Source organism: Microbacterium aureliae, assembly GCF_054780155.1.
In genome coordinates this window covers 1,248,416-1,303,108 of record NZ_BAAGWW010000002.1, presented here as the reverse complement: position 1 = coordinate 1,303,108, position 54,693 = coordinate 1,248,416, and the positions used below count along the sequence as shown (strand labels likewise).

The following is a 54,693-nucleotide window of genomic DNA, read 5'->3' as shown; positions in this document are numbered from 1 at the left end:
CGGAAGGCCTGGGGCAGCACGACGAGCGAGACGGTCTGCCCGAACCCGAGTCCGATGCTGCGCGCGGCTTCGGCCTGGCCGACCGGCACGCCGTTGATCCCCGAGCGCAGGGCCTCGGCGACGAACGGCGACGTGTAGTAGGTCAGCGCGATGAACGCCAGCAGCAGGTACGGCGCGCGAACGCCCAGCATGGGCATGACGAACGCGGTGAAGAAGAACACCAGCGTCAACGGGGTGTTGCGGGCGATCTCGGTCCAGAAGGCGGCGAAGCCCCGCAGGACGGGCACCGGCGAGATACGCATGGCGGCGATGAGCGTGCCGAGGATCAGGGCGAGGATGCCCGAGACCGCCAGCAGCAGCAGCGTGACCCGGAAGCCCTCCCAGAACTCCGGCATGAGCGACCACAGCAAGTCCATGCGGGCTCCTTTCGCGGGGGACGAGGGGATGCGGGGCGGTGACCCCGCGGCACGTGTGGCCGCGGGGTCACCGTCCGATCAGTAGCGGTCGGGAGCGGGAGGGTCGACGAAGGGCAGCACGGTGCCGGCGGTGGCATTCCATGCGTCCTCGTAGCGGCCGTCCTCGTACGCCTTCTCGAGCACGTCGTTGATCCACATGCGGAAGTCGGTGTCGTCCAGCGCGAGGCCGATGCCGTAGGGCTCCTCGGTGAACGGCTCGCCGGCAACCTTGAACTCGCCCTCGTTCTGGGCGGCGAGGCCCGCGAGGATGACGTTGTCGGTCGAGACGGCCACGACGGTGCCGTTGCGGAGCGGCTCGAGGCAGTTCGAGTAGGTGTCGGTGAGGACGGGCTCAGCCCCGATCTCCTCGAGCTTGGCGGCCGGAGTGGATCCGGTCACCGAACAGACGGGCTGGCCGACGAGGTCCTCTTCGCTCTGGATGTCGTCGTTGTCGGCGAGCACCAGGATCGACTGACCGGCCATGTAGTACGGCCCGGCGAACGAGACGACCTCCTTGCGGGCGTCGTTGATCGTGTAGGTCGCGATGACGATGTCCACCTGGCCGTTCTCGATGAACGGCTCGCGGTTGGCCGACACCGTCTCGACCCACTCGATGTCGTCCTCGGCGATGCCGAGCTCCGAGGCGATGATCTTGCCGATCTCGACGTCGAAGCCTTCGGGCGTGCCCGAGGGCCCCATGAGGCCGAACAGCGGCTGGTCGAACTTCGTGCCGATCGTGATGGCACCGGCCTCGTTGAGCTCGGCCATCGTGGTTCCCTCTTCGAACGTCACGTCCTCGGGATCGGGGGCGGCGTCGTTACCCGGGGTGTCGGAGCCGCCTGCGCATGCCGTCAGCGCGAGCGCGCCGGCGGCGGCCAGCGCGATCAGCGGCAGTCTGAGTCGCTTCATGTCTTCGTCCTTTGCTGTGCTCGGGCCACGCGTGGCGGCCCTCCTCTGGTCTCCCGCCGCTGGTGGCGACGGGCGTCTGCGGTCAGTGCTCGAGGATCTTGGACAGGAAGTCCTTCGCCCTCTCGCTCTTCGGGTTGGTGAAGAACTCCTCGGGGGTGGCCTCTTCGACGATGGCGCCGTCCGCCATGAAGAGCACGCGATCGGCAGCCTTGCGGGCGAAGCCCATCTCGTGGGTGACCACGATCATCGTCATGCCGTCGGCGGCGAGGCCGACCATCACGTCGAGGACCTCGTTGATCATCTCGGGATCCAGCGCACTCGTCGGCTCGTCCATGAGGATGAGCTTCGGGTTCATCGCCAGCGAGCGGGCGATCGCGACGCGCTGCTGCTGACCGCCCGAGAGCTGGCTCGGCATCTTCTGCGCCTGGTTGGCCACGCCCACCCGGTCCAGCAGCTGCATGGCCTTCTGCTCGGCATCCTTCTTCTTCATGCCGCGCACGCGCATGGGCCCCAGCGTCACGTTCTCGAGCACCGTCTTGTGCGCGAACAGGTTGAAGGACTGGAACACCATGCCGACGTCGGCCCGCAACCGCGCGAGGTCCTTGCCCTCGGCGGGCAGCGGCTCGCCGTCGATGGTGATGACACCGGAATCGATCGTCTCGAGGCGGTTGATCGCGCGGCAGAGCGTCGACTTGCCCGAACCGGACGGTCCGATCACGACGACGACTTCACCGCGGTTGACGACGGTGTTGATGTCGCGCAAAACGTGCAGCGCGCCGAAGTGCTTGTCGACGTGCTCGACGACGACGAGCGGCTCGCCCCTCCGGACGTTGATGTTCGACGTGCGCGGCGAAGCCGCCGGTGCATCAGGAGTCGCCATGAAGATCACCCTAGAACGGCGACCGCGGCGGGCGCAGGAGCCCCACGCACCTCTTTACCGTTCTGAGACAAACGCGACGGCGGTTCAGACGGATGCCGCCCGCTGGGCGAACGCCGTCTCGTACAGGCACACGCTGGCGGCCGTGGCGAGGTTGAGCGACTCGGCCCGGCCGTAGATCGGGAGCCTCAGCGCCGCGTCGGCCAGCGCGAGCGCGTCCTCGTCCAGGCCCCGCGCCTCGTTGCCGAACAGCCACGCGGTGGGCTCGGCGAGGCTCTCGCGGGCGGCGAGGAAGTCTTCCCCGCCGACGTCTGCGGCCACGACCCGCAGGCCGGCGCCGTGGGCGCGCTGGACCGCGGTGGCGAGGTCCACGCCCACCGCGACCGGCAGGTGGAACAGCGAGCCGGTGGTCGCGCGGACGACCTTCGGGTTGTAGAGGTCGACGGTGCGCCCGGTGAGCACGACGGCGTCGGCGCCCGCCGCGTCGGCGGCGCGGATGATGGTCCCGAGGTTGCCCGGGTCGCGCACCTCCTCGCAGATCGCCACCAGGCGCGGCGAGGCGGCGAAGACGTCCCGCACCGAGGTCGGCGACTGCCGGGCCACGGCGACGATCCCCTGCGGCGTGACGGTGTCGGCTATGGCGTCGATGACCGCCTCGGCGGCGAAGACGATGTCCAGCCCGGCATCCTGCGCGGCATCCCGGACGTCCTGATGCTTGTCCATGGCCGTCGGCGTGGCGAACAGCTCCACGACCGTGTCGGGACGGTATGCCAGCGCCTCGCGGGCGGCCTGCGGCCCCTCGAGCAGGAAGAGGCCCGTCTCTTGACGGGCGGTGCGCTTGGTCAGCTTCGCGACCGCGCGAACGCGCGGCGACCGGGGGTTCTCGAGCACCCGACCAGTCTAGAGACACCGAAGGCGCCCTCCTGTCGGAGGACGCCTTCGGTCACGCGAGATCGGGTCAGGCGCTCTTGGGAGCGTTGACGTTCTCGGGGAGCGCCTTCTTGGCGGTCGCGACGAGCGACGCGAACACTGCCGGCTCGTTCACGGCGAGCTCGGCCAGCATGCGGCGGTCGACCTGCACGCCCGCCAGGCCCAGGCCCTGGATGAAGCGGTTGTAGGTCAGGCCGTTCTGGCGGCTCGCGGCGTTGATGCGCTGGATCCACAGGCGGCGGAAGTCGCCCTTGCGCTTGCGACGGTCGCGGTACGCGTAGACGAGCGAGTGGGTGACCTGCTCCTTCGCCTTTCGGTACAGACGCGAACGCTGACCCCGGTAACCCGAGGCGCGCTCGAGGATGACGCGACGCTTCTTGTGGGCGTTGACGGCCCGCTTGACTCTAGCCATTTCGTTTCGTTCCTATTCGTGCGTCGGCGCGCTCAGCGGCCGAGGAGCTTCTTGGCGACCTTGGCGTCGCCCGGGGCGAGGACCTGCTCCTGCGACAGGCGGCGGGTGCGGCGGGTGGGCTTGCCCTCGAAGTTGTGACGAAGGTTCGCCTGCTGCTTCATGAGCTTCCCGCTGCCGGTGACCTTGAAGCGCTTCTTGGCGCCCGAATGCGTCTTCTGCTTCGGCATCTTCTCGTTCCTTTATCGATATCGCCCAGTGGGCTGGTGTGCATCCCGCCGTGCGGGAGTCGGATCCCCGCGTCGCGGGAGTTCGTGGGGCCTATTCGGCCGGAGCCTCGACCGGCTCCTCGCCGGCGCGAGCCGAGCGTGCGGCTTCCTTGTTCGCCGCCCGCTGGGCGTTCTGCTCGGTCTTCACCTCGGACTTGTTCTTGTGCGGGGCGATCACCATCGTCATGTTGCGGCCGTCGATCGTGGGGTTCGACTCGACGGTGCCGTACTCGGCGACGTCCTCGGCGAACTTCCGCAGCAGGCGCACGCCCTGCTCGGGCCGCGACTGCTCGCGACCGCGGAACAGGATCATCGCCTTCACCTTGTCGCCCGCCTGCAGGAACCCCTCGGCGCGCTTGAGCTTGGTGATGTAGTCGTGCGCCTCGATCTTCAGGCGGAAGCGCACCTCTTTGAGGACCGTGTTCGCCTGGTTGCGACGGGCCTCCTTCGCCTTCTGCGCAGCCTCGTACTTGAACTTGCCGTAGTCCATGATCTTGACCACGGGCGGCTTCGAGTTGGGCGCGACCTCGACCAGGTCGAGATCGGCCTCCTGGGCCAGACGCTGGGCGACTTCGATGCGGACGACGCCGACCTGCTCGCCGTTCGGGCCGACGAGTCGGACCTCCGACGCGCGGATGCGCTCGTTGGTGCGGGGATCGCTGATGCGGAACTCCTCTGACGTGACGGTGTACCACCGCGACACGGTGTGCATCGCGGGTGGAAGAGGAGTCATTCCACCCGCACGGCGCCCTGCGCCGGCTGCACCCTGGCCACCCCGCCGCAGAGCGGACGGGGCGGGGTGCGTGACCCGGTAGCCTGGAGCGGCAAGCGCGGGTGGGATGTGATCCTCTTTCGATTCCGAGGCAGATGCCCCGGAGCCCGCTGAAGTCTAGCAGAGAGCGACACGTGAACACGATTCCGGATGCCGGGACCCCCGAAGCCGCCGACGAGGCGCGCCGCGACGCCGCCCGCGAGGCCCGCTGGGAGGAGCAGGAGCGCGCCGCATCCGCGGCCACCCGCGACATCGCCGACGTCCCCGCCGTCGAAGTCATCACCACGACGGCCGTGCACCTGATGAGCGCGGCAGCGGTCAAGACGGGGCTCGCAGACGATTCCGCCACCCAGCTGGACCTCGACGAGGCGCGAAAGCTCATCAACGCCCTCGCCGGCCTCATCACCGCCGGCGCACCCGAGATCAGCGACATGCACGCGCGGTCGCTCCGCGACGGCCTGCGCTCCCTGCAGCTGGCCTTCCGCGAGGCCTCGACCATCCCGGACCCGATCGGCAAGGGACCGGGCGAGAAGTGGACGGGGCCGGTGACCTGACGGGCGAGTGACGCCCGTCAGGCGATTCCGACGGCGGCGGCGCCGCGCCGGATCGCATCGACCGTGCGCTCCACGGCGTCGGCGTCGGTGAGGCGGTTGGACACCGCGAAGCGGACCACGACGCGATCCTGCCATCGCGAGGACGACGCCCACACCGTCCCCTCGGCCCGCAGCCACTCGCCGAGCGCGGCGGTGCGCTCGTCGTCGGCCGCGGCGACGCACACCTGCGTGAACACCACGTCGTTGAGGACCCGCAGTCCCGGCGTCCGGCCCACCCCCGCCGCGATGCCGGCCGCCGCCGTCGCGAGCCCGTCGACCAGCTCGATCACACCGGCGCGGCCGAGCTGCCGCAGCGCCGCCCACACCGTCACGCCCCGCGCACGCCGCGACAGCTCGGGGACGTGGTCGTACGGGTCGGCGATGTCCGCCACCTGCGGAAGGTAGGCCGCGTGCGCGCCGAGCGACGCGGACATCGCCGCCTCGTCCCGCACGATCGCCACGCCGCAGTCGTACGGGACGTTGAGCGTCTTGTGCGCGTCGGTCGCCCAGGAGTCCGCCTGCGCGATGTCCGCGACGAGGTGCGCCAGCCGGGGGACGGCGCACGCCCACAGCCCGAACGCCCCGTCCACGTGCACCCACGCCCCCGCCTCGCGGGCGACCGCGACGGCCGCGGCGAAGTCGTCGAACGCTCCCGAGTGCACGTCCCCGGCCTGCAGGGCGACCACGGCCGGCCCCTCGCCGTCCGCCAGCGCCCGCCGCAGGCCCGCCACGTCGATGCGCCCCTGGTCGTCGGCCCCGACGGTGCGCGGTGCGCCGAGGCCGCAGATGCGCCCGGCGAGCACGACGGAGGTGTGGACGGCGTCGCCCGCCAAGAAGCGGACCGGCGGGGCTGCGGACAACCCCCGCTCCGGCGCGTGACCGGCGCGACGGAGCACGGCATCGCGGCCCGCGACCAGGCACGAGAGGTTGGCGCTGGTGGCCCCCGTGGTGAACCCCACACCGCTCTCGGGCGGCAGGTGCAGCGCGTCGAGCAGCCAGCCCGCGGCGACCTCCTCGACGGCGGCGGTGCCGGGGGTGGGCTGGCGTGACCCGGTGTTCTGGTCCCATGCCGAGACGAGCCAGTCCGCGGCGAGGGCCGCCGGGTAGGCGCCGCCGATCACGAAGCCGTAGAACCTCGGCGAGCCCATCGCCATGAGCCCCGGCTCGACCGCCGCGGCGAGCTCATCGACCACCGCCTCGGGATCGCGGCCGGAGTCGGGCAGCGCGGCGGGCAGCCGCGCCCGCAGCTGATCGGCATCCTGATCGGGACGGATGCTGCGGTCGGGCAGCCCGCGCAGCCACGCCGCCGCATGGCGGTGGGCGGCGTCCAGTGCCGCTGTGTACTCGCCGACCGTGTCCTCGTGCATCGTGGGCCTCCGATCGCCGATCCTCCGCCCAACGGGCGGCGGGGGCAAGAGGGCGCGGTCAGCGGGCGCGGACGAGCTTGACCGTCAGCGAGTCCACGAGCACGGCGATGCGGTCGTCGGCGGCCCACCGCTGCGCCAGGCGCGAGAGGACGGCATCCAGGGCGTCCTTCTCGAGCCCCTCCACGAGCTCGAGCCGCACGACGAGCTCGGGTCCGCGCAGGCGCGCGGCGGGATCGCCCGGCTGCACCGAGAGGTCGAGGACGGCGAGTTCGGATCCGATGCTCGCCTGGAGCCCGGCGAAGACCTCGGGAGAGACGAAGCTGGGCTCCCAGCGCTCGCCCTGCGCGATGGCCCACACCGCGGGGCGGCGGATGACGAACTCGGTCTCGCTGCCCGGGTCCACGACGATGAGGTCGGTGTCGTCCTGCACGGCGGCAGCCGCGGTCCGCACGCCGTCGGCGGGGATGGGCCGGGCCGTGGGATCCCACGCGGCCATCGCGGTGACCGACGTGAAGACCGGCAGCACGCGGCGGCCGTCAGGCGAGGCGACCGTCACGATCGACAGCTCCTGCGTCTTGTCGACGGTCAGCCCGCTGGGAGCGGTGCCCTCGTCCCCCCGCTCGGCGACGAGGGGGATCAGCAGCCGGGCGGCTCGATACGCGTCGACCACGGCGTCCTGACCGCCGTCGCCTGCCCGGAACGCCGTCAGCGCGGCGAGGAGGGCGGGATCGGCCGAGCCGTCGTCACCCGTGTGCGGGTTGGCGTGGAAACGGCGGCCCTCCCAGGGCACGCCCGCGGAGTCGGCGGGAGTCTGCCCGGCGGAAGGATCAGTATCCGGCGACATCCAGCGCCTCGGCCAGCGTGAACGCGCCGGCGTAGAGCGCCTTGCCCATGATCGCGCCCTCGACGCCCAGCGGCACGAGTTCGCGGAGCGCCGCGATGTCGTCCAGGCTCGAGATGCCGCCCGAGGCCACGACGGGCTTCGGCGTGCGCGAGGTCACCTCGCGCAGCAGATCGAGGTTCGGTCCCTTGAGCGTGCCGTCCTTGGTGACGTCGGTGACGACGTAGCGGCTGCAGCCGGCGGCCTCGAGCCGCTGGAGGACGGTCCACAGATCGCCGCCCTCCTGCGTCCAGCCGCGCGCGGCGAGGGTCGTCCCGCGCACGTCCAGGCCGACCGCGACGAGATCGCCGTAGCGGCCGATGACGTCCGCCGCCCACTCGGGGTTCTCGAGCGCCGCCGTGCCGAGGTTGATGCGGGCGGCCCCCGACTCCAGCGCCGCCTCGAGCGAACGGTCGTCGCGGATGCCGCCCGAGAGCTCGACCTGGACGCCTTTGACCTGCTTGATGACCTTGCGCAGCAGACCTGCGTTGCTGCCGCGTCCGAACGCGGCGTCGAGGTCGACCAGGTGGATCCAGTCGGCGCCCTGTCGCGCCCACTCCAGCGCCGCGTCGACGGGGTCGCCGTAGTTGGTCTCGGTGCCGGCCTCTCCCTGCGTGAGGCGGACGGCCTTGCCGCCGGCCACGTCGACGGCCGGAAGCAGGGTCAATGTGGGCGTGGACGCGAAATCGTTCATGGCTCCTCGTGCGGGAAGATCACGGAAGCGGACGCTCCCGCGGTTGGCACGATCTCAGAGAGTAGCCCCGCTGAGCCCGTCTATCCAATTGGCGAGCAGACGGATGCCGGCCTCCCCCGATTTCTCGGGATGGAACTGTGTCGCCGACAGCGGCCCGTTCTCGACCGCCGCGAGGAACGGCCGGCCGTAGGTGCACCACGTCAGCACCGGCTCGGGGAAGGGCGGCTGCACGTCCAGCGACCAGTGCTGGGCGCCGTAGGAGTGGACGAAGTAGAACCGCTCGTCCTCGATGCCGGCGAACAGGCGGGACCCGGCGCCGGCCTCCACGGTGTTCCAGCCCATGTGCGGCAGGACCGGCGCTTCGAGCTGGGTCACGGCCCCTGGCCACTCCCCCATGCCCTGCGTGTCCACGCCGCGCTCGACACCGTGCTCGAACAGGATCTGCATGCCGACGCAGATCCCCAGGACCGGCCTGCCGCCGGCGAGACGGCGGCCGATGAGCTCGTCGCCGCGGCTGGCCCGCAGCGCCTGCATGACGGCCTCGAACGCCCCCACGCCGGGCACGACGAGGCCGGCGGCGGCGAGGATCAGCTCGCGGTCGTCGGTCAGGCGGGCATCCGCCCCCGCCGCGGCGAGAGCCTTGACCGCCGAGTGCACATTGCCCGACCCGTAGTCCAGGACCGCGACCAGCGGCTTCGAGCTCACAGGGCGCCCTTGGTGCTCGGGATCCCCTCGACGAACGGGTCGAGGGCCTTGGCCTGTCGGAACGCGCGCGCGAACGCCTTGTACTGCGCCTCGGCGATGTGGTGCGGATCACGCCCGCCGAGCACGCGGACGTGGACGGTGAGCGCCGCCTGGAATGAGATGGCCTCGAAGGTGTGCCGCACGAGGCTGCCGGTGAAGTGCCCGCCGATGAGGTGCTGCTCGAAGCCCTCGGGCTCGCCGGTGTGGACGAGATAGGGGCGACCGCTGATGTCGATGACCGCCTGCGCGAGAGCTTCGTCCAGCGGGACGAGCGCGTCGCCGTAGCGCGAGATGCCGGACTTGTCGCCGAGTGCCTGACGGATGGCCTGGCCCAGGACGATCGAGATGTCCTCGACGGTGTGGTGGGCGTCGATGTGCGTGTCGCCGCTGGCCCGCACCGTCAGGTCGGTGAGCGAGTGCTTGGCGAACGCGGTCAGCATGTGGTCGAAGAACGGCACGCTGGTGTCGATGCGGTTGCGCCCGGTGCCGTCGAGATCCAGTTCGAGCTCGACCGTGGACTCGCTCGTGGCACGGCGGACGGACGCGGTGCGGTGCGCTTCGGTCATGCGTGCGAGTCTATCGAGGCGAGGGCGTCGAGGAACGCCGTCGTCTCGGCCTCGGTCCCCGCCGACACGCGCAGGTGGTGCGGGATGCCGACGTCGCGGATTAGCACGCCGCGGTCGTACAGGGCCTGCCACGTGCGTGCGGGGTCGTCGACGTCGCCGAACAGCACGAAGTTCGCCCACGACTCGTAGGGGGCGTATCCGAGAGCCTCGAGCGTCGCCGAGATCCGGTCGCGCTGGGCGACGATCTCGTCGACCATCCCGAGCATCGTGGGGGCGTGCGCGAGGGCGGCCACCGCCGCCGCCTGCGTCAGCGCGCTCAGGTGGTACGGCAGCCGCACGAGGCGGAGCGCATCGATGAACGCCGGGTCGGCGGCGAGATAGCCCACGCGTGCGCCGGCGAAGGCGAAGGCCTTGCTCATGGTGCGCGAGACCACGAGACGCTCGCGGCCGGGAAGCAGGGTCAGGGCGGACTGCTGGTCGTGGGGCGCGAACTCCTGGTACGCCTCATCGACGATGACGATGCCGGGTGTGGCCTCGTAGACCGCTTCGATGGTCTCGAGCGACATCGGGGTGCCGGTGGGATTGTTGGGCGTGCAGAGGAACACCACGTCCGGACGTGCGCGCGAGATCTGCTCGGCGGCGCTGTCGGGGTCCACCGTGAAGTCCGACCCGCGTGTGCCCTCGACCCACGTGGCACCCGTGCCGCGGGTCAGCAGCGGATACATCGAGTAGGTGGGGGTGAAGCCGAAGGCGGTGCGGCCGGGGCCCGCGAACGCCTGCAGGATGTGCTGCAGCACCTCGTTCGAGCCGTTCGCCGCCCAGATCTGGTCGCGGGACAGGCCGTGCCCGAGATAGTCGGCGAAGGCCTCGCGCAGCGGGGTGAACTCGCGGTCGGGGTAGCGGTTGACGTCGCGAAGGGCCCGCGCGATCGCGTCGAGGATGTCGTCGGCGACGTCCTGCGGGACCGGGTGGGTGTTCTCGTTGACGTTGAGCGCCACCGGCAGGGGCGCCTGCGGGGCGCCGTACGGCGTGCGACCCCGAAGATCGTCGCGAAGCGGAAGGTCGTCGAGTCGAGCGCTCATCCCCACCATCGTAGAGCCCGGGCCGCGGGCTCCGCCTCGGAGGACGTCCCGGGCCCGAGCGTCGTCAGCGGGACGGCGCGTACTCGGCGGGGATCGCCAGCGACTGCCCCGACTGCAGTGCCGCACCGTGCAGCGCGTTGAGGTCGGCGATCGCCGCGACGACGTCACGCGGGTCCGCCTCGGGCGCGAGGGACTGGGCGATCGACCACAGCGAATCGCCGGGTTCGACGGTGACGGTCGCGAACGACCCCGCCGGAGCGCCGTCCTCGCGCCCGGCCAGCGCCGCGCCGCCGCTCAGCACAGCGGCGGCCAGCAGGGACGCGGCAGGCAGCGCGGCGAGGAACGCCAGCACGCGGCGACCGCGCACGGTCAGCCGGAGTCGGGTGCGGGCCGGGGCGGGGAAGCCCATCTGTGCGAAGCCCATGTCGGTGACGCTCAGTGCGGTCATGTCTCCTCCTGTGGGGAAGAGTTCGCATCCGCCGATCGGCCGGGACCAGCGGATGCGAACCTCTCTTCCGAAGCTATCTTCGATATAGTCAGGTGTCAAGCGACGAATCGGGAAGCCGACCGTCGAAGCGACACGCGGGCGATGGTGCCTCCGGCGCTCCGGCGGACGGGATACCGTTTCGATAGCGACAGCCCACCATGGGCCTCCGACATTCGAAGACCGCTGCCGACGCAGGCGCGAGACAGGAGCCGACATGAGCGAGAATGCAGGTCCCCGATGAGCGAGAAGCCGCAGACGCGTCGCCGCAAGAGCCTCAGCGACAAGCAGCTGGCGATCCTCGAGGTGATCCAGCGCTCGATCGCCCGCCACGGCTATCCGCCGAGCATGCGCGAGATCGGGGATGCCGTGGGCCTGAAGTCCCTGTCGAGCGTGACCCATCAGCTCAACCAGCTCGAGCTCAGCGGCTACCTGCGTCGGGACCCGGGCAAGACGCGCGCCATGGAGGTGCTGATCGATCTGCCCGGGAGCGCCGGCGAGAATCCCGCCGACGAGGCGCCCGCCGTCGGCGATGCCGCGCTCGTCCCGCTCGTCGGCCGCATCGCCGCCGGCGTGCCGATCACCGCCGACCAGCAGGTCGAGGAGATCTTCCCCCTGCCCCGCCAGCTGGTGGGCAAGGGCGAGCTGTTCATGCTGAAGGTCAGCGGCGAGTCCATGATCGACGCCGCCATATGCGACGGCGACTGGGTCGTCGTCCGCTCCCAGGCCACCGCCGACAACGGCGAGATCGTCGCGGCGATGCTCGACGGCGAGGCCACGGTGAAGACCTTCCGGCAGCGGGACGGGCACACGTGGCTGCTGCCCCGCAACTCGGCCTTCGAGCCGATCCTCGGCGACGACGCCGTCGTGCTCGGCAAGGTCGTCGCCGTCCTGCGCGCGGTCTGAACGGACCGGCCGGGACCCGCGTGGCGGACCCCGGCCGGCGAGTCGGCCGGGGGCCCGGCCGGCGGCTCAGCCGGCGAACGACGCCGCGGCGGCCCGTGCGGTCGCGGTGGCGGCCACGAGGTTCCGCAGCGATGCGACCGTCTCGTCGTACCCGCGTGTCTTCAGCCCGCAGTCCGGGTTCACCCATACCTGCGCGAGCGGAAGCGCCGCGACGGCGCGGTCGAGCAGCGCCGCGATCTCGGCCTCGTCGGGGACGCGGGGCGAGTGGATGTCCCACACCCCGGGTCCGACCGCCGTGGGGAAACCCGAGGCGGCGATGTCGTCTATCACGTCGCCGCGGCTGCGCGCGGCCTCGATCGAGGTGACGTCGGCGTCCAGGCCCGCGATCGCGTCGATGACGGTGTCGAACTCCGAGTAGCACAGGTGGGTGTGGATCTGCGTCGCCGGCGTGGCCCCGGCCGTGGCGAGACGGAACGCGCCGACCGACCACGCCAGGTAGTCCTCGTGGGCATCCTGCCGCAGCGGCAGCAGCTCGCGCAGCGCCGGCTCGTCCACCTGGATGATCCCGATCCCCGCCGTCTCGAGGTCGGCAATCTCGTCACGCAGCGCGAGCGCGACCTGCGCGGCGGTGTCGGCGAGCGGCTGGTCGTCGCGGACGAACGACCACGCCAGGATGGTGACCGGCCCCGTGAGCATGCCCTTGACGGGCTTGGGGGTGAGCGACTGCGCGAATCGCGCCCAGTCCACGGTGATGGGGGCAGGGCGCGAGACGTCGCCCCACAGCAGCGACGGTCGCGTCGCACGCGAGCCGTAGGACTGCACCCAGCCATTGCGGGTCACGGCGAAGCCGTCCAGGTGCTCGGCGAAGTACTGCACCATGTCGTTGCGCTCGGGCTCGCCGTGGACCAGCACGTCCAGGCCGAGGTCCTCCTGCAGCGACACCACTCGGCGGATCTCGTCCCGTAGGAAGCCGTCGTACTCCCCCGCCGTCAGGTCGCCGCGCACGTGCGCGGCGCGGGCGCGGCGGATCTCGGCGGTCTGCGGGAACGAGCCGATCGTCGTCGTGGGCAGCAGCGGCAGATCCCGGGCGGCCTGCTGCGCGGCGCGGCGCACGGCCGCGTCGCCCCGCTGCCGGTCGGCGTCCGAGAGTGCGGCGGTCCGCTCGCGCACCGCCGGCACGCGGACGCCGGCCGCGCTCTGGCGGTCCGCGATCGCCGCCCCGGCCTCGGCCGCCTCTGCGGCGATGGCGTCGCGGCCGTCGGCCAGGCCGCGCGCGAGGATCGCGATCTCCGAGACCTTCTGATCCGCGAAGGCCAGCCACGAGCGCAGCCGCGGCGCGAGGTCCGGTTCGTCGTCGGCGTCGTGCGGCACGTGCTGCAGCGAGGTCGAGGTGCCCGCCGCCACGTGCGCGGCGCCGAGTTCGCGCGCATGGGTCAGCGACCGCCACGCCCGGTCCAGATCGGCGCGCCAGATGTTGCGCCCGTCGATGACCCCCGCCACCAGGACCTTGTCGCCCAGACCGTCGACGGCCGGCGGCACGTCGGCGCGATGGAGATCGAGGGCGATCCCCTCGATGTCCGTCGAGGCGAGTGCCTGCCACGCCTTGTCGGACACGCGGCCGTATCCGGCGGCGACCAGGATCGCGGGGCGGTCCGAGGCGGCCGACAGGGACGCGTACGCCCGCCGGGCGGCGTCGGCGAGATCCCCGGGCGCGGCGGCGAGGTTCTCGGACACCAGCGCCGGCTCGTCCAGCTGCACCCACTGCGCGCCCGCCTGCCGCAGTGCGCTCAGGATCTGGGTGTATACGGCGACCACGTCGTCCAGGCGGGTCAGCGGATCGAAGCCGTCGGGCGCGGCATCCGTCGCCTTCGCCAGGGCGAGCAGCGTCACCGGACCGACGAGGACCGGGCGGACGACCACGCCGTCGGCGAGCGCCTCGGCCACCTGACGGGCGAAGCGACCGCCGGAGTAGGCGAACACCGTCTCGGGGCCGATCTCGGGAACCAGGTAGTGGTAGTTGGTGTCGAACCACTTGGTCATCTCGAGCGGCGGGTTCTGACCGTCGCCGCGCGCGGCGGCGAAGAGCGCGGCGAGGCCGGCGGGGCCGCCCTCGCGGGCGTAGGCGGCGAAGCGCTCGGGCAGCGCTCCGACGGCGAGCGCCGCATCCAGCACCTGGTCGTAGAACGAGAACGTCTCGGGGATGGAGGAGTCCGTGGCGCCCAGGCCCCGCTCGAGCAGACGCCGCCGGGTGGTGCGCCGCAGCTCGGCGGCGGCGGCCTCGAGGCCGTCCTCGTCGAGCGCGCCCGACCAGTGGGCTTCGAGCGCGCGCTTGAGTTCGCGGCGCGCACCGAGGCGCGGATAGCCGAGGATCGTGCCGTGCGGGAACGTGGGGCGAGGGGCGTTCATCGTGAGGTCTCCTGGAGGGTGTTCGGGGCGAGGATGCCGACCTCTCGCAGGACCGCCAAGACGGTGTCATGCGAGTTGAAGGCGTACAGATGGATGCCGGGGGCTCCGCCGTCGAGCACCTCGCGGACGAGGCCGGCGGCGTGGGCGATGCCGATCTCGCGCTGGGCCTCGGGGCGGGGCTCGACCTCGAGAGCGACGGCGAGCTCCCCCGGCAGCGCCTCGCCGCTGAGCTCGACGGTGCGTCGCAGCCGCTGGGGCGAGGTGATGGGCATGACCCCGGGGAGGATCGGGATGGTGACCCCGGCTTCCCGCGAGCGCTGCACGAACGAGAGGTAGTCGTCGGCGTGGAAGAACAGCTGCGTGATCGCCAGCGTCGCCCCCGACGCCTGCTTGGCCAGCAGAGCGTCGATGTGCTCGGTGGCGTGACGCGAACGCGGATGCCCGTTGGGGAATGCGGCGACGGCGATGTCGACCTTCTGCCCGCGGGCCACGCGCGCGGCGCCGGGGACGCCCGGGATGGGCGCCTCGGTGTACGGCGCCCGCTCGGCCTGCACGCGGTCGATCAGCTGCACGAGCTGCGCGGCGGACTCGAGGTCGCCGAGGAACGCGTCGTCCTCGCTCATGCCGGCCGGGGGGTCGCCGCGCAGCGCGAGGAACGAGCGGATGCCGGCATCCAGGAACTCGCGGATGAGCGCCGTCGCGTCGGCGTAGGTGCTCCCCACGCACGTGAGGTGCGCCAGCGGCTCGATGTCGGTGTGGTGCAGGATGTGCCGCAGCAGGTCCAGCGACCGGCCCGCGGTGGAGCCGCCCGCGCCGTAGGTGACCGAGATGAAGCGCGGACCGGCGGCGGCGAGGTGGGCGATCGTCTCGTGCAGCGCGCGCGTGGACGCGTCGGTGCGAGGCGGATAGACCTCGAACGAGAACGGGACCGGCGGTGCGGTCAGGTCGATCGACATGGCGAGCTCTCCGTGGACGGGGATGTACGAGGCCGGGCGGCCGCGGACGCGCGCCCCCGGGCGAGCCTGACGGGGCGGTGTCATCGCGGGCGGGTGCCGGGCTCGGCTGTCGCTCCTGCCCGGCCCCCGAAGGGGACCGTCCGTGCGGACGACCGGGCGACGATGGGTCCACGCTAGCCGACCGCCCCGCGCCCATCAGCGGTGTGACGGTCTGTTGCGGGCGGCGTAGCGTAAGGGCCATGCCCGATGTGCTTCCCTACGGCTCCTGGCCCTCACCCGTCACCGCCGCGGCGGTCGCCGCCTCCTCACCGCGGCTCGAGGGCGCACAGTTCGTCGGGGACGAGGTGTGGTGGGCCGAGACCGTGCCCTCGCAGGGCGGACGCACCACGATCCGCCGCGCCACCGCGGACGGCGTCGACGAGGTGCTGCCGGAGCCGTGGAGCGCCCGGTCGCGGGTGCACGAGTACGGCGGCGGAGCCTGGACGGCGACCCCCGACGGCCGGCTGGTCTTCGTCGACAAGAGCGATCAGCGGGTGCGCATCATGGCGCCCGGTGACGAGCCCCGGGCACTCACGCCCGAGCGCCCCGGCACCTCGTACGGCGGGCTGAGGTTCCAGCACGGGGTGCTGCTGGCCGTCCGCGAGATCGGCGGCGCCGACGGCCCCCGCCGCGACCTCGTGTCGATCGACCTCGACGGCGAGGGGCCGAGCGACCTCGTGTCCGACAGCGACTTCGTCGCCCAGCCCGCGCTGTCGCCGGGGGCGACCCACCTGGCCTGGGTCGCGTGGGACCACCCTGACATGCCGTGGGACCGCACCGAGCTGCGCGTGGGAAGGCTCGAGGACGGCACGGTCGCGGAGTGGACCACGGTGGCCGGCGGCGGGCGCACCGCGCCGCTCCAGCCGGAATGGCGGGGCCCCGACGATCTGCTCTACCTCGACGATCCGTCGGGTCGCTGGAACCTGCACCGCGTGCACCTGTCCGCCGACCTCCCCACGGCGTGCGTCCACCCCGTCGACGCCGACACCGGCGGCGCGCTGTGGAACCTCGGCATGCGCTGGTACGGCTCGCTGGCGGACGGGCGGGTGGTGGCGTGCCTCACGGACGGCTCCGACCTGCTCGCGCTGATCGACCCGGGCAGCGGCGACCGGCATCCGCTGTCTCTTCCCGCGGTGGCGGACGTGCAGGTGCACGACACCGCCGGCACCCGCGCCCTCGTCTCGGGCGCCGGCGAGTCGGGCGGGACGGGACTCTGGGTCATCGACGTGGACGACGCCGCGGCGCTTCGGACGGTGCGCGCGGCCGGTTCACCGGCGGGCGACGAATGGATGCCGCGGGCGGAGCCGCTGTCCTTCGCCGGTCCGCACGGGCCGGTGCACGCCTTCGCCTATGCCCCGACGAATCCCCGCGTCACCGGACCCGAGGGCGAGACGCCGCCCTACGTCGTCTTCGTCCACGGCGGCCCCACCGCGCACGTCGGCGGGGCTCCGTCGGGGAAGATCGCCTACTTCACCAGCCGCGGCATCGGCGTGCTCGACGTCAACTACGGCGGCTCGACCGGCTACGGCCGCAGCTACCGCGAACGCCTGCTCGGGACGTGGGGCCTCGTCGACGTCGACGACGTCGTCGCGGCCGCGGAGGGGCTCGCCGCGGTGGGACGCGCCGACCCGCGGCGCATCGCCATCGCGGGAGGATCAGCCGGCGGCTGGACGGTCCTGTCGGCGCTCACGCGGTCGGATGCCTTCGCCGCGGGCATCAGCCGCTACGGCGTCGCGGATCTGCTGCGCCTCGCCGAGGACACCCACGACTTCGAGGGCCACTACCTCGACGGGCTCGTCGGCCCGCTCCCCGAGGCCGAAGACGTCTACCGCCGGCGGTCGCCGCTCACCCGCCTCGAGGCGCTCACGGCGCCGATGCTCCTGGAACAGGGGCTGGACGACCAGGTGGTGCCGCCCTCGCAGTCCGAAGCGGTGCGCGACGCGCTGGCCGGACGCGGCATCCCCCACGCGTATCTGACGTTCGAGGGCGAAGGCCACGGCTTCCGCCGCGCCGAGACGGTCATCAGGACGCTCGAGGCGGAGGTGTCCTTCCTCGGTCAGGTATTCGGCTTCGAACCGGCCGGCATCCCGCGCCTCGAACTGGACTGAGGCGCGGGAGGCGACTCAGCTGCGGAAGTCGGCGAGCTTGGCCGCGAGGTGCTCCGACACGTGCGCGTGGATCGCTGTGCCGCCCTCCTCGTGCTCCTGCGCCAGGATGATGCCCTGCTCGTGAATGGCCGAGACCAGGTCGCCGCGGTCGTAGGGGACCAGCGCGCGGACCTCGACCGCGGGCAGCGGCAGCGCGGCCTCGACCGCCGCGCGGAGTTCCGCCACGCCCTCGCCGGTGCGGGAGGAGACGAACACCGCCCGCGGCTCGAGCCCGCGCAGCAGCATCCGCGTGTCGTCGTCGACGAGGTCGGCCTTGTTGAACACCACGATCTCGGGGATGTCGCGCGCCCCCACGTCGCCGATGACGTCGCGCACCGTCGCCAGCTGGGCGGCGGGGTCGGGGTGCGAACCGTCCACGACGTGGACGATCACGTCGGCATCGCCCACCTCTTCCAGCGTGGAGCGGAACGCCTCGACCAGCTGGTGCGGCAGGTTCCGCACGAAGCCGACGGTGTCGGTCAGGGTGAACACCCGGCCGTCCTCGGTCTCGGTCCGCCGCACGGTGGCGTCCAGCGTCGCGAACAGCGCGTTCTCGACGAGCACCCCGGCGCTGGTGAGCCGGTTCAGCAGGCTCGACTTGCCGGCGTTGGTGTACCCGGCGATGGCGACCGAGGGAATCGTGTGACGCTTGCGCTCCGCGCGCTTGGCCTCGCGCGCGGGCGCGAAGTCGCGGATCTGGCGACGCAGCTGCGCCATGCGCGTGCGGATGCGACGGCGGTCGAGCTCGATCTTGGTCTCACCCGGACCGCGCGAGCCCATGCCCGCGCCGCCCGCACCCACCTGGCCACCGGCCTGGCGGCTCATGGAGTCACCCCACCCGCGAAGGCGCGGCAGCAGGTACTCCAGCTGCGCGAGCTCGACCTGGGCCTTGCCCTCGCGGCTCTTGGCGTGCTGGCTGAAGATGTCGAGGATGACCGTCGTCCGGTCGATGACCTTGACCTTGACCACGTCCTCCAGAGCACGACGCTGGCTGGGGGCGAGCTCGGTGTCGGCGATCACGGTGTCCGCGCCGACGGCGGCGACGATGTCGCGCAGCTCCTCGGCCTTGCCCCGGCCGACGTAGGTCGCCGGGTCCGGGTGCGGACGTCGCTGCAGCACGCCGTCGAGGACGACCGCGCCCGCCGTCTCGGCGAGGGCGGCGAGCTCGCGCAGCGAGTTCTCGGCATCCTCCTGCTCGCCCTGCGGGTGGACGCCGACGAGGACGACGTTCTCGAGTCGCAGCTGCCGGTACTCGACCTCGGTGACATCCTCGAGCTCGGTGGAGAGCCCCGGGACGCGGCGGAGCGCCGCACGCTCCTCGCGATCCCACTGCTCGCCGTCGGCGTCGCCCGCCCCGATGGTCGCAGCATCCTGCAGCGCCTGCGCAGCGCCCAGCCGGCGCTCCTCGCCGCGGTCGCCGAACGTGCTGACGCGCCGTCCCGCTCGCGCTTCGGCGCGCGAAAGCACCCGATCCACCGGGTCCACCGGCGTCTCGTCGGTGCTGCCGGGGGTGGTCGTGTCTGTCATGTGTTCCTTTCACCGGATGCCGCAGGCCCGCGACGCCCGTAAACTCTACGCTCCCGCGCCCGCCCGCTCGTCGGCTACGCTCGACAGCCATGGGGGACGACCACTACTTCAGCGCGTCGCCCGCCAGCGCTGAGAACCTCCGTCGTGTGCCGGTGACCCTGGACGGCCGCGATGTCGAGGTGACGACCGCGGGCGGAGTGTTCAGTCCGGGTCACATCGACTCGGGCACCGAGGTGCTCCTGGCCAACACGCCTCCCCCACCGCCCGGCGGCCACCTGCTCGACCTCGGGTGCGGCTGGGGGCCGATCGCCCTGACGCTGGCCCTGCAGTCCCCGCGCGCGACCGTGTGGGCCGTCGACGTCAACGAGCGGGCCCTGGACCTCGTACGCCGCAACGCCGAGGCCCTCGGGCTCTCGAACGTCAACGCCTCGCTGCCCGAGGATGTTCCCGACGACATCTCGTTCCGCACCATCCGGTCCAACCCGCCGATCCGGGTGGGCAAGAACGTGCTGCACGGCCTGCTCGAGGAGTGGATCCCCCGCCTGGACGAGCGCTCGGACGCCTGGCTCGTCGTCCAGCGCAACCTCGGCTCCGACAGCCTGCAGCGCTGGCTCGCGGCGACCTTCGACCGCGGCTACAGCGTCCACCGCGCGGCGACCGGTCGCGGGTTCCGGGTCCTCAAGGTCCGCCGTCACGGCACTCCGGCGACCGCGGCGATCGACCTTCCGTGACGCGTCAGGCGAGGGCGACCTCGCCGGAGTAGACCAACGTCGCCGGGCCCGACAGCAGCACGTGCCGCTCGCCGTCGACCTCCGGCATCCGCACGCCCAGCACACCCCCCGGCACCGCGACGCTCCAGCGGTCGGGCGCGGCCCGGCCCGCCCATTCCCGGACAGCGAGGGCCGCGGCGGCCACGCCCGTGCCGCACGAGAGGGTCTCGCCGACCCCGCGCTCGAAGACCCGCATGCGGATGCTGCCGACGCCGTCCTTGACCAGCGGGTCGGCGGGGACGACGAACTCGACGTTCGCCCCGTGGGGCGGCTCGGGGTGCAGCTGCGGCTGGGCGGTCAGGTCGAGGGCGTCCAGTTCGCGCTCCTCGGGGAGGGCGACCACCACGTGGGGATTGCCGACGTCGATCCCGAGGCCCGGACGCGGCGCGCCGATGCCGCGCGCCCGCACGAGGACGTCCTGCGGCTCGACCCGCCAGGGACCGAGGTCGACTTCGAAGCCCAGATCGCTGGTGGTGACGGTCTTCACTCCGGCGCGCGTGCCGATCGGCAGCGGGCTGTCGCCGATGACGGCCAACCCGGCCTCGAGCAGGTAGCGGACGAAGACCCGCACGCCGTTGCCGCACATCTCGGCCTTCGAGCCGTCGGCGTTGCGGTAGTCCATGAACCACTCGGCACCGGCGGCTGCGGCATCGGCACCCTCGTCGATCGCGGCGGCGCGCACGACACGCAGGATGCCGTCGCCGCCGATCCCGAACCGGCGGTCGCACAGCACCGCGACCTGATCGTCGCTGAGCTCGAGCACCCCGTCGGCGTCGGGCACGATGACGAAGTCGTTGCCGGTGCCATGGCCCTTGGTGAACGAGATCTGAGGCATCGCCCCAGTCTAGGACCGCGCCCGGCACCGCCTCTCAGTCGGCGATGAGGCGCTTGCCGGTGGCCCACACCTCGAACGGCTCGTACTCCAGCGCCTCGTAGAAGCCCTGGGCGATGCCGTTGTCGGGGCGCACCATGAGCTGCACCTTGGGGCAGCCCATCGCCAGCAGTCGCTCCTCGGCCTCGCGGACGAGACGCCGCCCGATGCCCTGCTCGCGCCGGCGCGGGTCGCTGGCCAGGTAGTACATCCACCCGCGATGGCCGTCGTAGCCGGCCATCACCGATCCGACGACCTCGTCCTCGGCCACCGCGACCAGGAACAGCTCGGGCTGCACGGTGAGCTTGCGGCTGATGTCCTGGTACGGATTGTTCCAGGGTCTGGTCAGCCCGCTCGCCTGCCACAGGGCGACGACGGCTTCGGTGTCTGCGACGGAGAAGGCCCGGATCTCGACGGTCATGCCGTCGAGTCTGCCAGGCTCCCGGCATCCGATCCCGGATCCATCCACCGCAGTCCCGGATACCGCCGGAACCACGCCACCTGGCGACGGGCGTAGCGTCGCGTGAGGGCCTGCGTCTGCGCGATGGCCTCGCCCTCGCTCGACCGGCCGTCGAGCTGGTCCAGCGCCTGCGCGTAGCCGATGGCGCGGCGGGCGGTCACCCCCTGCTCGAGCCCGCGCGCCCGCAGCCGGCGCACCTCGTCGACGAGCCCGTCCGCCCACATCCGCTCGACGCGCGCGTCGAGGCGGGGCACGAGCTCCTCGCGCGGCACGGCGACGCCCACGAGGGTCGTGTCGGGATGCCACAGCAGCGGCACGTCCGGAAGGGCGGCGCCGTGGGTGGCCGACCCCTGCGCGAGCACCTCGAGGGCGCGGACGATGCGACGGCCGTTGCGCGGATCGACGCGGGCGGCCGTCGCCGGGTCCTTCTCGCGCAGCCGTGCGTACAGCGCTCCGGGACCGGCCGCGTCGAGCTCCGCCTCGAGCCGCGCGCGAAGCTCGTCATCGTGCGGCGGGAAGCGGAAGTCGAAGACGACGCTCGAGACGTACAGTCCCGACCCGCCCACCAGGACGGCGTCGGCGCCGCGCGCGTGGATCGCCCCGATCGCCTCGCGCGCGGCCGTCTGATACCAGGCGACGGCGGCCTCGTCGGTGACGTCCAGCACATCGAGGAGGTGATGCGGGATGCCGCGCCGCTCGGCCTCGGGGAGCTTGGCGGTGCCGATGTCCATGTCGCGGTACAGCTGCATGGCGTCGGCGTTGACGATCTCGGCCGGCGTCCCCCTCGCCGACAGCGCTTCGGCGAGATCCAGCGACAGCGCCGTCTTGCCGGTGCCGGTCGCCCCCACGACCGCCCACAGCCGCGGCCGGGCGCCGCTCACTCGCCGACGCGGAGCGTGGGCAGCCCGAGCGAGACCGCGCGCGGGCCGTCGCCTGCCGGAGCGGGCACGGCGCACGACTCCGCCTGCGACCGGTCCCACGCGTCCCCGGCCCGGGTGCGGCGGATCCGCAGCAGTTCACCGGCGGGCGCGTCGGCGAGCAGGTGGAAGGGGGCGGCGTGCGTGATCGTCACCGTCACCATGTCGCCCGGGCGGGGCACGTCGGACCCTTCCGGCACCTCGAAGTGAACCAGGCGGTTGTCCTCTGCGCGGCCGGTCATGCGGTGGGTCGCGGCATCCTTCTTGCCCTCGCCGGTCGACACCAGCACCTCGACCTCGCGACCGAGCTGGGCGTGGTTCTCTTCCAGCGAGATCCGCTCCTGCAGGGCGACGAGCCGCTCGTAGCGCTCCTGCACGACCGCCTTGGGGACCTGGTCAGGCATGGTCGCGGCCGGGGTGCCCTCGCGGATGGAGTATTGGAAGGTGAAGGCGCTGGCGAACCGCGCCTGCTCCACGACACGCAGCGTGTCCTCGAAGTCCTCGTCCGTCTCGCCGGGGAATCCGACGATGATGTCGGTCGAGATCGCCGCGTGCGGGATGCGCTCGCGCACACGGTCGAGGATGCCGAGGAACCGGTCGCTACGGTAGGAGCGGCGCATGGCCCGCAGCACCCGGTCGCTCCCCGACTGCAGCGGCATGTGCAGCTGGGGCATCACGGCGGGCGTCTCGGCCATCGCCTCGATGACGTCGTCGGTGAAGGCCGCGGGGTGGGGGCTGGTGAAACGGATCCGCTCGAGACCCTCGATCTCGCCGGCGGCGCGCAGCAGCTTGCCGAACGCCTGCCGGTCGCCGAACTCTACGCCGTAGGAGTTGACGTTCTGGCCGAGGAGGGTCACCTCGACGGCACCGTCGTCCACGAGCAGGCGGATCTCGCTGAGGATGTCGCCGGGTCGGCGGTCCTTCTCCTTGCCGCGCAGGCTCGGCACGATGCAGAACGTGCAGGTGTTGTTGCAGCCCACCGAGATCGACACCCAGCCGCTGTGCACGCTGTCGCGCTTGGTCGGGAGCGTGGAGGGGAAGACCTCGAGCGACTCGAGGATCTCGAGCTCGGCCTCGCCGTTGTGCCGCGCGCGCTCGAGCAGGCTGGGCAGCGACCCCATGTTGTGCGTGCCGAAGACGACGTCGACCCACGGCGCCTTTTCGAGGACAGCCTGCTTGTCCATCTGCGCGAGGCACCCGCCGACGGCGATCTGCATGCCCTCGTGCTTGTCCTTGCGGGACTTCAGGTGGCCGAGCGTGCCGTAGAGCTTGCCGGCGGCGTTGTCGCGCACCGCGCACGTGTTGATGACGACGACGTCGGCCTCGTCGCCGTCGGCGGCGCGGACGTAGCCGGCGCTCTCGAGCGACCCCGAGAGCCGCTCGGAGTCGTGGACGTTCATCTGGCAGCCGAAGGTGCGCACGTCGTACGTGCGCGCGCGGCCGTCCGTACCCGTTGCCGCGTCGGAGGGCGCGATGAGGGTGGGAGAGCTGGAGGGGGTCGACATGATGGGTGCCATTCTACGAGCGGATGCTGGCAGCCCAGGCCCCGCCCGCGTTCAGTCGAACCGCACTCCCCCGCCCGGGCCCGAACGGGGCGTCGGGCGGTGCGCGGCCAGCGCCTGGCGGGCCGCCGACATCGCCACATGACCGCCGTAGCCGCGGCGCGCCAGCTGCCCCGTCAGCCGCCGGAGGGCGGTCTCGGGTTCGAGTCCGGACATCGACCGCGCCTTCGCCAGCGCGAACTCCAGCGCGCGCTCCTCGTCGTCGTCGGGGAGCGCGCCCAGGGCGGCGTCGGCCACGTCCCGCGGAACCCCGCGCTTGGCGAGGGTCTGCGCGATCGCCCGCCGTCCGTGCCCTCGCCGGCCCGTGCCCGCGTGGACGAGCTGGTCGGCCAGCGCCGCGTCGTCGAGGTAGCCGCGCCGCAGGAAGTCGTCGATCACGGCTTCGACGTCCTCGGGCCCGACGTCCCGCTCGGCGACGACGGCGCGAGCCTCTCGGACGGACAGCGAGCGGGTGCGGAGCTTGCGCAGGAGCGTCCGTTCGGCGAGCTCGCGCTCGGTGTCGGCGCAGGAGCCCGCCTGGCCGGCGTCCGTCTCGTCCGGGCCGAACCGATCGTGCTCGACCGGACCGCCGTCCCTGTCCGGTGGCGGCGGCGCGCTCGCTGCGCCGAACAGCGGGATGACGGGGGCGACCCGCCCGCCCGAGAAGTCGTCCTCGGGCGGCGGGTCGCCGGCGTCGATGAAGCGGACCATCAGGCCGGGCGGCGCGCCGCCAGCTCGTCCTTCGCCGGCGTCTCGGCCTTGGGCTGGCCGATGCCCAGCTTGACCTTGATCTTGGACTCGATGTCGGCGGCGACGTCGACGTTCTTGATCAGGAAGTTGCGGGCGTTCTCTTTGCCCTGACCGAGCTGTTCGCCGTCGTAGGTGTACCACGCGCCGGACTTCTTGACGATGCCGTGCTCCACCCCGAAGTCGATGAGGCTGCCCTCGCGCGAGATGCCGACGCCGTAGAGGATGTCGAACTCGGCCTGCTTGAACGGCGGAGCCATCTTGTTCTTCACGACCTTCACACGCGTCCGGTTGCCGACCGCCTCGGTGCCGTCCTTGAGGGTCTCGATGCGGCGGATGTCCAACCGCACCGAGGCGTAGAACTTCAGCGCCTTGCCGCCGGCCGTGGTCTCGGGAGAGCCGAAGAACACGCCGATCTTCTCGCGCAGCTGGTTGATGAAGATCATCGTGGTGTTCGTCTGGTTCAGACCACCGGTCAGCTTGCGCAGCGCCTGCGACATCAGTCGCGCCTGCAGTCCGACGTGGGAGTCGCCCATCTCGCCCTCGATCTCGGCCTTGGGCACCAGCGCGGCGACGGAGTCGATGACGACCAGATCGATCGCGCCGGAGCGCACGAGCATGTCGGCGATCTCGAGCGCCTGCTCACCGGTGTCGGGCTGCGAGACCAGGAGCGAGTCGATGTCGACGCCGAGCTTCTGCGCGTAGTCGGGGTCCAGCGCGTGCTCGGCGTCGACGAACGCCGCGATCCCGCCCGCGCGCTGCACATTGGCGATGGCATGGAGGGTCAGGGTGGTCTTACCCGACGACTCCGGCCCGTAGATCTCGATGATGCGGCCGCGCGGGAGTCCGCCGATGCCGAGGGCCACATCCAGTGCGATGGAGCCGGTGGGGACGACTTCGACGGGCGCACGCTCGTCGCTGCCGAGCCGCATCACCGAGCCCTTCCCGAACTGCCGGTCGATCTGGGCGAGGGCCGTCTCGAGGGCCTTCTCGCGGTCGGCGGGTGATGGCATCGCGTGCTCCTTCTGCACTCTTCCCGTCAGCGGATGATCCGCGGACGGAGATCCGGTCGCCTGTAGGCTGTCCCGCTCCGCCCACCGGTGGGGCGGATGCTGGGACAAGGCTGGGGTGTCTTTCGACGCTGCTCACGCTACGAGGGGGCTCCGACATCCGTCGTCGCCACTCCCGCGCTGTGGACAGAATCGTCCTGGACACCCGCTGTGCAGGAGCCTATGCACCTCGAACACATCTTCGAGACGACACGCCGCGCGGCGGCTACTTCTTCGGATCGAGTCGCCCCACGCCGTACCGGCGCTCCGCCGGCACGTCCGCCTCGACGCACAGCGCATCCCAGATGTCGCGCGGCGGGATGCCGGCGGCCATCGCCTCGGCGGCCGTGCGGCCGCCGACGGCGGTCAGGATGAGGTCGGCCAGGAGCGAGGACGCCCTCGGACCGAACTCCTCGGCGACGGCGCGCTCGAACTCGCTGCGACGCATACGTGGGTGAAGGAGCGCGCGATCAGCGCAGCGAGAGCTCGGCGTCGACCGAGGCGACCAGCTCGTCCGGGACGACGTCGGGGAAGGTCTGCAGCCCCTCGAGGACCGAGATGCGGTCGCCCACCTCGCGCATGATCGTGGAGATGGGGATGTCGAGGGCTTCGGCGACCGAGGCGAGGATCTCGCTCGAGGCCTCTTTCTGGCCCCGCTCGACCTCGCTGAGGTAACCGAGGGCGACGCTGGCGCGGCTTGCCACCTGACGGAGGGTACGGCCCTTCTGCTGGCGGAAGTCACGAAGCACTTCGCCGATCTCTTGTCGAACCAGGATCATGGGTCCCCTCCTCACGTCTGATTCCCTTGCTGTCCGGGTGGACAACAGTACAACGGTGCTGGTGCCCAATCTAAACCCGCGCGCTGTGCAATGGGTGGGAATCACCGAATGTAACGGCGACGAAACACCGCTTGTTCCCGGGCCCGCGTCAGCCCTGGAGGTGCCCGAGGGCCAGGCGCAGGACGCCGGTGACGGTGTCCTGACGGATCCGCTCGCGGGTGCCCGACAGCGCAAGCTCCACCACCTCGGCCGAGGCCGGCGTCTCGACCGCGACAAATACGGTGCCCACGGGCCGGCCGTCCTGCGGATCGGGTCCGGCGACACCGGTCGTCGCCAGGCCCACGTCGGCGCCGAGGACCCGCCGGACCCCCGAGGCCATCTGCCGCGCCACCTCGGGGTCCACCGCGCCGCGGAGCGCGAGGAGGTCGGGGGCCACCCCCAGCACGGACTGCTTCACATCGGTCGCGTAGGCCACCACTCCCCCGCGGACGTGCGCGGACGCCCCCGGCACCGCGGTCAACGCCCCGGCCAGCAGTCCGCCGGTCAGCGACTCGGCGACGGCGACGCTCCAGCCGCGCTCGGCCAGTGCGGCGAGCACCTCTTGCGCGTCGGTCACTCGCCGCGCCGGGCCCGCCGGGCGCCGCGGACTTCGGCGACCACGTAGTCGATGCCGCTGGCGATCGTCAGGATCACCGCGACCGTCATCGCCGCGCCGTTCACCCACCAGATCCACTCGCCCACGACGGTCCACAGCGGCAGGAGCGACAGCGACAGCGCGACGCCCTGCGCCACGGTCTTGAGCTTGCCCATCCAGGCGGCGGCCAGCACGTGGTCGCTGACGACGGCGAGCCGGTAGACGGTGATGCCGATCTCGCGCACGAGGACGACGACGGTCACCCACCACGGCAGTTCCAGCAGGATCGACAGCCCGACGAACGCCGCGCCCGTGAGGACCTTGTCGGCGATGGGATCGAGGAGCTTGCCCAGATCCGTCACGATCTCGTGACGCCGGGCGATCCAGCCGTCCACCCCGTCGGTGGCGATGGCGACGATGAACAGCACCGCCGCCCACCACCGCAGCGCGCCGTCCGCCCCGCCGTCGGCGAGCAGCATCCAGACGAAGACGGGTGCGCAGAGGATGCGGACGACGGTGATGACGTTCGGCAGCTGCCGCGGGACGCTCATCGGTCGCGTCCCGTCAGTCCCCAGGCGTCCTCGTCCTCGTCGACCTCTTCGACCGGGTACCCCTCGAACTGCTGCTCGACGGGATCGGCGGCGTAGGGATCGGCGGGCTCCGCCGACGGCGCCGGCGGCACATCGGCGGCGTCGTCGCCGCGGATGCGGGCGAGGACGCCGGGCAGCTGCTCGGCGGTGACGAGCACGTCCCGCGCCTTCGACCCCTCGGAGGGCCCGACGATCTCACGGGACTCGAGCAGGTCCATCAGGCGCCCGGCCTTGGCGAAGCCCACGCGGAGCTTGCGCTGCAGCATCGAGGTGGAGCCGAACTGGGTCGACACCACGAGCTCGGCCGCCGCCAGCAGCAGCTCGAGATCGTCCCCGATGTCGGCGTCGATCTCCTTCTTCTCGGCCACGGCCGCCACATCGGGGCGGTACTCCGGCCGCGCCTGCGCGGTGACATGCGAGACGACCTTCTCGATCTCGGGTTCGCTCACCCACGCGCCCTGCACCCGCAGCGACTTGGAGGCGCCCATCGGCAGGAACAGCCCGTCGCCCTGGCCGATCAGGCGGTCGGCGCCCGGCTGGTCGAGGATGACCCGCGAGTCGGTGACGCTGGTGACGGCGAAGGCGAGCCGGGACGGCACGTTGGCCTTGATCAGACCCGTGACCACGTCCACGCTCGGGCGCTGCGTCGCCAGGACCAGGTGGATGCCCGACGCTCGGGCGAGCTGGGTGATGCGGACGATCGAGTCCTCGACATCTCGGGGCGCGACCATCATGAGGTCGGCCAGCTCGTCGACGACGACCAGCAGATACGGGTAGGGCTTGAGCACGCGCTGGCTGCCCTCGGGCAGCTTCAGCTCGCCGGCGACGACCGCGCGGTTGAAGTCGTCGATGTGGCGGAAGCCGAACGACGCCAGGTCGTCGTAGCGCATGTCCATCTCCTTCACGACCCACTGCAGCGCCTCGGCGGCCTTCTTCGGGTTCGTGATGATGGGGGTGATGAGGTGCGGGACGCCCGCGTAGCTGGTGAGCTCGACGCGCTTGGGGTCGATGAGCACCATGCGCACCTCTGACGGCTTGGCGCGCATGAGCAGGCTCGTGATCATCGAGTTGACGAAGCTCGACTTTCCCGACCCGGTGGAGCCGGCGACCAGCAGGTGGGGCATCTTGGCGAGGTTCGCCACGACGTACCCGCCCCCGACGTCCTTGCCGACGCCGATCGTCATGGGGTGTGTGGAGCTGCTCGCCGCCTGCGAGCGCAGGACGTCGCCGAGGGTGACGATCTCGCGGTCGGTGTTGGGGATCTCGACGCCGATCGCGCTCTTGCCGGGGATCGGCGCGAGGATCCTCACCTCGTTGGACGCCACGGCGTAGGCGATGTTGTTGGTGAGCGCGGTGATGCGCTCGACCTTGACGCCCGGCCCCAGCTCGATCTCGTACTGGGTGACGGTCGGGCCGCGCGAGAAGCCGGTCACGCGGGCGTCCACCGAGAACTGGTCGAGCACCCCGGTGATCGCGCGGACGGTGTCGTCGTTGGCCTGCGAGCGCGCCTTGTGCGGCGTGCCGGCGGCCAGCGCCTGCACCGACGGCAGGCGGTACGGCGAGTGGGGCGCGTCGTGGGGGCCGTCGCTGCCGAGGCCGGACAGGCCCGGCAGCGCGCCGTCATCGACGGGCTCGTGCGCCGAGTCGTCCTGCAGGGTCGTGCCGCCCTTGCGCGCGGCCTTCGCCGCCCCGGCGAGGACGGCGGGGTCGATGACCTCGGTGAGGGCCTCGGATGCCGTCGGCGCGGGGGCTGCGGCCGGGACGGGCTCGATCGCCTTCTCGAAGCCGCCCTCGGAGTGGACGGGGCTGAGCAGCTCGGTGAGGTCCTGCGAGCCGAGGACGCCGTCGGAGTCCTTCTCGCGCCCGGTCTTGTTGCGCCGCCACCACGGGAGGGTGTCGTCGTCGCCGCCGCCGGCGGCGGACCCGGCATCCGGTTCGAATCGCGGACGCGGCTCGGCGTCGAACATCCACGTGTAGAGCTCGCCCAGACGCCGGCCGATGCGGTTGGGGGGCGTCTTGGTGATGATCAGGATGCTCAGCACGGTCAGCAGCGTCAGGACCACGTAGGCGCCGACGTCGGTGAGGAGCATGGCCAGCGGCTCGCCGGCCATCCACCCGAACAGGCCGCCGGCGCCGCTGAGGGCCGGGAGCCCCTCGTTCGGCTGAGGGCGGCCGCCGGCGACGTGGCAGAAGCCGGCGACGGTGAGCACGAACATGCCGAAGCCGATGCCGATCCGCCCGTTGTCGTGGACGGACGAGGGGTGGCGGAACATCCAGCCGGCGAGGATCAGCAGCAGGACGGGGAGGATGAACGCCTCGCGGCCGAGGAGGCCGCCCACGGAGTACGCGCTGATCGCCGCCGCGGCATCCGTGCCGATGAAGAACCACTCGACGACGGCGCCGGCCACCGCCAGCATCACCAGCAGCAGCGGGAAGCCGTCGCGGCGCTCGTCCTTGCTCAGGGTCTCGGGGCCGAACGCGCGGAACGCGCCGCCGACCGCGTGGGCGAGACCCAGCCACGCCCGCACGGCGGCGGGCGGTCGCTCGGCCTCGCCGACGTAGCGCTTGGGCGCCGGCTCGGGTTTGCGGGACCGCGACGACGACCCCTTCGCGGGTGCGGCGGCGGGCGCACGGGAACTGCGTGGCATGGTTCCACGGTAGGCCGGGCATCGGACTTTCGCCCGCAACCACGCGGGACGAGCGCCCTGCCGGGCTCAGTTGAGGCGCTTGACCATGGTGTCCCGCCCATGGCCAGACCGGGTCACCGCGAACCCCTCGCTGCGGTAGAGCGTGACGGCGAAGTTGTCGCGTTCGACGCTCAGGCTCAGCCGGCCGTACCCGCTCGCGCGAGCGTGATCGCACAGCTGCTGCAGCAGCGCCCTGCCCACACCGTGGGCCCGCCACATCGGGCGCACGCCGATGATGAGCTCGGGCACACCCGTGCCGACGTAGCCGAAGCCGGGGTCGGTGCGGGGGAACATGCGGTACCAGGCCGCGCCGATCGGCTCGCCGCCCGGCGCCGTGGCGACGAAGCCGGCATCCCCCGGCCTCATCCACCCGGCGACGTAGCGGCTGTGCTCGGGGCTGGTGAGCACCTGATGCTTGGGCCGCTCGGCGCCCGCACGCCAGTTCGCCGCCTCGACGACCATGTCGCCGAGGAAGGCGCCGTCGGCCTGGGCGGCCGGGCGGACCCGGTATGCGGGGGGCATGCCGCGATCATACGGCCGCCCGCCGCGGCGCACCCACCGCCCGGACTACGCCTCGATGACCAGCGGCACGATCATCGGGCGGCGGCGCAGCCGCTGGTTGACCCAGCGGCCGATCGTCCGGCGGACGACCTGCGACAGCGCGTGCTGGTCGCGCACGCCGGACTGGGCCGCCTCGTGCAGGGCGGCGGCGATCTTGGGCTTGACGTCGTCGAAGACGGCATCCTGCTCGGCGAAGCCGCGCGCGTGGATCTCGGGGCCGGTGATGATGCGGCCGGTCGCGGCGTCGACGACGACGATCACCGAGATGAAGCCCTCCTCGCCGAGGATCCGGCGGTCCTTGAGGTCCGCATCGGTGATCTCGCCCACGGTCGATCCGTCGACGTAGACGAAGCCGAGGTCGAGCTGGCCGACCACCGTCGCGTCGCCGTCGCGCAGGTCCACGACGGTGCCGTTCTCGCCGAGGATCGTGCGATCGGAGGGGATGCCGCTGTCCTGCGCGAGCCGGGCGTTGGCCATGAGGTGCCGGTACTCGCCGTGGATCGGCAGGACGTTGCGCGGCTGCAGGATGTTGTAGCAGTACAGCAGCTCGCCCGCCGCGGCGTGGCCGGACACGTGCACCTTGGCGTTGCCCTTGTGCACGACGTTCGCGCCGAGCTTGGTGAGGCCGTCGATGACGCGGTACACGGCGTTCTCGTTGCCGGGGATCAGGCTCGAGGCGAGGATGACGGTGTCCCCCGGCCCGGGCTCGATCTCGTGGTCGAGGTTCGCCATGCGGCTGAGCACCGCCATGGGCTCGCCCTGGGAGCCCGTCGACATGTAGACGATGCGGTCGTCGGGCAGGTCCCGCGCCTTCTTGTAGTCGATGAGGACGCCCTCGGGGACCTTGAGGTAGCCCAGGTCCTCGGCGATGGTCATGTTCCGCAGCATGCTGCGGCCCAGCAGCGCGACGCGCCGGCCGTGGGCGGCAGCGGCATCCAGCACCTGCTGCACGCGGTGGACGTGGCTCGAGAAGCTCGCGACGATGACGCGGCGCGGCGCCTTGCCGATGACCTGGTCCAGGACGGGGCCGATCTCGCGCTCGAGCGGCGTGAAGCCCGGCACGTCGGCGTTGGTGGAGTCGACCATGAACAGGTCCACGCCCTCCTCGCCGAGGCGCGCGAACGCGCGCAGGTCGGTGAGGCGGCCGTCGAGCGGCAGCTGGTCCATCTTGAAGTCGCCGGTGGCCAGCACCATGCCGGCGGGCGTCCGGATGGCGACGGCGAGCGCGTCGGGGATGGAGTGGTTGACGGCGACGAACTCCAGATCGAACGGGCCGAGCTGCTCGCGCTGGCCCTCTGCCACCGTCAGGCTGAAGGGCTTGATGCGGTGCTCCTTCAGCTTCGCCTCGGTGAGGGCGAGCGTGAGCCCGGAGCCGACGAGCGGGATGTCCCGCTTGAGCTTGAGCAGGTAGGGCACCGCGCCGATGTGGTCCTCGTGGCCGTGCGTGAGCACGACGCCGACGATGTCGTCCAGGCGCGACTTGATGGGCTCGAAGTCCGGCAGGATCAGGTCGACGCCCGGCTGGTGCTCCTCGGGGAAGAGCACGCCGCAGTCCACGACGAGCAGCTTGCCGTCGAACTCGAACACCGTCATGTTGCGGCCGACCTCGCCGAGGCCGCCGAGCGGCGTCACGCGCAGGGTGCCTGCGGCCAGCGCGGGGGGATCGTACGGGGTGGTGGGCATTGTGAGCCTCCTTCGGATGCCGCGGCATCCGTTCGCGTGTCGTCCCGCGGCCGTGTCGGCGGCGGGACGTGGGTCATCTGGTCGTGCCCGAGACCTTCGGCAGCGCGCCGCCGGCGGCGGCGTTGCGGTCGGGGCGGAAGTTGGAGAAGTCGACACCGGGCACGTCGGTCACCAGCGCCAGCTCGTCCTCGATCATCGCCGCCTCCCACTCCTCCGGTCCCACCAGGGGCAGGCGCACGCGCGGGCTGCCGATGCGCCCGAGGCCGTGCAGGATGTACTTCGCCGAGACGGTGCCGGGCACGTGCGTCATGACGGCGCGCACGAGGGGCTCCAGCTGCATGTGCGCGGCCGTCGCCGCCTTCAGGTCGCCGCGGTTCACAGCATCCACGATCACTCGATACGGCTGGGCGGCGATGTTCGCCGTCACGCCGATGAGGCCGGTCGCACCGATCGACAGGTGCGGCAGGACGTTGGCGTCATCGCCCGAGAAGTACATCAGGTCGGTCTGGTTGAGCACGCGGCTGACCTCGCTGAAGTCGCCCTTGGCGTCCTTGACGGCCAGGATGTTCGGGTGCTTGGCCAGGCGCAGGATCGTCTCGTACTTGATCGGCACGCCGGTGCGCCCCGGGATGTCGTAGAGGATCACCGGCAGGTCGGTGGCGTCGGCGACGAGGCGGAAGTGGGTGAGGATGCCCGCCTGGGTGGGCTTGTTGTAGTACGGGGTGACGATCATGATGCCGTCCGCGCCCGCGCGCTCGCTCGCCTTGTAGAGCTCGATGGCGTGCGCGGTCTCGTTCGACCCGCCGCCGGTGATGATCGACGCGCGGCCGGCGGCGACGTCCTTGCCGACCTCGACCAGGCGCAGCTTCTCGGCGTCGGTGAGGGTGGAGGTCTCACCGGTGGTGCCGGTGACGACGATGCCGTCGGCACCGGCGGTGATGACGTCGTCGATGTGCTTCTCGACCGCGAGCCAATCCACTTCGCCGTCGGCCGTCATCGGAGTGACGAGCGCGACGAGCACCTGCCCGAAAGGATTGCCCGTATGCGTCATGCCTTCAGGGTATCTGCTCGGCGGTTCCCGCCGTTGCCGGCCCCCGTCTCGTCCACATCACTTCTCGTCCACATCACGTGATGCGCACGAGATCACCCGTTGCGAACCGGAAACAGCGGGTGATGTCGTGCGCATCACGTGATCCGTGACGGATGCCGGGGCATGGGGGGCGGGGCGGGGGCTGGGCCCGGTGGGGCGGGGTCAGAGGCAGGGAGGGGCCGGTCAGGGGCGGGGGTCAGCCGCAGGAAGCGGTAGCGGATGCCGGTGCGCGAGGTCAGCCAGCCGTCGGCGGGGTCGGCGGACTCCGCCGTCCACGCCGAGCGGTCCGGGGCGAAGGTGTCGCCGTCGACGTCGAGGTCGAGCTCGGTGACCTCGAGGCGGTCGGCCATGGCAATCGCGGGCCGGAAGAGCTCGCCGCCCCCGATCACCCACACCCACTCGGGCTCGCCGTCCGCGGCGAGCGCGAGGGCCTCGTCGAGCGAGCCGGCGCGCTCGGCGCCCTCGGCCGACCAGTCCGGGCGGCGGGTCACGACGATGTTGCGCCGGCCGGGCAGCGGGCGGAAGCGGTCGGGGAACGACTCCCACGTCCGGCGCCCCATCACGACCGGGAAGCCCAGCGTGACCGCCTTGAAGTGCGCGAGGTCCTCGGGCACATGCCACGGCATCGTGCCGCCGGCGCCGATCACTCCCCCGCGGGCCTCGGCCCACACCAGGCCGACGCGGCTCATACCGCCACGGCTCCGCGGATGGCCGGGTGATGCCGGTAGTCCTCGAGCACGAAGTCCTCGAAGGCGTAGTCGAAGATCGAGGCCGGGGTCCGCGCGAACGTCAGCGTCGGCAGCGGATACGGCTCTCGAGTCAGCTGCTCGGCGACCTGCTCCCGGTGGTTGTCGTAGATGTGGCAGTCCCCGCCCGTCCACACGAAGTCGCCCGGCTCGAGGCCCGTCTGCTGGGCGATCATCATCGTCAGCAGCGCGTACGAGGCGATGTTGAAGGGCACGCCGAGGAAGAGGTCCGCGCTGCGCTGATAGAGCTGGCACGACAGCCGCCCGTCGGCGACGTAGAACTGGAAGAGGGCGTGGCAGGGAGCCAGCGCCATGTCGGGGATGTCGGCGGGGTTCCACGCCGAGACGATGAGGCGGCGGGAATCGGGATCCGCGCGGATCTGCTCGACGACCTGGGCGATCTGGTCGATGCGCCCGCCGTCCGGTGTCGGCCACGACCGCCACTGCACGCCATACACGGGGCCGAGTTCGCCGGCGGCATCCGCCCATTCGTCCCAGATCGTCACGCCGTGCTCACGCAGCCACGAGACGTTGGAGTCGCCGCGCAGGAACCACAGCAGCTCGTACGCGATGGACTTGAAGTGCACGCGCTTGGTCGTGATCAGCGGGAACCCCTGCGAGAGGTCGTAGCGGATCTGCCGCCCGAACGCGCTCGTCGTCCCCGTGCCGGTGCGGTCGCCCTTGCGCGTGCCGTGCGCCAGCACGTCGCGCAGCAGGTCTTCGTACGGGGTCGCGATCGCGGTGGTCGTCACGGCTCACACGTTACCCCGCCCGCGGCGGGCGGGACGAAGACCCACGGATGCCGTCATACGGCGACATTCCGAGTCCGTTCAGCCGAATGCACTTAGGCTGGAGTGCTGTGGATCTGTTGAGCGCATTCATCGGCCTCGCCGCCCTGCTGGCGGTGACGGTCGGACTCGGTCTGCTGCTTCGCTGGCGTCAGGGCCGGCCGCAGCGGCACATCCCGCACGAGGTGATCGAACCCCAGCGGCTGGGAGCCGACTCCCTGGGCGAATCGGCGACCCTGCTGCAGTTCAGCACCGAGATGTGCACGAAGTGCCCCGGCGTCCACCGCCTGCTCTCGAGCGTCGCCGAAGGCCGCGAAGGCGTGCGCCACCTCGACATCGACGTGACCCACCGCCCCGACATCGCCAAGCACTTCCACGTGCTGCAGACCCCCACCACCCTCGTCCTCGACCGCGACGGCGTCGTGCAGACCCGCTTCGGCGGCGCGCCGACCCGCGACGTCCTCGAGCTCGAGCTCACCCGGCTGACAGGATCGCCCGCCCATGCCTGAAACGCCCGCCCGCCGCGGCATCGACCCGCGCGGCCCCCGATTCGCCGCCGCCATCACCGCGGTGCTGCTGCTGATCGACGTCGCTCTGGGCCTGGTCGGCCTGTCGACCGACCGCGGGAGCGGCTGGGCCATCCAGGCGGCGTCGCTGGGCGAGCGGGTGCTCGACCCGGCCTTCCTGCTGCTGCTGGTGATCGCGCTGCTGTTCGTGTGGGGCGTCGCCGCGCCCCGGACGGCGCCTTGGGGCGTGCTCTACCGCACCCTCGTGCAGCCCCGGCTGTCGCCCCCGACCGACCTCGAGGATCCGCGCCCGCCTCGCTTCGCCCAGGGCGTCGGCCTGTTCGTCAGCGCCGTCGGGCTCGTCCTGCACCTCGCCGGGGTCCCCTGGGCGCTGCCGATCGCCGCCGCGATGGCGTTCGTCGCGGCCTTCCTCAACGCCGTGTTCGGGCTGTGCCTGGGCTGCCAGCTCTACCTCGTGCTGCAGCGCGCCGGGATCGTGGGCCGCGAGCGGCCCGGCGTGGCCTGAGGGCGGCATCCGTGGATCGAGGGGCGATGTCAAGCCTTCTCAGCGGTCCGGGGCGCTGGTTAGGCTGACGCCGAAGGTCCGCGCCGCGGGCCACCGAGCCGGGAGGTCCCCCACATGACTGTGACGAGCGAAGCCACCACCGCCTGGAAGGGCGGCCTCACCGACGGATCCGGCGAGGTGACGTTCGTGTCGTCGGGCCTGGGGACCTACCCCGTGAACTGGAAGGCGCGCAGCGAGGGCTCCGGCTCGGTCACGACGCCCGAAGAGCTGATCGCCGCGGCGCACTCGGCGTGCTTCAGCATGGCGCTGTCGAACATGCTCGCCCAGAACGGCACCCCACCGGAGTCGATCGAGACCGACGTGTCGGTGACCTTCAAGCCGGGGACCGGCATCACCGGCAGCCACCTCAACGTCAACGCCGTCGTCCCGGGCCTGGAGCCCGAGGACTTCGAGCGCATCGCGCAGGAGGCCAAGGTCGGCTGCCCGGTCTCGCAGGCGCTCGCCGGCGTGGAGATCACCCTCGAGGCCACGCTTGCCTGACGGCGCCGCGGCGCCGAGTGACAGGACCGCTGGCGACGGCGCGCGCGGGCGCGTCGTCGTCGTCGGCGCGTCCGGCCTCATCGGCCGCGCCCTCGTGGCGAGCCTGCGCGCCGACGGCATCGGCGTCACCCAGCTGGTGCGCCGCCCCGCGCGCGGCCCGGACGAGGTCGAGTGGCTGACCTCGGCCGAGACCCTCGACCCGGCGGTGCTCGACGGGGCGGATGCCGTCGTGGGCCTCAACGGCGCGACGATCGGCCGCTTCCCCTGGACGCCGTCGTACAAGAACACCCTGCTGTGGTCGCGCGTCACCCCGACCCGCGCCCTCGCTCGCGCGGTGCGCGAGCTCGGCGCCGACGCCCCGCTGCTGGTGTCGGCGTCGGCGGTGGGTTACTACGGCAGCGCACCGGGCAGGCGCCTGGACGAGGGATCGCCGCGCGGCGAGACGTTCCTCGCGGATCTCTGCGTCGAGTGGGAGGCGGCGGCACGGGGCGCCGGCGACGCCGCCCGCGTCGCGTTGCTGCGAACGGCGCCGATCGTCCACCGGGACGGCGTGCTCAAGCCGCTCATGACGCTCACCGCCCTCGGGGTGAGCGGTCCGATCGGACGCGGCACCCAGACGTGGCCGTGGATCTCGCTGCCGGACGAGGTTCGGGCGATCCGGCACGTCATCGATCACGGCATCACGGGGCCGGTGAATCTCACCGGCCCTGAGCGGGCCACCGCGAACGACCTGGGGTTCGCCCTGGCACGGCGGATGAACCGGCCCTTCCTCGTCCGCGCGCCGGAATGGGGACTGCGCCTCGTGCTCGGACGCGACGCGACCGAAGCCCTGCTCACCTCGGACGCCGACGTCGCGCCCCGCGTGCTGCAGGACAGCGGCTTCACCTTCGCCCACCCGACCGTCGAGCAGGCCGTCGCCGAGGCGGTGCCCGCGCGCTGACCCGGGGTCAGCGGCGGCCGGCCTCGAGGCGGATCGCCCGGCGCACCGCCTCGCGGGCGCGCCGGCGGTCCCCCGCGGCGTCGTACGCGAGACCCAGGCGGTACCACGCCGCCCAGTCGTCGGGATTCTGCTCGGCGTCGGCCCGGTAGGCGGGGAACAGTGCCGCCGCCTCGTCCCGCACGGCGCGGCCGCTCGGGCGCACCGTCACCGGATCGACAGGAAGATTGCCCTCTGCTTCGAGCCTGCGGCCGAGCTGCTGCGCACGGACGCCGAACCACAGCTCGCGCCCGAGCGCCCACAGTCCGATGACCGGCAGGACGACCAGCGCGGCGCCCATCGCCACCGCGGTGGCGTCACCCGAGGACAGCAGCAGCCACGCGCGCTGGCCGACGAGGGCGATGTACAGCGCGAGCAGCACCGCCATCAGGGCGACGCCGAGCCGCGCGGTCATGCGCCGGTGCTGCGCGCGACCTGCCCGGACCCGCCGCGCTCGGTCGTGCGCGGGCCCGTCGGCGCATCCTTGGGGCGCACCCCGATGTCGATCAGGCTGTCCAGGCCGATCACGACGCCGCGCGCGTCGCGCGCCGCGCCGAGGGCGAGGCGGATGCCGGGGCCGTAGGCGAGCGCCGGTTCCACGGTGTCGTGGACGATCGTGAGCGACTCCCCCGGGCCCGACAGCACCGTCTCCTGCCGGGCGATGACCCCCGGCCGCCGGAGCGAGTGGATCGGGACGCTTGCGACCTGCTGTCCGCGCGCACGCTGGTCGACGTGGGGGGAGGCGACGGGGCCGACCTCGGAGCGTGCCGCCGCGATCAGCTCGGCCGTGCGCACAGCGGTGCCGCTCGGCGAGTCGACCTTGGTCTCGCGGTGGGCCTCGACGATCTCGATGGAGGGGAAGAACGGCGCGGCGACGGCGGCGAGCGCCGACCCGAGCACGGAGCCGAGCGAGAAGTTGGGGATGAAGACCGCGCCGGTGCCGGCGGCCTCGACGAGCGGCCGCACGAGAGCGATGCGCTCGGCCGACCAGCCGGACGTGCCGACCAGGACGTTGAGCCCGCGCTCGATGGAGGCGCGCACGACGTCGATCGAGACCGCGGGGGTCGACGCGTCGACGACCAGGTCGGCGCCGTCGAGCTCGGCCAGGTCCGAGCGCGAGGTGAGCACCGCCGACACCTCGAACCCGGGCTCGGCGTCGACGACGTCCCGAATGATGGCCCCGAGCTTGCCGGTGCCGCCGACGATCGCCACGCGCGTTGTCATGGGGTCCATCCTAGGCGCGGCATCCCCGGCATCGCGGCGCATACCCTGGTCTGGTGGTCACCCTGCGCGAAGCTCCCGCCGACTCCCCCGCGGCCCGCATGCTGCTCGAGGAATACTTCCGCTCGCGCGAGATCGGCTTCGCCCATCAGGGCATCGCCTACACGCCGGTCCTCCCCGATGCCGCCGTGTTCACGCCGCCCGCCGGCGTCTTCCTCGTCGTCGAGGACGACGAGGGGATGGAGGTGGGATGCGGCGGCATCCGCCTCATCGCCGACGGGCCCCTCGGGCGGCGCTACGAGGTGAAGCATCTCTACCTGCGTCCCGAGACGCGCGGGCTCGGGTGGGGCCGGCTGCTCATGGCGGAGCTGGAGCGGCGGGCACGGCAGTGGGACGCCCGGGAGCTGGTGCTCGACACCCACCACTCGCTCGAGGCGGCCGCCGCGCTCTACGCCCGCACGGGCTTCGCCGCGATCGACCGCTACAACGACAACCCCAACGCCACGAGGTGGTACGGCAAGCCGCTGGCGGCCGATCCGGGGGCTTAGGCCCCGCTCAGACCGGGTAGACCTCGGGCAGGCCGGTCCGCATCTCGACGGGCAGGTGCGCCATGTCGTTGTGGGACAGCAGCGTCCACGGCCGCCCGGGCCGCTGCGCGATGACGGTGAGCCCGCAGTGCGCCTGGTTGAGGGTCATCCAGCGCCACTCCTGCGCCTGCATGACCTCGCGCACGAACCACGCGATCACGAAGTTGTGGGTGATGAGCAGCTCGTGGACCTCGCCGCCGCGCCGCGCCAGGAACTCGCTGACCGCATCGGCCATCTGGGCGCGTCCGGCCTCGATCTCGGCCTCGGTCACCGAGCCGAAGAACGGCTCGAAGGCCGCCGGCGTCTCGGGTGTGATGCCCGTGGGCACGCAGTCGAACAGCAGCGCGGTCGGCTGAGGCGCGAGCGACGGCATCCGTTCGGCGACGGCACGTGCCGTCTGACTCGCCCGCTCCAGCGGCGAGTGCCACACCGCGTCGAAGGGCACGCCGCCCAGCCGATCGGCGAGCAGCGACGCCTGCCGGCGGCCGCGCGGCGACAGCGGCCCGTCGTCGACGCCGTGCTCGGCATCCTGGTGCTCACCATGCCGCACGAGGTAGATGTAGTGCGTCACAGGACAGAGCTCACTTCGTCGTCGATGGGGAATCCGAGGCGCGCAAAGCGCCTGTTCCACCCTACGTGACGTCGCCGACGCGATCGGTCAGGTGTGGACGGTCACTCGGAGGCGCGGGCGATGTCCGAGAGCTGCGCGCGGCTCAGCCGGATACCGACGCCCTTGACGAGCTCTTCGACGTGCTCGGGAGCGTAGGCGTTGACGATCGGCGCGGTGACGAGCTTCTGCGCGAGCAGCCACGCCACGGCCACGGCGGCGTCCGGCACCCCGAGCTGCGTGCCGACCGCGTCCAGTGCCCGCAGCGTCCGGCTGCCACGCCGGTTGAGGTTCGCCGCGAGCTGCGCGCCGCGGTACGACAGGCTTCCGCGCTGCCGGGTGCGGTGGCGCCCCGACAGGAATCCGTGCTCGAGGGCGTGCGACGGGGTGACGGCGATCCCCTGCGCTCCGGCGACGAGCCGCAGATCGGCGTCGAACTCGTGGCGGCGCAGGACGTTGTAGGGCACGTCGAGCACGGTGATGCGGGGGTACCCGGCCGACGCCAGGATGCGGGCCTCGACGAGCTGGGCGGCGCTGTAGCCCGCCGCACCCACCGCGCGGACCTTGCCGGCCTCGACGAGCCACTCGGCCGTGGCGAGGGTGTCCTCGAGCGAGGCGGACGAGTCTGCGACGGCGTCGAGGTAGAGCACATCGAGGCGGTCCGTCCGCAGGCGGGTGAGGGCGGCCTCGACCGCGCGCACGAGATTGACCGGTCCGAGCCCGGGGTTGTCGGGGTGTCCCCCGATGCGGTCGACCAGGACGATGTCGTCGCGGAGTCCGCGGGAGTGGATCCACTGACCGATGATGTGCTCGCTGCGCCCGCCGGAGTAGCTGTCGGCGGTGTGCACGACGTTGCCGCCGAGCTCGGCGTAGCTGTCGAGGATGCGGTGGCTGGATTCCAGATCGACGTTCCAGCCGAACTCCGCGGCCCCCAGGATGAGCGGGAAGATCGAGAACCCGGCGTCGCCCAGGGGGACCCGCACAGCGGACCCGAGGGAGGGCCCCTGCACCGGGATCGGGGCTGACGGGTGGAGGTGCGGCCCGGTGGTCGGCGCGCCGGCGGAGCGGGTGTCGGTCTCTACGCCGATGGGTCCCATGTCTCCACCCCCTGCGTTCCGCTTGCGCCGGACTGCTGGCCTTCTCGCGCCCCCCGGCACGTACTCACAGGGTACGTCCTGCCACCTGTGCGTCCGCCTTTTGCGTCGGCACGTGACGAGAATGCGTATAACGCTTTCATCACGAAATACGACGGCGCCCGCCCCCCTGGAAGGGGGCGGGCGCCGATCGTTGCGGGGTCAGCCCTCGGCGGGCGCCTCGGGGCCGGGGTTGGCCGCCGCGCGACCATCCTGATCGGCCGCCTCTTCGAGGACCGGCTCGAGCGACAGCTTGCCGCGGTCGTCGATCTTGGTGATGCGCACGAGCAGCTTCTGGCCGACCGAGAGCACGTCCTCGACGTTCTCGACGCGCTTGCCGCCGGCGAGCTTGCGGACCTCGCTGACGTGGAGCAGGCCGTCCTTGCCGGGCAGCAGCGAGATGAAGGCGCCGAAGGTGGCGATCTTCACGACCGTGCCCAGGAACTGCTCGCCGACCTCGGGGTTGGTGGGGTTGGCGATGGCGTTGACCTGCGCACGCGCGGCCTCGGCCGACGGGCCGTCCACGGCGCCGATGTAGACGGTGCCGTCCTCTTCGATCGAGATATCGGCGCCGGTCTCGTCCTGGATGGCGTTGATCGTCTTGCCCTTCGGGCCGATCAGCTCGCCGATCTTGTCCACCGGGATCTGCACGCTGATGACGCGGGGCGCGGTCGGCGCCATCTCGTCGGGCGAGTCGATCGCGGCGTTGAGCACACCGAGGATCGTCAGGCGGGCGTCGCGGGCCTGCTGCAGGGCAGCGGACAGCACCGACGACGGGATGCCGTCGAGCTTGGTGTCCAGCTGGATCGCCGTGACGAACTCGCTCGTGCCGGCGACCTTGAAGTCCATGTCGCCCAGGGCGTCCTCGGCGCCGAGGATGTCGGTCAGCGCCGCGTAGCGGGTCTGCCCGTCGACCTCGTCCGACACCAGGCCCATCGCGATGCCGGCGACCGGCGCGCGCAGCGGCACACCGGCGTTGAGCAGCGACAGGGTGGACGCGCAGACCGAGCCCATCGAGGTGGAGCCGTTCGAGCCCAGCGCCTCGGAGACCTGGCGGATGGCGTACGGGAACTCCTCGCGGCCCGGCAGCACGGGGACGAGGGCGCGCTCGGCCAGGAAGCCGTGCCCGATCTCGCGGCGCTTGGGGCTGCCGACCCGGCCGGTCTCACCGGTCGAGTAGGGCGGGAAGTTGTAGTGGTGCATGTACCGCTTGCTCGTCGTGGGCGAGAGCGAGTCGATCTGCTGCTCCATCTTCAGCATGTTCAGCGTGGTGACGCCCATGATCTGGGTCTCGCCGCGCTGGAAGATCGCCGAGCCGTGCACGCGCGGGATGACCTGGACCTCGGCATCCAGCGGGCGGATGTCGGCGAGGCCACGACCGTCGATGCGCACGCCCTCGGTGAGGATGCGACCGCGGACGATCTTCTTGGTCACCGACTTGTACGCCGCCGAGAACTCCAGCGTCGCCGCTGCGGGGAGCTGCTCCGCCTCGACGGCCGCGATCAGCTCGGCCTTGACGCGGTCCTTGACCGCGTCGTCGGCGTTCTGGCGCTCCTGCTTGTCGGCGATCTGGTAGATGCCCACCAGCTCGTCGTACGCGCGGCCGGCGACGAAGTCGTAGACCTCCTGGCTGTAGGGCAGGAAGACCGGGTAGACGCCGGGCTCCTTCGAAGCGCTCGCGGCGATCGAGGCCTGCGCCTCGACGAGCTGCTTGATGAACGGCTTCGAGGCCTCGAGGCCCTGCGCGACGACCTCTTCGCTCGGCTTGGTGGCGCCGCCCTTGATGAGGTGCCAGCTGTGCTCGGTGGCCTCGGCCTCGACCATCATGATCGCGACGTCGCCGTCGGGCAGCACGCGGCCGGCGACGGTGATGTCGAACACGGCGTCCTCGAGGACCTTCACGTTCGGGAACGCGACCCACTGGTCGGCGTGCTCGCCGTGGCCGGGGACGAGCGCCAGGCGGACGCCGGCGATCGGGCCCGAGAACGGCAGACCCGAGATCTGGGTCGACGCCGAGGCGGCGTTGATGGCGAGGGCGTCGTAGAACTCGCCCGGCGCGATCGACAGGACGGTGACGACGATCTGGACCTCGTTGCGCAGGCCGTCGACGAACGACGGGCGCAGCGGGCGGTCGATCAGACGGCACACCAGGATCGCCTCGGTCGAGGGACGGCCCTCACGACGGAAGAACGAGCCGGGGATCTTCCCGGCGGCGTACGAGCGCTCCTCGACGTCGACGGTCAGCGGGAAGAAGTCGAAGCCTTCGCGGGGCTGCTTGCCGGCGCTGGTGGCCGACAGCAGCATCGTCTCCTCGTCGAGGTACGCCGCGACGGCGCCCTGCGCCTGCTGGGCGAGTCGTCCGGTCTCGAACCGGACGGTGCGGGTGCCGAAGCGGCCGTTGTCGAGGACGGCTTCAGCAGCGGTGATTTCCGGACCTTCCAAGAGGTCCCTCCTTCTTTGTTTAGGCTCGCACGTCCGTGTGACGCGCGAGTCGCAAGCGAAGGAGCAGGAACAGGCAGATCTCGGCGCGCGGCGGAAGCCGCGGTGCGCCAGCACTGGCCACCAGTAGAAATCCACCCGGCGCGACGCGACGAGGAGACCACCACAGGGGACCAGCTAGCTGCCGGCCTGCTCCGTGAGCTCATGTTGAATTGAGCGGATGCCGCAAGGGCAACCTTCACGATGCTATCAGCGTCGCCTAGGGTGATGCCCATGAGCACCGACGACAAGCCGCAGGGCGCGGCATCCGATGAGATGAAGCGCAAGTTCAAGGAGGCGCTCGAGAAGAAGAACGCCCACCACCGGGAAGGCGAGTCGCACCTGGATGCCGACTCGGCCATCCACGGGACGCACGGCGCGATGACCAAGCGGGAGTTCCGCCGCAAGAGCGGCTGACCGCGGCGTCGCCTCAGGCGGCGGGCGAGGGCGCAGGCACTCCCCCGCCGCCGACGACGATGTACCCGGAGTGCTTGGCGGTCACGCCGTCGCCGGCCGTGCGGCCGCGCAGTCGCCGCCACACCCACGGCAGCGCGTCGCGGCGCACCCACCCCCGCGGGACCGCGGCGGGATCCTCCGCCGCATGCAGCGACTCGTCGAGCTCGGCGAGCGCCGCGGCGTCGGGGACGCCCAGGGCCGCCGCCGCCCGGTACGCGAGGAAGCGGTGCCCACGGGACCGCAGATGGACGCGATCGTCCGCCCACAGCGCCGGCTCGGTGATCCCGGGGTGCGCGTCGAGGTCGAGCAGCCGCGCTCCGGTGACCGCCGCGACGCGGCGCAGGTGCGCGTTGTACACCGCGAAGCGGCGGGCGAACAGCATCGCCGCCCGGCGCCGCGGCAGGAAGGTCGTCACCAGCAGCACGTCGCAGCCGGCCTCGCGCAGCCGCCGGACGGCGTCCTCGACCTCTGCGGCGAGCGCCGCCGGGTCGGGTCGCAGGCCCACCAGGTCGTTGGCGCCGATGAGGATCGAGGCGAGGTCGGGACGAAGCTCCAGCGCGGCCGGCAGCTGGACGCGGACGAGGTCGCCCACGCGCCGGCTGCGGACGGCGAGGTTGGCGTAGCGCAGCTGCGCGGACTGCGCGTGGGCCAGCAGCTCCGCCAGCCGGTCGGCCCAGCCGCGGAACGCGCCGGGCGCCATCCGGGAGGAGTCGCACAGTCCTTCGGTGAGCGAGTCCCCCAGCGCCACGTACCGACGGTGCCCGCGCGGTGGCGTCGGGAGCGGGAGCGACGGATCCGGCCGCCGAGCGGTCTTCACCCGCAGGGCGTCGTCGATCGCGCGCAGCTCGATGGCCTCGCGGTAGTGCCCGACGAGGCGCTCCACGGTGCGCTGCCAGGACCGGTCGAGCATGGCGGCGCGTGCGGCGGCGCCGAACGCGGCGCGCTTGGCGGGATCGCCCACGAGGTCCTGCACCCGCGAGCGCAGATCGTCGAGGTCGCCGGGGCGGTAGAGCCAGCCGTCGATGCTGGAGCGGACGAGGTCCACCGGCCCGCCGACACCCGTGGCGACCACCGGCACGCCGCTGGCGAGGGCCTCTTGGATCGTCTGGCCGAAGGTCTCGCTCTCGCCCGGGTGGACGAAGACGTCGAAGCCTGCCATCGCCTCGGCCAGGGCCGCGCCGGTCAGGTGCCCGGTGAAGACGGCGCCGGGCAGGCGTCGCTCCAGCATCGGCCGCGAGGGCCCGTCGCCGACGACGACGATGCGCGTCCCCGGGATGCCGGCGAGCGCGGCCAGGTCGGCCACCTGCTTCTCGGGCGCGAGGCGCCCGGCGTACCCGATCACGACCTCGCCGTCGGCGGCGACGCCCGCACGCCAGCGCTCGCTGCGGCGGTCGGGCGTGAACCGCTCCGCGTCGACGCCGCGGCCCCACAGGCGCAGCCGGTCCACGCCGAGCCCGCTCAGCTGCTCGAGCGAGGCGCGGCTCGGGGCGAGGGTCACGGTCGCGCGCCGGTGCAGGCGGGCGACGTGGGAGGACACGAGGGCGGTGGCCCGCGGCATCCCGTACTTCTCGGTGTAGGCCACCACGTCGGTCTGGTAGACGGCGACGACGGGGATGCGCAGTGCGTCCGCCGCGGCGAGCCCCTGCCAGCCGAGGACGAACGGCGAGGCGAGGTGGATGACATGCGGCGCGAATCGGCGCAGGATGCCGGCGAGGTGCGCCGCGCGGGCGAACACCACCCGCACCTGCGGGTAGGACGGCAGCGGCACCGAGCGCAGCAGAGACGTGCTCGCGCCGTGGACGTCGCTGTCATCCGGCGCCTCGCCGCCGCGTGGCGCGATGACCAGCGTCTCGTGTCCGCCCGCGGCCAGCTGCCGCAGGACGTGGAGCACCGATCCCGTCACGCCGTTCATGTGAGGGAGGAAGGATTCAGCCAGCACCGCGACTCTCACGACTCCAGCGTGACCTGCGCGGGCGGTCGGCCGCCCCGATCGGGGGCCGGATCGCCGAGAGTTCACCCGATGCACCGCCGGACGTCACCGGTCGGGTGCCGTTCGGTCGCCGTTCACGCCCGGGTGCTACCCAGGAGCGGTGATCGACGACGCGCTCGCCCACATCGCCGCGAGCCCCTGGGCCCTCCCCCTGCTGTACGCGCTCGTCGTCGGGGACACCCTGCTCGTCGTCCTGCCCGGCGAGGCGGCGGTGACGGCGTTCGGGGCGCTGGCGGTCACAGTCGGGGATCCGGCGCTCGTCGCCGTGATCGCCGTCGCCGCGGTCGGCGCGTTCACCGGTGACGCCGCGTGCTACGTCCTCGGGCGCACCGTGGGCCTGCACCGCTGGCGCTGGATGCGCGCGGCCCGCACGCAGCGGGCGTTCGCGTGGGCGCGATCACGCATGCAGGCCCGTCTCGGCGCCGTGCTGTTCACGGCGCGCTTCATCCCGTTCGCGCGGCTGGCGGTGAACCTCACCGCCGGCGCGACGCGGATGCCGGCATCCCGCCACCTCGCCATCGCCGGGCTCGCCGCCACGGCGTGGGCCGCCTACCAGGCGCTCGTCGGAGCGATCGTCGCGCGGGTCGTGCCGGGCGGCCCGCTCGTGGCCGTCGGCGTGTCGATCCTCGTCGCGGTGGCGCTGGGGATCGCGCTGGACGCGAGCCTCACGCGCGCGACGCGTCCGCCGCGCGCGTGAGGGCGCACACTACTCGCCCGCGAGGCCCCCGAGCAGGTGGCCGAAGCTGCGGCCCTCGCCGAGATAGCTGGCGGGATCGAACGGGTCGGCGCTCAGCTGCGGCTCGCGCCGGCCGACGGCCTCGGCCAGTTCGCGGGCCGCGCGCTCGATGCGCGCCGCGAGGGGCGCCACGCGGTCGGCGTCGCCGCCCCAGTCGCTCGAGGCGGCGAACACCCCCGTGGAGACCGGCTCGGCGTGCAGGTAGGTGAACAGCGGCCGGATGGCGTAGTCGATCGCCAGGGAGTGACGAGCCGTGCCCGCGTTGGCGCCGATGAGGACCGGCTTGCCGGTGAGGGCGTCGGGGTCGAGCACGTCGATGAACGACTTGAACAGCCCCGAGTAGCTCGTGGAGAAGATCGGGGTGACGGCGATGACGGCATCCGCCGACACGACCGTGTTGATCATCGACTCCAGCGCCGGCGGCGCGAAACCGGTGAGCAGGTTGTTGGTGATGTCGTGGGCGACGTCACGCAGCTCGAACGCGTCCACCTCGGCGAGGATGCCGCGCTCGGCCAGCTGGGCGACGGTCGCCGACGCGAGGCGATCGGCGAGCATCCGCGTCGAGGACGGGCTGGACAGGCCGGCCGAGACGACGGCGATGCGACGGGCGGCGCTCATCGCGCACCAGCCGCGGTCGCCGCCGAGCCGAAGGCCGACCCGGCCGCCGGACGGGAGTCCTGGTACGGGGATCCGGCGGTGAGGTTGTCACCGCGGTTCGCGCCGGGCACCGCCTCGCGAGCGGGACCGTCGCCGTAGGCGGCGGCGACGCGGTTGGCGTGCGTGGGCGCGTCCGGGACGTCGGCGGGGCGGTTCTTCGCCAGTTCGCGACGCAGCACCGGGACGACCTCGCCGCCGAGGATGTCCAGCTGCTCGAGAACGGTCTTCACCGGGAGCCCGGCGTGGTCGATGAGGAAGAGCTGGCGCTGGTAATCGCCGAAGTGGTCCCGCATGCCCGCGTACCGGTCGATCACCTGCTGCGGCGACCCCACCGTGAGGGGGGTCATCTCGCTGAAGTCCTCGAGGCTCGGCCCGTGGCCGTACACCGGCGCGTTGTCGAAGTACGGACGGAACTCGCGCACGGCATCCTGCGAGTTGGCGCGCATGAACACCTGGCCGCCGAGGCCCACGATCGCCTGCTCGGGCGTGCCGTGGCCGTAGTGCGCGTAGCGCTGGCGGTACAGCGTGATGAGACGCTGGTAGTGCTCCTTGGGCCAGAAGATGTTGTTGGCGAAGAACCCGTCGCCGTAGTACGCGGCCTGCTCGGCGATCTCGGGCGTGCGGATCGAGCCGTGCCACACGAACGGGGCGACCCCGTCCAGCGGGCGCGGCGTCGAGGTGAAGCCCTGCAGCGGCGTGCGGTACTTGCCCTGCCAGTCCACGACGTCCTCGCGCCACAGGCGGTGCAGCAGGTTGTAGTTCTCGATCGCGAGCGGGAGTCCCTCGCGCACGTCCTTGCCGAACCACGGGTAGACGGGACCGGTGTTGCCGCGGCCGAGCATGACGTCGGTGCGTCCGCCCGAGACGTGCTGGAGCATCGCGAAGTCCTCGGCGATCTTCACCGGGTCGTTCGTGGTGATGAGCGTCGTGGCCGTCGACAGCACCAGGCGCTCGGTCTGGGCGGCGATGTAGGCAAGGGTCGTCGTCGGCGACGACGACCAGAACGGCGGGTTGTGGTGCTCGCCGAGGGCGAAGACGTCGAGGCCCACCTCTTCGGCGTGCTTGGCGATGGTGATGGTGTTGCGGATCCGCTCGGCCTCACTGGGCGTCGTGCCGTTCGTGGGGTCCTGGGTGATGTCGCTCACCGTGAAGATGCCGAACTGCATCGCCGGCCAGGTGGTGATCTCGCTCACGCTGCTCCTCGATTCCGAATCCGCGGGGTGTCCGTCAGATTCATTCGTATGAATGTATCTGGTGAAACGCGTGCGGCCCCACACTATTCCCGACGCCTGCGATGCCGCTGTGCCCGATGATGCGGTCGGATAGTGTGGCGATCGCCCATGAACGAGCCCACCCCCGCCACCGGCGCCGTCTCCACCGCCAAGCCCAAGCGCCGCATGCCCTTCTGGGACAACGCGCGATTCTCCTGCATCGTGCTCGTGGTCCTCGGCCACGCGGTCCAGCGTCTCACCTACGACAGCGACATCGCCCTGGGCCTGTATCTGCTCGTGTACGCGTTCCACATGCCCGCGTTCGCCCTCATCTCGGGGTACTTCTCGAAGTCCGAATCCCCCAACCGACGCCAGATGGCGCGGGTGATCACCGACATCCTCGTCCCCTACGTCATCTTCGAGGGCCTGTGGTTCCTGACCAAGCTCGCCGTCGAGGGACAGGCCGATCCGAACCTCACGCGCCCGTCCTGGACGCTGTGGTTCCTGCTCGCCCTCGGGATCTTCCGCCTGATCCTGCCGTACCTGGCGCTGCTGCACTGGCCGCTGGCCTGGACCGTGGCGGTGTCGATCGGCGCGGGGTACCTCCCCAACATCGACTCCACGTTCTCGCTGTCGCGCACGCTCGGACTGCTGCCGTTCTTCGCGCTGGGCTGGTGGCTGCGCGAGCGGCGGATCGTGGACCGGCTCGACCTGCTGCGCGACAGGCCGTGGTGGGTGCCCGCGACGGCACTGGGCGTGTTCGCCGTCGCCGGGTGGGCCGCATGGTTCTTCGTCGACGTCTGGCGCGAGATGAACCTGCGCAACTGGCTGTTCTACGACGAGAACTACGCCGCGATCGGCGGCACGGAGTGGTGGGCCGGCGGCGTCCGCCTGGCGCTCATGACCGTGGCCCTCGTGCTGAGCATCGCCTTCTTCGCCCTGGTCCCCCTCGGGCGCCACTGGTGGACCCACTTCGGCCAGTACACGATGTACGTCTACCTGCTGCACTCCTTCGTGCTCTACCCGTTCCGCGAGTCCGGCGTGCTGCGGGGGCTCGACCCGACATGGCTGTGGCTGCCGATCGTCGTCGTCCTCTCGGTGCTCATCGCTCTCGCGCTCGCCACGTCCCCCGTGCGCCGCCTCCTGCGGCCGCTCATCGAGCCGCGGCCGAGCTGGCTCTTCCGCGACCCGGGCCTGGCAGGACGCGAGGGCCGTCGCGAGGACCCCACCGGATCCCGGCGGCCGCGCGAGCTGCCCCGCGCCACGACGCGGCCGGACCCTCGCCAGAACGGCTGAGCACCGGCATCCGCCCACGACGAAGCCCGCCCCACACCGTGGGACGGGCTTCGAAGAAGTGCGATGTACGCTCGGTCGTTATCGACGCAGGCCGAGACGCTCGATGAGCGAACGGTAGCGGCTGATGTCGATGTCCTGCAGGTAACCCAGCAGACGACGGCGCTGACCGACGAGCAGGAACAGCCCACGACGCGAGTGGTGGTCGTGCTTGTGCTGCTTCAGGTGCTCGGTCAGGTCCTTGATGCGCTGCGTCAGCATCGCGACCTGCACCTCGGGGGATCCGGTGTCACCGGGGTGCGTCGCGTACTCGTCGATGATCGCCTTCTTGACCTCTGCATCCAGTGCCATAAAGTGATCCCCTTTCTCGTCGTTGCGCGGTGCCCGACGCCTGATGCGCGAGCTCTCTTTATCCGCGGCCGATCAAACGGCAACCTCCAGAGTCTACCAGCATCCGCTTCGCACCAGAACGAAGGGGCGGATGCCGTGCCGGCCGGGTGGCCGACGGCATCCGCCCCTCGTTCGCGAGCGATGCGGTGCTGCGGGCGATCAGGCCTGCAGCGCGCCCTGCAGGTCGAGCGTGATGGTGACGTCCTTGCCGACCAGCACGCCGCCGGTCTCGAGGGCGGCGTTCCAGGTCAGGCCGAAGTCCTCGCGGTTGACGACGGTCTTCGCCGTCGCGCCGGCCTTGTAGTTGCCCCACGGGTCGGTGCCGAAGCCGCCGAACTCGACCTCGAAGGTCACGGGCTTGGTCACGCCGCGGATCGTCAGGTCGCCGTCGACGAGGAAGTCGCCGTCCTGCACGCGGGCGCCGGTCGAGACGAAGGTCATCGTCGGGTGGCTCTCGGTGTCGAAGAAGTCGGCCGAACGAAGGTGGTTGTCGCGACCCTCGTCCTTGGTGTCCACCGACGCGACGTCGACGCTGGCCTCGACCTTGGCCTCGAGGGGGTTCTCGGGGGCGACGATCGTGGCGCTCTTGACGCCGAAGGTGCCGCGCACCTTGGAGATCATCATGTGGCGCACGCTGAACGTGACCTCGCTGTGCGAGGGGTCCAGCACCCAGGTGCCTGCCTTGTAGCCGGGGACGTCGATCGTGGTGGTGTCGGTCATGGTGGTCCTTCTGTGGTGGGGTCGGTGTGGGTGCCGCGTTGCCGGCATACGGGGTTCAACGCGGGTCACGCGCATCTATTCCCATGAATGGAAACTTTACCCGCTGATTCTGCCCTCAGCCCCAGGTGAGGCCCGCAGGCGGCCGGGACAGGCGCGACGGCAGTCCCGCCCCGGTGAGGATGTCGTACAGGCGGCGCGGGTCCTTATGGGCCGGCGTCCGCCACCGCGAGAACGCGGCGACGAGGCGCCGCAGCACCGGCGCGGGGAAGCCGAGGCGGTCGATCAGGACGCGCCCCTCGGACTCCCGCACCGAATCGGAAAGGTCGGTCGAGAACTCCAGGGCGGCCGCCGCATTGCCCCGGCCGCGCGCACGCGGGTCGGCGTCGAAAATCGCCTCGAGGTCGGCGCGGGTCGCCAGCGCGCCGTCGGGGCGCCGCGCCCAGCGCGCCTGGTCGAGCGCGATCACGCCGCGCGTGAAGGTGCCGACGCGCGCGAGATCGAGCGCGGTCTGCGCGGGCGTCGTGATCGCGTGGCACCGCCATTCGGCGGTGGCGACCTCGGCACGGCGCGTCGTCGTCCTGCGGCGGAAGGAACCCGAAGAGCGACCGCCGCTGCTCCGCGAGACCAGCACGTCGACGGTGTCCGGCCAGGTGCCGATGAGGTCGATCCCCCACACCGCGGCCGCGGCGAAGTGCGAGATGAGAAGCGGCGAGCGCACTCGGTCGACCACCTCGACCACACGCAGGTGATGCCGGTCGATCGGGCGAAGCTTCCGCCACGCGTCTCCGGGCACGAACGATCCAGGCGCGACGCGCACGTACGTCCCCTGCTCGATCTCGCGGGCGAGGCGGCGGTCGTTCGTCGGCCTGCCGTCCCGGTCGCGGCGGCGGTGGATCGGGATCGACGGCTCGGATCGCGGATTCATCCACCCACGATGCGGCCGGCGGCGCTGACTGTGCGCCGCGTGCCGGCATCCGGGGACGAAGCGCGGGGATCGGGCACCTGGGGAGGAGCGGACGCGGGGTCGCGATGACGCGCTCTGGGACTCACCCCGCGGGGCTGGAGCCGCGGGTCGAAATCTGTTGCGGCGCAGGGAATCTGATGCGCCCCAGCAGAAAAGTGCAACCATCGGCGGCGAGGCGTGCAGGATCGGGGCGCCCCAGCAGGAACATGGCGCCGCAACGGCGAAGTGCAGCACTGCGGATGCCGGACCGCGGGCGCGGACCGCGGGCGCGGGTCAACGGCTGCCACGCGGCGACGAGGGCTGAGACGACGGATGCCGCCACCCGGCGGACCGGGGGCGGCATCCGAGGCGGGGTGAGGGGTCAGCCCACCGCGAGCAGGTCGATGATGAAGATGAGGGTCTTGCCGCCGAGGAAGTGGCCGCCGGCGGGACCGTAGGCCAGGTGCGGCGGGATGACGAGTTCGCGGCGACCGCCGACCTTCATGCCGGGGATGCCGTCCTGCCAGCCCTGGATGAGGCCGCGGAGGGGGAACTGGATGCTCTCGCCGCGGTTCCACGACGAGTCGAACTCCTCGCCGGACTCGTACTCGACGCCCACGTAGTGGACGGTCACGGTGTCGCCGGGCTTGGCCTCGGCGCCGTCGCCGACGGTGATGTCGCGGATGACGAGGTCCTGGGGCGCGGGGCCGGCTGGCGCGTCGATCTCGGGCTTGGTGTTGTCGCTCATGCGTCCCATCCAAGCACGTCGCGCGTGCGGCGGACCGCCCGTGACAAGACTCAGCGCCCGGTGCCGCGGCGATGCCTGCAGGTCTCCCGAGCGCTGAGTTGGTCTTCTTCGAGGATGCCCGCGCGCCGGACGGGTGTCAAGGGTGCGCCGCCGATCACGGCGCGAACAGCCCCGCCCTCGCGGCTGCGGTCTTCGCCAGCAGCTGCCGTTCGTCGGCGGCCGCGTGGGGGTCCCGGCCGGTGAGCGCACGCTGCCGCGCGGCCGCCAGCGCCGTGGCGTCCGAGATGAACTCGCGCATGAGCGGTCGCCGGTCGCCGCGCAGGGTCTGCGCCCACGCCAGAGCGGCTCGGCGCCCCTGCCGGGTCGCGAGCATGTCGACCTCCTGCGGCGTGAACCAGCCCATCGCGGCGTACTCCCCCAGCCGCGTGCGCGTCAGGCGCGACTCCTCGCGGCGAAGCGCCAGCACACCGACGATGAACAGCACGAACAGCGGGACCTGCAGGGCGATGTACAGGGCGAAGAAGTCGCCGAACACCGCGGAGCCGTTCCAGAAGGCGTGCAGGGCGGTGGCGCCGGCGAGGCCGAGCAGCCACGGTCCGAACGCCTGTCCGGCGGTCGCCCCTCGGCGGGCGGCGAGGCCCAGCGCGAAGCCGATCACGCTGGTGAACATCACATGCGCGAACGGCGACAGGATGCCGCGGACGAAGAAAGTGGCGGACGCGTCGGCGACGCCGCCCTCGATGAGGCTGATGGCGAAGTACTGGATGTTCTCGGTGAAGGCGAACCCCGCTCCGACCAGTGCGCCGTACACGACGCCGTCGACGGGACCGTCGAACGCCCGCCGGGCCGAGGCGAAGATGATGTAGACCCCGAGTCCCTTGGCGATCTCCTCGACGACGGGTGCCTGGACGACCGAGGACAGCGCCTCGGCGGCCGCGGAGTCCTGCACGCCGAACGCGATCGTCAGCAGCAGGTCGACGCCCAGCGCGATCCCGACGGCCGCGATCGCCCCCCACGCCACGGCGAGGATCAGCAGGCCGCGCGGCTCGGGCTCCCACCGGTCGACGATGCGGACGGCCATGACGACACCGACCAGCGGGATCAGGGCGAGCACCGCACCGATCACCGACGCGCCGGGACCGATCGCAGTGAGGAAGTACGCCACGAGCGCGACCAGCAGAAGCAGCAGGATGCCGATGACCCAGATCGGCGCGGAACGCCCGGCCCGGTGCGACACGGCCTTCGGCGGCACCGCGACGTGAGCCTCGGCGGGTGCGGCGGGGGCGATCGTCGCGGCCGGCGCGTGGGGCGCCTGGGCGAACGGCGACGGGAACGCGGGAGGCACGAGCGAGGGACGGGGCCTGCCCGAGGCGTCGGGGTGCGTCATGGAGGCCAGCCTAGGGCCGCCGTCCGCCGCGACGGGGCGCCGCCCCCGGTAGCGTTAAGGGATGCGCTTCGCCCACGTCACCTCGCCTGCCGATCCCGCTCCACGTCTGGCGCTGGTGCAGGGCGACGAGGCCGTCTTCGTGGACGAGCTCTTCGACGGCGCCCCCCGCACGCTCGAGCAGCTCATCGCCGGCGGCGACAGCCTGCTCGCGCGCGTCGGCGACGCCGCCGCGGACGGCGGCGCCCGGCATCCGCTGGCCTCGCAGAACTTCGCCCCCGCGGTGCTCGCGCCGCCGGTGATCCTCGCGATCGGGCTGAATTACGCCGCGCATTCCAGCGAGCTGGGCCTGAAGACCGACAGCACGCCGACGGTGTTCGTCCTGTGGCCCAACTCCCTCACCGCCCACGGCGCGACGACGACGTGGCCGCGGAGCCTGAGCGAGTCGGTGGATTACGAGGCCGAGCTGGGCGTTATCATCGGCCGCCCCGCCAAGGACGTCTCGCCCGACGAGGCGCTGGACCACGTGTGGGGATACACCGTCGTCAACGACATCACCGCCCGCGACATCCAGTACTCCGAGGCGCAGTGGTCGCGGTGCAAGTCCTTCGACGGCTTCACGCCCGCGGGCCCGTTCGTCGTGACCGCCGACGAGGTGCCCGACCC

At 71.9% G+C, this 54,693-nt stretch carries 59 protein-coding genes (2 of these 59 only partly in view); 13 read left to right on the top strand and 46 right to left on the bottom strand.

The features are described from left to right. From ACYVF4_RS12125 to infC, 7 genes are all read right to left on the bottom strand, one after another. On the bottom strand, positions 1-416 hold the 5' portion of the coding sequence (locus ACYVF4_RS12125) for an amino acid ABC transporter permease (protein ID WP_460723016.1). Its footprint begins 232 nt before the window's first position; 416 of the gene's 648 nt are visible here — the first part of the coding sequence; it begins with the start codon at positions 414-416; its stop codon lies off the left edge, out of view. Positions 417-494: 78 nt separating this feature from the next. Next, positions 495-1,364 (bottom strand): glutamate ABC transporter substrate-binding protein, encoded by an 870-nt coding sequence (locus ACYVF4_RS12120; RefSeq protein ID WP_460723014.1) that lies wholly within the window; start codon positions 1,362-1,364, stop codon positions 495-497. A gap of 82 nt (positions 1,365-1,446) precedes the next feature. Then, the gene (locus ACYVF4_RS12115; protein ID WP_460723012.1) at positions 1,447-2,244 is read right to left on the bottom strand and encodes an amino acid ABC transporter ATP-binding protein; all 798 of its coding nucleotides are present in this window, start codon (positions 2,242-2,244) and stop codon (positions 1,447-1,449) included. 84 nt (positions 2,245-2,328) lie between these two features. Continuing rightward, positions 2,329-3,132: a TrmH family RNA methyltransferase gene (locus ACYVF4_RS12110; RefSeq protein ID WP_460723010.1), complete on the bottom strand. Its 804-nt coding sequence runs from the start codon at positions 3,130-3,132 to the stop codon at positions 2,329-2,331. Between the two features lie 67 nt (positions 3,133-3,199). Continuing rightward, positions 3,200-3,583, bottom strand: a complete 384-nt coding sequence (rplT, locus tag ACYVF4_RS12105) for a 50S ribosomal protein L20 (protein WP_460723008.1) — start codon at positions 3,581-3,583, stop codon at positions 3,200-3,202. 32 nt (positions 3,584-3,615) lie between these two features. Beyond that, positions 3,616-3,810 (bottom strand): 50S ribosomal protein L35, encoded by a 195-nt coding sequence (gene rpmI / locus ACYVF4_RS12100; protein WP_159844935.1) that lies wholly within the window; start codon positions 3,808-3,810, stop codon positions 3,616-3,618. 91 nt (positions 3,811-3,901) lie between these two features. Then, positions 3,902-4,561, bottom strand: a complete 660-nt coding sequence (infC, locus tag ACYVF4_RS12095; RefSeq protein ID WP_460723006.1) for a translation initiation factor IF-3 — start codon at positions 4,559-4,561, stop codon at positions 3,902-3,904. Positions 4,562-4,755: 194 nt separating this feature from the next. Between infC and ACYVF4_RS12090 the strand changes: the two genes are divergently transcribed. After that, the gene (locus tag ACYVF4_RS12090) at positions 4,756-5,175 is read left to right on the top strand and encodes a DUF1844 domain-containing protein (RefSeq protein WP_460723004.1); all 420 of its coding nucleotides are present in this window, start codon (positions 4,756-4,758) and stop codon (positions 5,173-5,175) included. A 17-nt stretch (positions 5,176-5,192) separates the two neighbouring features. Here ACYVF4_RS12090 and ACYVF4_RS12085 read toward each other — a convergent pair whose 3' ends face one another. The 7 genes from ACYVF4_RS12085 to ACYVF4_RS12055 form a co-directional block, all read right to left on the bottom strand. After that, positions 5,193-6,581: a pyridoxal phosphate-dependent decarboxylase family protein gene (locus ACYVF4_RS12085; protein ID WP_460723002.1), complete on the bottom strand. Its 1,389-nt coding sequence runs from the start codon at positions 6,579-6,581 to the stop codon at positions 5,193-5,195. Between the two features lie 58 nt (positions 6,582-6,639). Then, positions 6,640-7,425 carry an SseB family protein gene (locus tag ACYVF4_RS12080; RefSeq protein WP_460723000.1) on the bottom strand — a complete coding sequence of 262 codons (786 nt, stop codon included), beginning with the start codon at positions 7,423-7,425 and terminating at the stop codon, positions 6,640-6,642. Continuing rightward, positions 7,409-8,155 (bottom strand): bifunctional 1-(5-phosphoribosyl)-5-((5-phosphoribosylamino)methylideneamino)imidazole-4-carboxamide isomerase/phosphoribosylanthranilate isomerase PriA, encoded by a 747-nt coding sequence (priA, locus tag ACYVF4_RS12075; protein ID WP_460722998.1) that lies wholly within the window; start codon positions 8,153-8,155, stop codon positions 7,409-7,411. Before priA ends, ACYVF4_RS12080 begins: the two co-directional genes overlap by 17 nt. A gap of 54 nt (positions 8,156-8,209) precedes the next feature. Then, positions 8,210-8,860, bottom strand: a complete 651-nt coding sequence (gene hisH, locus ACYVF4_RS12070) for an imidazole glycerol phosphate synthase subunit HisH (RefSeq protein ID WP_460722996.1) — start codon at positions 8,858-8,860, stop codon at positions 8,210-8,212. Beyond that, positions 8,857-9,465 (bottom strand): imidazoleglycerol-phosphate dehydratase HisB, encoded by a 609-nt coding sequence (hisB, locus tag ACYVF4_RS12065; RefSeq protein ID WP_460722994.1) that lies wholly within the window; start codon positions 9,463-9,465, stop codon positions 8,857-8,859. Before hisB ends, hisH begins: the two co-directional genes overlap by 4 nt. Further along, the gene (locus ACYVF4_RS12060) at positions 9,462-10,547 is read right to left on the bottom strand and encodes a histidinol-phosphate transaminase (protein WP_460722992.1); all 1,086 of its coding nucleotides are present in this window, start codon (positions 10,545-10,547) and stop codon (positions 9,462-9,464) included. Before ACYVF4_RS12060 ends, hisB begins: the two co-directional genes overlap by 4 nt. Before the next feature lie 64 nt (positions 10,548-10,611). Continuing rightward, positions 10,612-10,995, bottom strand: coding sequence for a LysM peptidoglycan-binding domain-containing protein (locus ACYVF4_RS12055; protein ID WP_460722990.1), 384 nt, complete (start codon positions 10,993-10,995; stop codon positions 10,612-10,614). A gap of 276 nt (positions 10,996-11,271) precedes the next feature. Here ACYVF4_RS12055 and lexA point away from each other — a divergent pair, with 276 nt between their 5' ends. Further along, entirely contained in the window at positions 11,272-11,937 is a 666-nt protein-coding gene (gene lexA, locus ACYVF4_RS12050) for a transcriptional repressor LexA (protein WP_460722988.1), read from the top strand. A 66-nt stretch (positions 11,938-12,003) separates the two neighbouring features. Here the strand turns inward: lexA and metE are convergent, their stop codons facing one another. Both metE and ACYVF4_RS12040 read right to left on the bottom strand, forming a co-directional pair. Then, the gene (metE, locus tag ACYVF4_RS12045) at positions 12,004-14,343 is read right to left on the bottom strand and encodes a 5-methyltetrahydropteroyltriglutamate--homocysteine S-methyltransferase (protein WP_460722986.1); all 2,340 of its coding nucleotides are present in this window, start codon (positions 14,341-14,343) and stop codon (positions 12,004-12,006) included. Next, the gene (locus ACYVF4_RS12040) at positions 14,340-15,383 is read right to left on the bottom strand and encodes a methylenetetrahydrofolate reductase (protein WP_460722984.1); all 1,044 of its coding nucleotides are present in this window, start codon (positions 15,381-15,383) and stop codon (positions 14,340-14,342) included. The genes metE and ACYVF4_RS12040 overlap by 4 nt, the downstream gene beginning before the upstream one ends. A 155-nt stretch (positions 15,384-15,538) precedes the next feature. On the opposite strand from ACYVF4_RS12040, the gene ACYVF4_RS12035 reads away from it, so the two are divergent. After that, entirely contained in the window at positions 15,539-17,446 is a 1,908-nt protein-coding gene (locus tag ACYVF4_RS12035; RefSeq protein WP_460722982.1) for an alpha/beta hydrolase family protein, read from the top strand. Between the two features lie 15 nt (positions 17,447-17,461). Here the strand turns inward: ACYVF4_RS12035 and hflX are convergent, their stop codons facing one another. Beyond that, entirely contained in the window at positions 17,462-19,012 is a 1,551-nt protein-coding gene (gene hflX, locus ACYVF4_RS12030) for a GTPase HflX (protein WP_460722980.1), read from the bottom strand. An 89-nt stretch (positions 19,013-19,101) separates the two neighbouring features. On the opposite strand from hflX, the gene ACYVF4_RS12025 reads away from it, so the two are divergent. Then, entirely contained in the window at positions 19,102-19,743 is a 642-nt protein-coding gene (locus ACYVF4_RS12025; RefSeq protein ID WP_460722978.1) for a class I SAM-dependent methyltransferase, read from the top strand. Positions 19,744-19,747: 4 nt separating this feature from the next. Here the strand turns inward: ACYVF4_RS12025 and dapF are convergent, their stop codons facing one another. From dapF to ACYVF4_RS11945, 16 genes are all read right to left on the bottom strand, one after another. Then, positions 19,748-20,617, bottom strand: a complete 870-nt coding sequence (dapF, locus tag ACYVF4_RS12020; protein WP_460722976.1) for a diaminopimelate epimerase — start codon at positions 20,615-20,617, stop codon at positions 19,748-19,750. A 34-nt stretch (positions 20,618-20,651) separates the two neighbouring features. Then, positions 20,652-21,074: a GNAT family acetyltransferase gene (locus ACYVF4_RS12015; protein ID WP_460722974.1), complete on the bottom strand. Its 423-nt coding sequence runs from the start codon at positions 21,072-21,074 to the stop codon at positions 20,652-20,654. Beyond that, positions 21,071-21,994, bottom strand: a complete 924-nt coding sequence (gene miaA / locus ACYVF4_RS12010; RefSeq protein WP_460722972.1) for a tRNA (adenosine(37)-N6)-dimethylallyltransferase MiaA — start codon at positions 21,992-21,994, stop codon at positions 21,071-21,073. The genes ACYVF4_RS12015 and miaA overlap by 4 nt, the downstream gene beginning before the upstream one ends. Then, positions 21,991-23,535 carry a tRNA (N6-isopentenyl adenosine(37)-C2)-methylthiotransferase MiaB gene (gene miaB / locus ACYVF4_RS12005; protein WP_460722970.1) on the bottom strand — a complete coding sequence of 515 codons (1,545 nt, stop codon included), beginning with the start codon at positions 23,533-23,535 and terminating at the stop codon, positions 21,991-21,993. The genes miaA and miaB overlap by 4 nt, the downstream gene beginning before the upstream one ends. A 51-nt stretch (positions 23,536-23,586) precedes the next feature. After that, positions 23,587-24,282 (bottom strand): regulatory protein RecX, encoded by a 696-nt coding sequence (locus ACYVF4_RS12000; RefSeq protein WP_460722968.1) that lies wholly within the window; start codon positions 24,280-24,282, stop codon positions 23,587-23,589. Beyond that, positions 24,282-25,331: a recombinase RecA gene (recA, locus tag ACYVF4_RS11995; protein ID WP_460722966.1), complete on the bottom strand. Its 1,050-nt coding sequence runs from the start codon at positions 25,329-25,331 to the stop codon at positions 24,282-24,284. The genes ACYVF4_RS12000 and recA overlap by 1 nt, the downstream gene beginning before the upstream one ends. A gap of 262 nt (positions 25,332-25,593) precedes the next feature. Further along, complete coding sequence (locus tag ACYVF4_RS11990) at positions 25,594-25,815, bottom strand: DUF3046 domain-containing protein (protein ID WP_460722964.1); 222 nt, start codon at positions 25,813-25,815, stop codon at positions 25,594-25,596. Positions 25,816-25,837: 22 nt separating this feature from the next. After that, on the bottom strand, positions 25,838-26,146 hold the full coding sequence (locus ACYVF4_RS11985) for a helix-turn-helix domain-containing protein (protein WP_460722962.1): 309 nt from the start codon (positions 26,144-26,146) through the stop codon (positions 25,838-25,840). A 148-nt stretch (positions 26,147-26,294) separates the two neighbouring features. Further along, positions 26,295-26,762, bottom strand: coding sequence for a CinA family protein (locus ACYVF4_RS11980; protein WP_460722960.1), 468 nt, complete (start codon positions 26,760-26,762; stop codon positions 26,295-26,297). After that, positions 26,759-27,331, bottom strand: coding sequence for a CDP-diacylglycerol--glycerol-3-phosphate 3-phosphatidyltransferase (gene pgsA, locus ACYVF4_RS11975; RefSeq protein ID WP_460722958.1), 573 nt, complete (start codon positions 27,329-27,331; stop codon positions 26,759-26,761). Before pgsA ends, ACYVF4_RS11980 begins: the two co-directional genes overlap by 4 nt. Then, positions 27,328-30,018, bottom strand: coding sequence for an FtsK/SpoIIIE family DNA translocase (locus ACYVF4_RS11970; protein ID WP_460722956.1), 2,691 nt, complete (start codon positions 30,016-30,018; stop codon positions 27,328-27,330). The genes pgsA and ACYVF4_RS11970 overlap by 4 nt, the downstream gene beginning before the upstream one ends. Positions 30,019-30,084: 66 nt before the next feature. Next, the gene (locus ACYVF4_RS11965) at positions 30,085-30,579 is read right to left on the bottom strand and encodes a GNAT family N-acetyltransferase (RefSeq protein ID WP_460722954.1); all 495 of its coding nucleotides are present in this window, start codon (positions 30,577-30,579) and stop codon (positions 30,085-30,087) included. Positions 30,580-30,624: 45 nt separating this feature from the next. Next, entirely contained in the window at positions 30,625-32,301 is a 1,677-nt protein-coding gene (locus ACYVF4_RS11960) for a ribonuclease J (RefSeq protein WP_460722952.1), read from the bottom strand. 73 nt (positions 32,302-32,374) lie between these two features. After that, on the bottom strand, positions 32,375-33,352 hold the full coding sequence (dapA, locus tag ACYVF4_RS11955; RefSeq protein WP_460722950.1) for a 4-hydroxy-tetrahydrodipicolinate synthase: 978 nt from the start codon (positions 33,350-33,352) through the stop codon (positions 32,375-32,377). Positions 33,353-33,486: 134 nt separating this feature from the next. Continuing rightward, the gene (locus ACYVF4_RS11950; RefSeq protein ID WP_460722948.1) at positions 33,487-34,080 is read right to left on the bottom strand and encodes a dihydrofolate reductase; all 594 of its coding nucleotides are present in this window, start codon (positions 34,078-34,080) and stop codon (positions 33,487-33,489) included. After that, entirely contained in the window at positions 34,077-34,889 is an 813-nt protein-coding gene (locus ACYVF4_RS11945; RefSeq protein WP_460722946.1) for a thymidylate synthase, read from the bottom strand. Before ACYVF4_RS11945 ends, ACYVF4_RS11950 begins: the two co-directional genes overlap by 4 nt. Before the next feature lie 107 nt (positions 34,890-34,996). Between ACYVF4_RS11945 and ACYVF4_RS11940 the strand changes: the two genes are divergently transcribed. From ACYVF4_RS11940 to ACYVF4_RS11925, 4 genes are all read left to right on the top strand, one after another. Beyond that, positions 34,997-35,434 carry a thioredoxin family protein gene (locus ACYVF4_RS11940; protein ID WP_460722944.1) on the top strand — a complete coding sequence of 146 codons (438 nt, stop codon included), beginning with the start codon at positions 34,997-34,999 and terminating at the stop codon, positions 35,432-35,434. Then, positions 35,427-35,957 carry a DUF4395 domain-containing protein gene (locus tag ACYVF4_RS11935; RefSeq protein WP_460722942.1) on the top strand — a complete coding sequence of 177 codons (531 nt, stop codon included), beginning with the start codon at positions 35,427-35,429 and terminating at the stop codon, positions 35,955-35,957. The genes ACYVF4_RS11940 and ACYVF4_RS11935 overlap by 8 nt, the downstream gene beginning before the upstream one ends. 114 nt (positions 35,958-36,071) lie before the next feature. Next, entirely contained in the window at positions 36,072-36,497 is a 426-nt protein-coding gene (locus ACYVF4_RS11930; RefSeq protein WP_460722940.1) for an OsmC family protein, read from the top strand. Beyond that, on the top strand, positions 36,490-37,437 hold the full coding sequence (locus ACYVF4_RS11925) for a TIGR01777 family oxidoreductase (protein ID WP_460722938.1): 948 nt from the start codon (positions 36,490-36,492) through the stop codon (positions 37,435-37,437). The genes ACYVF4_RS11930 and ACYVF4_RS11925 overlap by 8 nt, the downstream gene beginning before the upstream one ends. 7 nt (positions 37,438-37,444) lie before the next feature. On the opposite strand, the gene ACYVF4_RS11920 is transcribed toward ACYVF4_RS11925, so the two are convergent. Both ACYVF4_RS11920 and ACYVF4_RS11915 read right to left on the bottom strand, forming a co-directional pair. Beyond that, positions 37,445-37,888 (bottom strand): hypothetical protein, encoded by a 444-nt coding sequence (locus ACYVF4_RS11920; RefSeq protein WP_460722936.1) that lies wholly within the window; start codon positions 37,886-37,888, stop codon positions 37,445-37,447. After that, positions 37,885-38,697: a 4-hydroxy-tetrahydrodipicolinate reductase gene (locus ACYVF4_RS11915; protein WP_460722934.1), complete on the bottom strand. Its 813-nt coding sequence runs from the start codon at positions 38,695-38,697 to the stop codon at positions 37,885-37,887. The genes ACYVF4_RS11920 and ACYVF4_RS11915 overlap by 4 nt, the downstream gene beginning before the upstream one ends. Positions 38,698-38,750: 53 nt before the next feature. On the opposite strand from ACYVF4_RS11915, the gene ACYVF4_RS11910 reads away from it, so the two are divergent. Continuing rightward, positions 38,751-39,242: a GNAT family N-acetyltransferase gene (locus tag ACYVF4_RS11910; RefSeq protein WP_460722932.1), complete on the top strand. Its 492-nt coding sequence runs from the start codon at positions 38,751-38,753 to the stop codon at positions 39,240-39,242. Between the two features lie 7 nt (positions 39,243-39,249). Here the strand turns inward: ACYVF4_RS11910 and ACYVF4_RS11905 are convergent, their stop codons facing one another. The 3 genes from ACYVF4_RS11905 to ACYVF4_RS11895 all read right to left on the bottom strand — a co-directional run bounded on the left by ACYVF4_RS11905 (position 39,250) and on the right by ACYVF4_RS11895 (position 43,463). Beyond that, positions 39,250-39,852, bottom strand: coding sequence for a histidine phosphatase family protein (locus ACYVF4_RS11905; RefSeq protein WP_460722930.1), 603 nt, complete (start codon positions 39,850-39,852; stop codon positions 39,250-39,252). Between the two features lie 101 nt (positions 39,853-39,953). After that, on the bottom strand, positions 39,954-40,985 hold the full coding sequence (locus tag ACYVF4_RS11900; protein WP_460722928.1) for an aldo/keto reductase: 1,032 nt from the start codon (positions 40,983-40,985) through the stop codon (positions 39,954-39,956). A 198-nt stretch (positions 40,986-41,183) separates the two neighbouring features. After that, positions 41,184-43,463, bottom strand: coding sequence for a polyribonucleotide nucleotidyltransferase (locus ACYVF4_RS11895; protein ID WP_460722926.1), 2,280 nt, complete (start codon positions 43,461-43,463; stop codon positions 41,184-41,186). A gap of 270 nt (positions 43,464-43,733) precedes the next feature. Here ACYVF4_RS11895 and ACYVF4_RS11890 point away from each other — a divergent pair, with 270 nt between their 5' ends. After that, positions 43,734-43,916, top strand: a complete 183-nt coding sequence (locus ACYVF4_RS11890) for a DUF5302 domain-containing protein (RefSeq protein WP_460722924.1) — start codon at positions 43,734-43,736, stop codon at positions 43,914-43,916. A gap of 13 nt (positions 43,917-43,929) precedes the next feature. Here ACYVF4_RS11890 and ACYVF4_RS11885 read toward each other — a convergent pair whose 3' ends face one another. Continuing rightward, on the bottom strand, positions 43,930-45,894 hold the full coding sequence (locus tag ACYVF4_RS11885) for a GDSL-type esterase/lipase family protein (RefSeq protein WP_460722922.1): 1,965 nt from the start codon (positions 45,892-45,894) through the stop codon (positions 43,930-43,932). A 151-nt stretch (positions 45,895-46,045) separates the two neighbouring features. On the opposite strand from ACYVF4_RS11885, the gene ACYVF4_RS11880 reads away from it, so the two are divergent. Continuing rightward, positions 46,046-46,642: a DedA family protein gene (locus ACYVF4_RS11880; RefSeq protein WP_460722920.1), complete on the top strand. Its 597-nt coding sequence runs from the start codon at positions 46,046-46,048 to the stop codon at positions 46,640-46,642. Between the two features lie 9 nt (positions 46,643-46,651). Here ACYVF4_RS11880 and ACYVF4_RS11875 read toward each other — a convergent pair whose 3' ends face one another. Continuing rightward, entirely contained in the window at positions 46,652-47,299 is a 648-nt protein-coding gene (locus ACYVF4_RS11875) for an FMN reductase (RefSeq protein ID WP_460722918.1), read from the bottom strand. Continuing rightward, positions 47,296-48,504 carry an LLM class flavin-dependent oxidoreductase gene (locus ACYVF4_RS11870; protein ID WP_460723147.1) on the bottom strand — a complete coding sequence of 403 codons (1,209 nt, stop codon included), beginning with the start codon at positions 48,502-48,504 and terminating at the stop codon, positions 47,296-47,298. The genes ACYVF4_RS11875 and ACYVF4_RS11870 overlap by 4 nt, the downstream gene beginning before the upstream one ends. A 174-nt stretch (positions 48,505-48,678) precedes the next feature. On the opposite strand from ACYVF4_RS11870, the gene ACYVF4_RS11865 reads away from it, so the two are divergent. After that, complete coding sequence (locus ACYVF4_RS11865; RefSeq protein ID WP_460722916.1) at positions 48,679-49,845, top strand: acyltransferase family protein; 1,167 nt, start codon at positions 48,679-48,681, stop codon at positions 49,843-49,845. A gap of 78 nt (positions 49,846-49,923) precedes the next feature. On the opposite strand, the gene rpsO is transcribed toward ACYVF4_RS11865, so the two are convergent. From rpsO to ACYVF4_RS11840, 5 genes are all read right to left on the bottom strand, one after another. Further along, a complete protein-coding gene (rpsO, locus tag ACYVF4_RS11860; protein ID WP_460722914.1) occupies positions 49,924-50,193 on the bottom strand; it encodes a 30S ribosomal protein S15 in 270 nt (89 codons plus the stop codon). 198 nt (positions 50,194-50,391) lie between these two features. Then, positions 50,392-50,952: a YceI family protein gene (locus ACYVF4_RS11855; protein WP_460722912.1), complete on the bottom strand. Its 561-nt coding sequence runs from the start codon at positions 50,950-50,952 to the stop codon at positions 50,392-50,394. Positions 50,953-51,067: 115 nt separating this feature from the next. Then, positions 51,068-51,877, bottom strand: coding sequence for a hypothetical protein (locus ACYVF4_RS11850; protein WP_460722910.1), 810 nt, complete (start codon positions 51,875-51,877; stop codon positions 51,068-51,070). A 400-nt stretch (positions 51,878-52,277) separates the two neighbouring features. Beyond that, entirely contained in the window at positions 52,278-52,643 is a 366-nt protein-coding gene (locus tag ACYVF4_RS11845; protein ID WP_460722908.1) for an FKBP-type peptidyl-prolyl cis-trans isomerase, read from the bottom strand. Positions 52,644-52,797: 154 nt separating this feature from the next. After that, a complete protein-coding gene (locus ACYVF4_RS11840; protein ID WP_460722906.1) occupies positions 52,798-54,030 on the bottom strand; it encodes a PrsW family intramembrane metalloprotease in 1,233 nt (410 codons plus the stop codon). 61 nt (positions 54,031-54,091) lie between these two features. Here ACYVF4_RS11840 and ACYVF4_RS11835 point away from each other — a divergent pair, with 61 nt between their 5' ends. Then, positions 54,092-54,693, top strand: partial view of a fumarylacetoacetate hydrolase family protein gene (locus ACYVF4_RS11835; RefSeq protein ID WP_460722904.1) — the 5' portion only. It continues 265 nt past the right edge of the window; 602 of the gene's 867 nt are visible here — the first part of the coding sequence; the start codon lies at positions 54,092-54,094; the stop codon falls past the right edge of the window.

Bases quoted from the DNA above. Each gene is read 5' to 3' on its own strand.
- ACYVF4_RS12120 (WP_460723014.1), bottom strand. From the start codon at position 1,364: ATGAAGCGACTCAGACTGCCGCTGATCGCGCTGGCCGCCGCCGGCGCG.
- ACYVF4_RS12115 (WP_460723012.1), bottom strand. From the start codon at position 2,244: ATGGCGACTCCTGATGCACCGGCGGCTTCGCCGCGCACGTCGAACATC.
- rplT (WP_460723008.1), bottom strand. From the start codon at position 3,583: ATGGCTAGAGTCAAGCGGGCCGTCAACGCCCACAAGAAGCGTCGCGTC.
- rpmI (WP_159844935.1), bottom strand. From the start codon at position 3,810: ATGCCGAAGCAGAAGACGCATTCGGGCGCCAAGAAGCGCTTCAAGGTC.
- infC (WP_460723006.1), bottom strand. From the start codon at position 4,561: ATGCACACCGTGTCGCGGTGGTACACCGTCACGTCAGAGGAGTTCCGC.
- ACYVF4_RS12085 (WP_460723002.1), bottom strand. From the start codon at position 6,581: ATGCACGAGGACACGGTCGGCGAGTACACAGCGGCACTGGACGCCGCC.
- ACYVF4_RS12080 (WP_460723000.1), bottom strand. From the start codon at position 7,425: ATGTCGCCGGATACTGATCCTTCCGCCGGGCAGACTCCCGCCGACTCC.
- priA (WP_460722998.1), bottom strand. From the start codon at position 8,155: ATGAACGATTTCGCGTCCACGCCCACATTGACCCTGCTTCCGGCCGTC.
- hisB (WP_460722994.1), bottom strand. From the start codon at position 9,465: ATGACCGAAGCGCACCGCACCGCGTCCGTCCGCCGTGCCACGAGCGAG.
- ACYVF4_RS12060 (WP_460722992.1), bottom strand. From the start codon at position 10,547: ATGAGCGCTCGACTCGACGACCTTCCGCTTCGCGACGATCTTCGGGGT.
- ACYVF4_RS12055 (WP_460722990.1), bottom strand. From the start codon at position 10,995: ATGACCGCACTGAGCGTCACCGACATGGGCTTCGCACAGATGGGCTTC.
- lexA (WP_460722988.1), top strand. From the start codon at position 11,272: ATGAGCGAGAAGCCGCAGACGCGTCGCCGCAAGAGCCTCAGCGACAAG.
- metE (WP_460722986.1), bottom strand. From the start codon at position 14,343: ATGAACGCCCCTCGCCCCACGTTCCCGCACGGCACGATCCTCGGCTAT.
- ACYVF4_RS12040 (WP_460722984.1), bottom strand. From the start codon at position 15,383: ATGACACCGCCCCGTCAGGCTCGCCCGGGGGCGCGCGTCCGCGGCCGC.
- ACYVF4_RS12035 (WP_460722982.1), top strand. From the start codon at position 15,539: ATGCCCGATGTGCTTCCCTACGGCTCCTGGCCCTCACCCGTCACCGCC.
- hflX (WP_460722980.1), bottom strand. From the start codon at position 19,012: ATGACAGACACGACCACCCCCGGCAGCACCGACGAGACGCCGGTGGAC.
- ACYVF4_RS12025 (WP_460722978.1), top strand. From the start codon at position 19,102: ATGGGGGACGACCACTACTTCAGCGCGTCGCCCGCCAGCGCTGAGAAC.
- dapF (WP_460722976.1), bottom strand. From the start codon at position 20,617: ATGCCTCAGATCTCGTTCACCAAGGGCCATGGCACCGGCAACGACTTC.
- ACYVF4_RS12015 (WP_460722974.1), bottom strand. From the start codon at position 21,074: ATGACCGTCGAGATCCGGGCCTTCTCCGTCGCAGACACCGAAGCCGTC.
- miaB (WP_460722970.1), bottom strand. From the start codon at position 23,535: ATGTCGACCCCCTCCAGCTCTCCCACCCTCATCGCGCCCTCCGACGCG.
- ACYVF4_RS12000 (WP_460722968.1), bottom strand. From the start codon at position 24,282: ATGGTCCGCTTCATCGACGCCGGCGACCCGCCGCCCGAGGACGACTTC.
- recA (WP_460722966.1), bottom strand. From the start codon at position 25,331: ATGCCATCACCCGCCGACCGCGAGAAGGCCCTCGAGACGGCCCTCGCC.
- ACYVF4_RS11990 (WP_460722964.1), bottom strand. From the start codon at position 25,815: ATGCGTCGCAGCGAGTTCGAGCGCGCCGTCGCCGAGGAGTTCGGTCCG.
- ACYVF4_RS11985 (WP_460722962.1), bottom strand. From the start codon at position 26,146: ATGATCCTGGTTCGACAAGAGATCGGCGAAGTGCTTCGTGACTTCCGC.
- pgsA (WP_460722958.1), bottom strand. From the start codon at position 27,331: ATGAGCGTCCCGCGGCAGCTGCCGAACGTCATCACCGTCGTCCGCATC.
- ACYVF4_RS11970 (WP_460722956.1), bottom strand. From the start codon at position 30,018: ATGCCACGCAGTTCCCGTGCGCCCGCCGCCGCACCCGCGAAGGGGTCG.
- ACYVF4_RS11965 (WP_460722954.1), bottom strand. From the start codon at position 30,579: ATGCCCCCCGCATACCGGGTCCGCCCGGCCGCCCAGGCCGACGGCGCC.
- ACYVF4_RS11960 (WP_460722952.1), bottom strand. From the start codon at position 32,301: ATGCCCACCACCCCGTACGATCCCCCCGCGCTGGCCGCAGGCACCCTG.
- dapA (WP_460722950.1), bottom strand. From the start codon at position 33,352: ATGACGCATACGGGCAATCCTTTCGGGCAGGTGCTCGTCGCGCTCGTC.
- ACYVF4_RS11950 (WP_460722948.1), bottom strand. From the start codon at position 34,080: ATGAGCCGCGTCGGCCTGGTGTGGGCCGAGGCCCGCGGGGGAGTGATC.
- ACYVF4_RS11935 (WP_460722942.1), top strand. From the start codon at position 35,427: ATGCCTGAAACGCCCGCCCGCCGCGGCATCGACCCGCGCGGCCCCCGA.
- ACYVF4_RS11930 (WP_460722940.1), top strand. From the start codon at position 36,072: ATGACTGTGACGAGCGAAGCCACCACCGCCTGGAAGGGCGGCCTCACC.
- ACYVF4_RS11920 (WP_460722936.1), bottom strand. From the start codon at position 37,888: ATGACCGCGCGGCTCGGCGTCGCCCTGATGGCGGTGCTGCTCGCGCTG.
- ACYVF4_RS11915 (WP_460722934.1), bottom strand. From the start codon at position 38,697: ATGACAACGCGCGTGGCGATCGTCGGCGGCACCGGCAAGCTCGGGGCC.
- ACYVF4_RS11900 (WP_460722928.1), bottom strand. From the start codon at position 40,985: ATGGGACCCATCGGCGTAGAGACCGACACCCGCTCCGCCGGCGCGCCG.
- ACYVF4_RS11890 (WP_460722924.1), top strand. From the start codon at position 43,734: ATGAGCACCGACGACAAGCCGCAGGGCGCGGCATCCGATGAGATGAAG.
- ACYVF4_RS11875 (WP_460722918.1), bottom strand. From the start codon at position 47,299: ATGAGCGCCGCCCGTCGCATCGCCGTCGTCTCGGCCGGCCTGTCCAGC.
- ACYVF4_RS11870 (WP_460723147.1), bottom strand. From the start codon at position 48,504: ATGCAGTTCGGCATCTTCACGGTGAGCGACATCACCCAGGACCCCACG.
- ACYVF4_RS11865 (WP_460722916.1), top strand. From the start codon at position 48,679: ATGAACGAGCCCACCCCCGCCACCGGCGCCGTCTCCACCGCCAAGCCC.
- rpsO (WP_460722914.1), bottom strand. From the start codon at position 50,193: ATGGCACTGGATGCAGAGGTCAAGAAGGCGATCATCGACGAGTACGCG.
- ACYVF4_RS11855 (WP_460722912.1), bottom strand. From the start codon at position 50,952: ATGACCGACACCACCACGATCGACGTCCCCGGCTACAAGGCAGGCACC.
- ACYVF4_RS11850 (WP_460722910.1), bottom strand. From the start codon at position 51,877: ATGAATCCGCGATCCGAGCCGTCGATCCCGATCCACCGCCGCCGCGAC.
- ACYVF4_RS11845 (WP_460722908.1), bottom strand. From the start codon at position 52,643: ATGAGCGACAACACCAAGCCCGAGATCGACGCGCCAGCCGGCCCCGCG.
- ACYVF4_RS11840 (WP_460722906.1), bottom strand. From the start codon at position 54,030: ATGACGCACCCCGACGCCTCGGGCAGGCCCCGTCCCTCGCTCGTGCCT.